Annotated in this window: 32 protein-coding genes and 2 pseudogenes (1 of these 34 running past the window's edge); 9 read left to right on the top strand and 25 right to left on the bottom strand. The window is 72.6% G+C overall.

Annotation, left to right across the window (positions count from 1 at the left end; all coding sequences use genetic code 11):
• Window positions 1-243, top strand: a 243-nt coding sequence (locus tag ACFXGN_RS27230) for a winged helix-turn-helix transcriptional regulator (protein ID WP_384864223.1), incomplete at its 5' end; no start/stop codon positions are given.
• Window positions 244-709: 466 nt separating this feature from the next.
• On the opposite strand, the pseudogene ACFXGN_RS27225 reads toward ACFXGN_RS27230, so the two are convergent.
• Window positions 710-811, bottom strand: a pseudogene (locus tag ACFXGN_RS27225) (MerR family transcriptional regulator); the annotation flags it as partial.
• A 956-nt stretch (window positions 812-1,767) separates the two neighbouring features.
• Between ACFXGN_RS27225 and ACFXGN_RS27220 the strand changes: the two are divergent.
• Together ACFXGN_RS27220 and ACFXGN_RS27215 are read left to right on the top strand one after the other, a co-directional pair.
• On the top strand, window positions 1,768-3,972 hold the full coding sequence (locus ACFXGN_RS27220) for a HEAT repeat domain-containing protein (protein ID WP_384864221.1): 2,205 nt from the start codon (window positions 1,768-1,770) through the stop codon (window positions 3,970-3,972).
• A 520-nt stretch (window positions 3,973-4,492) separates the two neighbouring features.
• Window positions 4,493-5,329: a HEAT repeat domain-containing protein gene (locus tag ACFXGN_RS27215; RefSeq protein ID WP_384864219.1), complete on the top strand. Its 837-nt coding sequence runs from the start codon at window positions 4,493-4,495 to the stop codon at window positions 5,327-5,329.
• 244 nt (window positions 5,330-5,573) lie between these two features.
• On the opposite strand, the gene ACFXGN_RS27210 is transcribed toward ACFXGN_RS27215, so the two are convergent.
• A complete protein-coding gene (locus tag ACFXGN_RS27210; RefSeq protein WP_384864217.1) occupies window positions 5,574-7,577 on the bottom strand; it encodes an alkyl/aryl-sulfatase in 2,004 nt (667 codons plus the stop codon).
• A gap of 492 nt (window positions 7,578-8,069) precedes the next feature.
• Here ACFXGN_RS27210 and ACFXGN_RS27205 point away from each other — a divergent pair, with 492 nt between their 5' ends.
• Window positions 8,070-9,839, top strand: a complete 1,770-nt coding sequence (locus ACFXGN_RS27205) for an FAD-dependent oxidoreductase (RefSeq protein ID WP_384864215.1) — start codon at window positions 8,070-8,072, stop codon at window positions 9,837-9,839.
• Between the two features lie 10 nt (window positions 9,840-9,849).
• Here ACFXGN_RS27205 and ACFXGN_RS27200 read toward each other — a convergent pair whose 3' ends face one another.
• Together ACFXGN_RS27200 and ACFXGN_RS27195 are read right to left on the bottom strand one after the other, a co-directional pair.
• On the bottom strand, window positions 9,850-10,956 hold the full coding sequence (locus ACFXGN_RS27200; RefSeq protein ID WP_384864213.1) for a polyprenyl synthetase family protein: 1,107 nt from the start codon (window positions 10,954-10,956) through the stop codon (window positions 9,850-9,852).
• A gap of 1,690 nt (window positions 10,957-12,646) precedes the next feature.
• Window positions 12,647-13,510, bottom strand: coding sequence for an alpha/beta fold hydrolase (locus ACFXGN_RS27195; protein ID WP_384864211.1), 864 nt, complete (start codon window positions 13,508-13,510; stop codon window positions 12,647-12,649).
• Between the two features lie 272 nt (window positions 13,511-13,782).
• Between ACFXGN_RS27195 and ACFXGN_RS27190 the strand changes: the two are divergent.
• Window positions 13,783-14,057, top strand: a pseudogene (locus ACFXGN_RS27190) (alpha/beta hydrolase); the annotation flags it as partial.
• Window positions 14,058-14,081: 24 nt separating this feature from the next.
• Here ACFXGN_RS27190 and ACFXGN_RS27185 read toward each other — a convergent pair.
• Complete coding sequence (locus ACFXGN_RS27185) at window positions 14,082-14,747, bottom strand: hypothetical protein (RefSeq protein WP_384864230.1); 666 nt, start codon at window positions 14,745-14,747, stop codon at window positions 14,082-14,084.
• A gap of 401 nt (window positions 14,748-15,148) precedes the next feature.
• Between ACFXGN_RS27185 and ACFXGN_RS27180 the strand changes: the two genes are divergently transcribed.
• Window positions 15,149-16,021, top strand: a complete 873-nt coding sequence (locus ACFXGN_RS27180; protein ID WP_384864209.1) for a hypothetical protein — start codon at window positions 15,149-15,151, stop codon at window positions 16,019-16,021.
• 91 nt (window positions 16,022-16,112) lie between these two features.
• Here ACFXGN_RS27180 and ACFXGN_RS27175 read toward each other — a convergent pair whose 3' ends face one another.
• From ACFXGN_RS27175 to ACFXGN_RS27160, 4 genes are all read right to left on the bottom strand, one after another.
• A complete protein-coding gene (locus ACFXGN_RS27175) occupies window positions 16,113-16,961 on the bottom strand; it encodes a carbohydrate ABC transporter permease (RefSeq protein ID WP_384864207.1) in 849 nt (282 codons plus the stop codon).
• On the bottom strand, window positions 16,958-18,298 hold the full coding sequence (locus ACFXGN_RS27170; protein ID WP_384864205.1) for an ABC transporter permease subunit: 1,341 nt from the start codon (window positions 18,296-18,298) through the stop codon (window positions 16,958-16,960). The genes ACFXGN_RS27175 and ACFXGN_RS27170 overlap by 4 nt, the downstream gene beginning before the upstream one ends.
• A gap of 12 nt (window positions 18,299-18,310) precedes the next feature.
• The gene (locus tag ACFXGN_RS27165; protein ID WP_384864203.1) at window positions 18,311-19,648 is read right to left on the bottom strand and encodes an ABC transporter substrate-binding protein; all 1,338 of its coding nucleotides are present in this window, start codon (window positions 19,646-19,648) and stop codon (window positions 18,311-18,313) included.
• 353 nt (window positions 19,649-20,001) lie between these two features.
• Window positions 20,002-21,273 carry an ABC transporter substrate-binding protein gene (locus ACFXGN_RS27160; RefSeq protein WP_384864201.1) on the bottom strand — a complete coding sequence of 424 codons (1,272 nt, stop codon included), beginning with the start codon at window positions 21,271-21,273 and terminating at the stop codon, window positions 20,002-20,004.
• 165 nt (window positions 21,274-21,438) lie between these two features.
• Here ACFXGN_RS27160 and ACFXGN_RS27155 point away from each other — a divergent pair, with 165 nt between their 5' ends.
• The 3 genes from ACFXGN_RS27155 (at window position 21,439) to ACFXGN_RS27145 (ending at window position 25,364) form a co-directional block, all read left to right on the top strand.
• Window positions 21,439-21,945, top strand: coding sequence for a PadR family transcriptional regulator (locus ACFXGN_RS27155; protein WP_384864199.1), 507 nt, complete (start codon window positions 21,439-21,441; stop codon window positions 21,943-21,945).
• Complete coding sequence (locus ACFXGN_RS27150; RefSeq protein WP_384864197.1) at window positions 21,942-22,754, top strand: ABC transporter ATP-binding protein; 813 nt, start codon at window positions 21,942-21,944, stop codon at window positions 22,752-22,754. The genes ACFXGN_RS27155 and ACFXGN_RS27150 overlap by 4 nt, the downstream gene beginning before the upstream one ends.
• A 288-nt stretch (window positions 22,755-23,042) precedes the next feature.
• Window positions 23,043-25,364 (top strand): FtsX-like permease family protein, encoded by a 2,322-nt coding sequence (locus tag ACFXGN_RS27145; RefSeq protein WP_384864195.1) that lies wholly within the window; start codon window positions 23,043-23,045, stop codon window positions 25,362-25,364.
• A 128-nt stretch (window positions 25,365-25,492) separates the two neighbouring features.
• On the opposite strand, the gene ACFXGN_RS27140 is transcribed toward ACFXGN_RS27145, so the two are convergent.
• The 16 genes from ACFXGN_RS27140 to ACFXGN_RS27065 form a co-directional block, all read right to left on the bottom strand.
• Window positions 25,493-26,359 carry a hypothetical protein gene (locus ACFXGN_RS27140; protein WP_384864194.1) on the bottom strand — a complete coding sequence of 289 codons (867 nt, stop codon included), beginning with the start codon at window positions 26,357-26,359 and terminating at the stop codon, window positions 25,493-25,495.
• 167 nt (window positions 26,360-26,526) lie between these two features.
• Window positions 26,527-26,910 (bottom strand): hypothetical protein, encoded by a 384-nt coding sequence (locus tag ACFXGN_RS27135; RefSeq protein ID WP_384864192.1) that lies wholly within the window; start codon window positions 26,908-26,910, stop codon window positions 26,527-26,529.
• 75 nt (window positions 26,911-26,985) lie between these two features.
• A complete protein-coding gene (locus ACFXGN_RS27130) occupies window positions 26,986-27,873 on the bottom strand; it encodes a TIGR03619 family F420-dependent LLM class oxidoreductase (protein WP_384864190.1) in 888 nt (295 codons plus the stop codon).
• Window positions 27,874-27,993: 120 nt separating this feature from the next.
• The gene (gene pip / locus ACFXGN_RS27125) at window positions 27,994-28,959 is read right to left on the bottom strand and encodes a prolyl aminopeptidase (RefSeq protein WP_384864188.1); all 966 of its coding nucleotides are present in this window, start codon (window positions 28,957-28,959) and stop codon (window positions 27,994-27,996) included.
• 126 nt (window positions 28,960-29,085) lie between these two features.
• The gene (locus ACFXGN_RS27120) at window positions 29,086-30,372 is read right to left on the bottom strand and encodes an MFS transporter (protein ID WP_384864186.1); all 1,287 of its coding nucleotides are present in this window, start codon (window positions 30,370-30,372) and stop codon (window positions 29,086-29,088) included.
• Between the two features lie 403 nt (window positions 30,373-30,775).
• Window positions 30,776-31,537 (bottom strand): SDR family NAD(P)-dependent oxidoreductase, encoded by a 762-nt coding sequence (locus ACFXGN_RS27115; RefSeq protein WP_384864184.1) that lies wholly within the window; start codon window positions 31,535-31,537, stop codon window positions 30,776-30,778.
• Between the two features lie 49 nt (window positions 31,538-31,586).
• Complete coding sequence (locus ACFXGN_RS27110) at window positions 31,587-31,826, bottom strand: acyl carrier protein (RefSeq protein ID WP_384864182.1); 240 nt, start codon at window positions 31,824-31,826, stop codon at window positions 31,587-31,589.
• Between the two features lie 196 nt (window positions 31,827-32,022).
• On the bottom strand, window positions 32,023-33,270 hold the full coding sequence (locus ACFXGN_RS27105; RefSeq protein WP_384864180.1) for an aminotransferase class I/II-fold pyridoxal phosphate-dependent enzyme: 1,248 nt from the start codon (window positions 33,268-33,270) through the stop codon (window positions 32,023-32,025).
• Window positions 33,267-35,351, bottom strand: coding sequence for a condensation domain-containing protein (locus ACFXGN_RS27100; RefSeq protein WP_384864178.1), 2,085 nt, complete (start codon window positions 35,349-35,351; stop codon window positions 33,267-33,269). Before ACFXGN_RS27100 ends, ACFXGN_RS27105 begins: the two co-directional genes overlap by 4 nt.
• A gap of 10 nt (window positions 35,352-35,361) precedes the next feature.
• A complete protein-coding gene (gene fabF / locus ACFXGN_RS27095; protein WP_384864176.1) occupies window positions 35,362-36,639 on the bottom strand; it encodes a beta-ketoacyl-ACP synthase II in 1,278 nt (425 codons plus the stop codon).
• Entirely contained in the window at window positions 36,636-38,333 is a 1,698-nt protein-coding gene (locus ACFXGN_RS27090) for a thiamine pyrophosphate-binding protein (RefSeq protein ID WP_384864174.1), read from the bottom strand. The genes fabF and ACFXGN_RS27090 overlap by 4 nt, the downstream gene beginning before the upstream one ends.
• Window positions 38,330-40,927: an aldehyde dehydrogenase family protein gene (locus ACFXGN_RS27085; RefSeq protein WP_384864172.1), complete on the bottom strand. Its 2,598-nt coding sequence runs from the start codon at window positions 40,925-40,927 to the stop codon at window positions 38,330-38,332. The genes ACFXGN_RS27090 and ACFXGN_RS27085 overlap by 4 nt, the downstream gene beginning before the upstream one ends.
• Window positions 40,928-42,150: 1,223 nt before the next feature.
• Window positions 42,151-42,687, bottom strand: a complete 537-nt coding sequence (locus tag ACFXGN_RS27080) for a hypothetical protein (protein ID WP_384864170.1) — start codon at window positions 42,685-42,687, stop codon at window positions 42,151-42,153.
• Window positions 42,688-42,738: 51 nt separating this feature from the next.
• Window positions 42,739-44,064, bottom strand: a complete 1,326-nt coding sequence (locus ACFXGN_RS27075; protein WP_384864168.1) for a MinD/ParA family protein — start codon at window positions 44,062-44,064, stop codon at window positions 42,739-42,741.
• Between the two features lie 76 nt (window positions 44,065-44,140).
• Window positions 44,141-44,737 (bottom strand): sigma-70 family RNA polymerase sigma factor, encoded by a 597-nt coding sequence (locus tag ACFXGN_RS27070; RefSeq protein ID WP_384864166.1) that lies wholly within the window; start codon window positions 44,735-44,737, stop codon window positions 44,141-44,143.
• Window positions 44,738-45,057: 320 nt separating this feature from the next.
• Window positions 45,058-45,232: the 3' portion of a S8 family serine peptidase gene (locus ACFXGN_RS27065; RefSeq protein ID WP_384864164.1), read on the bottom strand. 1,142 nt of this gene lie beyond the right edge of the window; only the last 175 of its 1,317 coding nucleotides appear in the window; the start codon falls outside the window, past its right edge; the stop codon is at window positions 45,058-45,060.

Genomic DNA, 45,232 nt, shown 5'->3' with positions numbered 1-45,232 from the left:
GAGGGCATCAGCCAGCGGATGCTGACCGTGACACTGCGCCAGCTCGAACGCGACGGACTCGTCCGGCGTACGGTCCACCCCGTCGTCCCCCCACGGGTGGAGTACGCCCTCACACCGCTCGGCGCGACCCTCCACACCACCATCCGGGCTCTGGTGGACTGGACGGAGGAGCACCAGGAGGAGATCGCCACGGCCAGAGCCACGTACGACATCCGACTGGCCTCCTCGGAAGCCGCGGACTGACCCTCCAGGCCCAGGCGCTCAACCCGCCTGGGCGGGTCCATGCCGTCCGAACCGCCCTTTGGCGGCAGGACCTTGGGGCTTGCGACGCCCGAGCCGTCCGGTCGGACGGGTGGCCGGGCGTACGGCGCCGGGGGAGAGGCGCGGAGCGGAACACCCGGCGGTCAGCCGTTTCACGCCTCTTGCCCCTACCGGGCTGCCCGGCCCATCAGGTTTCTCGGCCTGGCATTCAACCTCTGGCTTCGGCAGTTGAGTTGGAAGGGCAGACCCTGTCGGGTTCTGCCCTTCCAGGCCTGTGCCAACGGTCCTGCGCCTCCTACTCGACGGCTTCGGCTCTTGAGAGGCGCCATCGCATGGTCTCCGCCTCGCTACGGACCCTCTCCTGAAGCTCCGGCGTCAGGCGAATGGTTCTTCTTCGGGGTCGGAGCCCTTGGGGGTGTCCGTGACGATCGTGAATTTCCCCTCGGGCTTCATCCTCGGATCGAAGTTCGGGATGGGTGGCCAGCGCGATGAACCAGGACGTCTGCACGGTCGCGCGGAGGGGGCCAAAGATCCGCTCGGTGACGAGCAGGCCGGTCTGACCTCAGAACTCAAACCAGAGGTCGATGTCCGGGTGGACCCGTTCGCGCAGGCAGTTCGAGTGTGAATAGGCCCGCTGCCGCATGGCGCCGCCTCGTACCGGGTCAACCGCACCGAGCCGGAGCTCGGTCGCCGCCTCGTCCTGGTCGAGATCGATGACCTGGCAGCAGAAGCAGCAGGTGGGGTTCGGGTTCAACGATGCCCTGTCATGTCGCCGGGACAACAGCGTCGGCTGCGCTGTCCTGCAGACCCTACGTCGAACCGACAACGGGACAGCCCTCAGTTCGACTCTGCCGGGGCCGTTGGGCAACCGCTGAACAGGTCGAGGTGATCTCAGACCGCGTGGGAGCATCTCGACATGCGCCTGATAGCCGACGGAACCATGCCGACCTCGCGGTTGGTCCTGGTCAAAGACCTCGAAACTGACGACGGGTATGCCTTCGAGCTGGCGAGTCCGCTCTTCCTGGCTGCCGGTGATCGAGTCGTTCTCGAAGGCGGCCGACTTGTCGTCGTACGGGCCGGTGGAGTACGGCTGTCGCCTACTGGTGACTGGTCCACTCGTTGTGAGCCCGGATCCCTGCGCCGACGATAGGAGCCGCTCCTCGCACGGCGGTCGCGCATCCGGGGCATCTGATGCGAGGGGCACACGAAGCGCACCGACGACCAGTCGATCTGGCATCCGCCGCTGACCACATCGGCCGGACGAGGCACCCTTTGGTCCCTCGTCCCTCGTCGCTCGTCGCTCGTCGCTCGTCCCTCGCACGAGCAGTTCCGCCACGCGTACAGGGCGATAACTCCGCGGCGCGGGTGACTGGTCGGCTCCATCCGCCTCGCCGACGGCGAGGACGTGCCGCCCCGTGAGCGACCGCACGGGATCACCGGATGCCGCCGGGCCGGACAGTCGCGCAGCACCGCGAGCTGTCAGTGCCACCAGACATGATGCCGTTCATGATCGACAACGTGGAGAACACCGACTGGGCGTCCATGACGCACGCCTACGGACCTGCTCATGAGGTCCCGGAGTGGCTGAACGGGATGGTGTCGCCGGACCCCAGGATCCGGGACAGGGCCTTCGAGGGCTTCTACGGCGCGGTGCACCATCAGGGGGACGTGTACACCTGCACCGTCGCGACGCTTCCGTTCCTGTTCGCCATCGCCGACGACCCCGGCATCCCTGACCGCGGCTCAGTGCTCCACCTGCTGCTCAGCATCGGACGCCATGCCGCCGAACACGTCGGCCTCGATGACGACATCGTGGTCCACGACCTCGACGGCGAGGAGTCGACCGCCCACCGGGACGCCCTGGCGCTGATGCGCGAGCACGCGGAGACCTTCGTCTCCCACGCCGGTGACACCGACCTTCAGGTGCGCATGGCGGCCATCCCGGGACTGGCCCTCTTCCTGGAGGACGCCTCACAGGCCATCGAGGTCCTGCGTGGCCGTCTCACGGCGGCACGGGATACGGCGGAGAGGTTCCTGGTCGTCGAGACGATCGCAGAGCTGGCGCTCCGCCTGCCCTCGGCGCAGGTCCCGGCGAGGGAGTGGCTCGCCGCTCTGGCCGACGGCGCCGGAGCGGATGCCGATGTCCGTCTGGCCTCACTCGTCCACCGGGCCCGCTGCGTACCCGAGTCCGTCGACGACACCACGGTGCCCGCCGTGATCGGACTTCTCCGCCAGGTCACCCCCACCCCACCCGCCGAGAACGCGGTGAAGGAGGCGGCGGGACCGTGCACCTGTCCTGCCGAGTCCGGCTCCGCCCCCGGTCCGGGTGTCCCCGCGCACATCGCAGCGGCCTTCGACGACCTCGACCGCCACGGACGCCGCCACGCCGCCACCACTTCGCTGCTGACCGCCCTCCACACCGTCCTGGGCGACCGCGTCCAGGACCGTACCCGCCTGCTCGGCGAGCAGCTCAGCAGCGAGGACCGCGCCACCCGCTACGACGCGATCGCCATGGCCCAGCGCCTGATCGAGGAATGGAGAGGCGACCACCCCGTCCTGATCCGGCTCCTCGCGGACTGCCTTCTGCCTGACGACGCCTACACCGCCGCAGCCGCGGCCGAAGCGCTCGGCCGGGTGTCCGCTCTGGCCGAACCCGCCCGTGAGGCCCTCGCCACCTACGTCACCGGCCAGCGCACCACCCACCGGTCCGACGCCTGGGCCAGTCCGCACCCCCTCCCGCGCCGCGCTCACCAGCAGGCCGTCCTGGCACTGGCCCGCCTCGGGGACGTACGGGCCCTGCCCAGCCTGCTGACCGCTCTCGACACCGGCACCGACGCCTGGCGCGCCGTCCAGATCGCGGGCCGGTTCCCCCAGGCTGCCGCTGAACTCGCCCCCCGGCTCGTCAGCCGTCTGGCCAGCCTCGACTTCTCCGAGCCCTGGCCGGACATCGGGGCTCCGTCCCTCGCCTCCGCTCTCGCCGCCCTGGACGACCCCGCCGCCGTCCCCGCGCTCACCGAAGCCCTCCAGGCAGCCGTCCGCCACCAGGACACCACCGCAGCGACCGCCGTGCTGAACGCGCTCGCCTCGTTCGGACCCCGAGCCCGGTCCGCCCTCGACGTCGTCCGCTCCCTCTCCGGTACCAAGGACACCACTCTGCGCACCGCCGCCGCAGGCGCCCTCTGGGAACTCGAACGCCGCCCCGACACCGCCGTACCCCTGCTCGAACACCTCATCCACGACAACCGAGACACGGACGCCGTCAGGATCCTCGGCCGGATCGGCCCGCCCGCCGCGACCGCCCTGCCCCGGCTGCGCCAGATCCTCGACGAACAGACCGGCATCAACCGACAGAACACGGCCAAGGGCCGGGCCGTGCTGAACATGGGGAACGCCTGGACCCTCGTCCGCACCGCATCCGCCCTGTGGGAGACGGGCGGACTGGCCCAGGCCGACACCGTCGTCCCCGCCCTGCTGACCGCCTGGAACGACAACAGCTCCACCCGCAACGACGTCGCCGCCTGCCTCAGCCGCATGGGCCCGGCCGCCCGCCCCGCCCTGCCCCGCGTCCAGGCCGCGCTCGCCGCCCCCCGGCGCCACGACACCCCCTGGGGAGGAGACGTCGCCTCCGACCTCGCGTTCCAGAACTCCTGCCACACCATCCTGGCCAACCTCCACGAACTCCCCGACCAGCCCCGGGCCGCAGACGAGTAACCCGGCCGCCCGGGCCCACGGCCCTCGGGAACCGTCGGGCCCCCGCACCGCGCATGTCCGGGAATCACCACACGACAATCACCACAGACCCGGCTCCTGCTCCGGCCCCAGGAGACCGGCACAAGGACGGCCGTGCTTTCCTCCCGTCGGGAAGGCAGCGGCCCGGCGGCCCCCCGGAAGGCGCTTGGAGAGTGCGCTGCTGCCAGGGGAGTCAGCCGATTCGGGGGCAAGCACTTCTTGCTGGCCGGGCCGTCGGTTCAGCCCGTACCTGCGGCTCCTTCCAGGCAGGGCAGCTCGTCGGGAAGAAGCCGGAGAAGAGTCGCACCTGCGTGGGTGTGCGACCTCTCCGTTGTGCCGGAAGACGGTCGTAACCGGAAGTTCTCCAGGATCCGCCCGTTCCCCACCGGCCTCTGCTCGGCGGGGACGGCCGCGCCCCCGACGCGTCCGCGTGCTGCCCCGGCGAGCAGCCGCGCCGGAGTATTCCCGGCAGCTCCAGGGGGCGTCCGCCTACCCTGAGGCTGTGAACAGTGGCGATGACCATCTCGAACTCCTGAGCGCCCTCGACGTCCTGCGTGCGGCGGCGCCGATGGACCCGGACGGACAGGAACGCTGGCGGGTCGTCGCCGACTTCCACGGCCGCGCGGACCGGGCGGCGTTCGGGGCCGCGTGCGCCGCCGCCCGCTCCGGGAACGGGCGGGAGCGGATGATCGGCCTGGATGTCCTGGGCCAGTTCGGTCACGGCGCCGACCGCCCGTTCCTGGAGGAGACCCTGCCGCTCGTCGCCGGGGCCTGCGCCGACCGGCACCCCGGCGTGGCCGGGTCGGCCCTCGTGGCCCTCGGGCACCTCGCCGACCCCCGGGGGCTTCCCGCCGTTCTCGGGCAGGCGGGGCACGCGGACGAGGACGTGCGCCAGGCGGTGGCGTTCACCCTGCCCTCGGTCGCGGGGGAACCCGCCCGGCCGGAGGCCGTCACGGCGCTGATCCTCCTCAGCACCGACAGCAGCGACCAGGTCCGCGACTGGGCGACCTTCGGCCTCGGGCTGGAATCGACGGGCGACACCGAACAGATCCGCCGCGCCCTGCTCGACCGCGTCACCGACCCCGACCCGGACACCGCCGGTGAGGCGTTCCTCGGCCTCGCCCGGCGCGGCGACCGGCGCATCCTCGCCGCGCTGGGCGCGGCCCTGGACGCCCCCGCGCCCGCCGACATCCTCCTCCAGGCCGCCTGCGAGGCGGCCACCCCCGAACTGCTGCCCGCCCTCCACCGCCTCCGACAGCGCGACGCTCTCCAGCCCCAGCGCGTCGACGAGGCCGTCACCGCCTGCTCAACCCCCCGCCCGGCCCCGCCGACCCCTTGAACCGCCCGCAACCCCTGCCGCCAGGTGAGCGTCGGCGAAGCGGAGACGCCCCTGCGCAGCATGGGCGGGCGGTGGCTGGCCGCTTGCTCTCGGGCGCAAGACGCGGGCGGCCATTCGGCCGCTCGACCTCCCACCCTGTCCGGGCCGTACGCCAGTCGCAACGGTCCGGCGATGACGGCCCATCGTGACCGGTCGTGTCCGTGGCCCCTCCCGCGTACAGGAGGGGCCACGGTTGGAGTGCTGGTCAGGGGGTGGTGAGGCCGAACCAGTACGCGAAGATGTCGAGGAGTGCGTTGAGGGTGTTGAGGGGGTCGATGGTGCCGCTGGTGACGGTGAGGGAGCCGTCGGCGAGGAGTTCCTCGGGGGTGGCGGCGGCGATGGCGATCCGGTTGAGGCCGTCCCGGGTGACCGTGTAGACGGCGTCGGCGGTGGCGGGTTCGAGGGTGCCGGGGTACTGGACGAGGACGCCGTTGCGTACGCGCAGGGTGTAGGTGGTGGGATCGTCCGGGATGCCGTCGGTGACGGTGAGGCCGATGGTGAGGGGCTGTTCGGCCGCGTTCGGTCCGTTGAGCCGGATGCCGAGGTAGTCGAAGAGCATGTCCAGCGGCATCGCGGCGAGGACCGGCGGGGTGATGATCTGCGGCGAGGGCAGGGTGACGGGGCTGTCGGCCTGGCGGACGCGCAGTTCGTTCGCGGCGGCGAGGTAGAAGTTGCGCCAGGGGCCGCTCTCGGCCTGGTAGCCGAGCTGTTCCAGGACGTCGGCCTGGAGGCCGCGGGCGCCGGTGTTCGTGGGGTCGGCGAAGACCACATGGGTGAGGAGCTCGGCGGCGAACCGGTAGTCCTGCGCGGTCTTGGCGTTGTCGAAGACCGTCCGGGCGATGTCCACGACCTTGTCCGCGCCGCCGAAGGCGTCGACGTACCGGGCTCCGGCCTCCTCGGGCGGCAGGGTGTGCAGATGGGCGGCGTTGCCGTCGTACCAGCCGAGGTAGCGCTGGTAGACGGCCTTGGAGTCGTGGTTGACGGTGCCGTAGTAGCCCCGGTTGAACCACTGCCCGGCCAGCGACTGGGGTACGGCGCTGTCGAGTTCCTCGCCGATCTCCGTCATGGTCCGGCCGTGGTTGGCCAGCCGGAGCGACTGGTCGTGCAGGTACCGGTACAGGTCGGCCTGAGAGGTGAGGAAGGAGCGGACCGTCTCCGGCGCGTCCTCGCTGTTCCAGCGGGGCCAGAAGTGCGAGGCGAACAGGGAGTCGGAGCGGTCGGCGTACCAGTCGGCGGACTGGATCAGGAACTCCGACCACGCCTTGGCGTCGCGGACCTGGGCGCCGCGCAGGCTGTAGAGGTTGTGGAGGGTGGGGGTGGCGTTCTCCGCCATGCACAGGGAGCGGATGTCGGGGAGGTAGAAGTTCAGCTCGGCCGGGGCCTCGGTGCCGGGGGTGAGCTGGAACTCGATGTTCACCGGCCCGAAGGCGTGGACGACGCCGGGGGCGGCGAGGTCCGAGGTGACCGTGAAGGTCGGGGCGAGCAGTCCCGAGGTGCCCAGGGAGGTGGCCTTGCCCAGGCCCGCGTCCACCTGTCCCTGCGCGGAGCGCTCCAGCAGCGAGCCGTACATGAACTGGGCGCGGCGCTGCATGGCGTTGCCCGCGTAGACGTTCTCGCTGACGGCGTGTTCCAGGAAGCCGTCGGGGGCGATGATCTCGACGCCGTCCGGGAGGGCCCGGTCCTCCCACAGGCCCAGCACGCCGCCGTAGTGGTCGACGTGGGAGTGGGTGAAGATCACCGCGCGGATGACCCGGTCGTCGCCCCGCCGCTCCCGGTAGAGCGCGAGCGCGGCGGCGGCGGTCTCCTCGCTGATGAGGGGGTCGACGACGACGATCTCCCGGGAGGTGCCGGTGGGGTCCTCCAGGAAGGTGATGTTGGACAGGTCCATGCCCCGGACCTGGTAGACCGCGTTCTCGACGACCTCGAACAGGCCCGCGTTCATGTTCAGCAGGGCGTTGCGCCACAGGCTCGGGTTGACGGTGTCCGGGGCCTGCCCGGTCAGGAACTGGAACGGCTCCAGGGACCAGGCGGGCACCGGGCCGCCGTCGGCGTTCTCGACGGTGAAGTCGGCCGGGAGTGCGGCGACCAGCCCCCGGGAGGCGAACGCGGCCTCCGCGTCCGTGCTCGGGTCGGGAACGACGACGGCCGCGTTCAGGTCCCTCGTCAGCGGGGTGGCGGGCTGGGTCTGGTCACGATCGGGAAGAGCCACGGGCGTTCTCTGCCTTTCGTCGGCTTGTCTGAAGGACCGTCACGAAGCGTCGGGGCACGCCGAAATGGCGCCCCCGGGACCGGCGGGGGACATTCCCGCCCGGACACGATGCGTAGCGATCCGCATCCGCACAGTACGACCGGGGAGATGTCGGCCCCCAGCCTCGTTCCGGACAACCCGCCCGCGAATCAAGCCGGGGACGTGTGACTCGACTGGGGCGTGTCCTGGACGAGTTCGGCCCCGCCCGCCTGCACGGCCCCGCCCGCCTGTACGGCTCGCCCTGACCGGACGGAAGCCCTGACCGGACGGAAGACCAGGCCGGGCGGAAGACCAGGCCGAACAACTGGTCTCGCCACGCCCGCACGAAGCGGACCAGGCCCTTGCGAGGCAGGAGAAGAGCCGTGTGCGGCGGGGTCGGCGCGGTGTGGTGATCTTGTTCGCGGGCGGGCCGGGTCTTCCGTGCCCCGAACAGGTGAGGGGCGGTGGCAGGACATGCCTACGAGAACCGGGCCGGTGGCCGGGACGAACGCCGACACGAGGACGGGGCCGGGACAGGGGCCGGTCTCAGGGACAGGGCGGGCCGGGCGCCGGGTGGTGGTGATCGGGGGCGGGCCGGCCGGGCTGACCTCGGCGATGGAGCTGGCCGAGCGCGGCTTCGAGGTGACGGTGGTCGAGGCCAGGGCTCTGGGCGGCAAAGCGCGCAGCATTCCGGTTCCCGGCACCGGCCGCGACGGACGCCGTGATCTGCCCGGGGAGCACGGCTTCCGGTTCTTTCCCGGCTTCTACCGGAACGTCACCGAGACGATGGCTCGTATACCGGTACCCGGCGGAGGCTGTGTGGCCGACCGCCTGGTGGCGACCACGCAGATGCTCTACGCACGGGACAGAGGGCGCGACGGAGTGGTCGTGGACATATCCGGCGGCCCCGGGCAACGGAACCTGGAGGCCACCCTGCGGGCCATGGGCCACCTCATGGCGCGCACTCCCGGCCTCTCGCCCGAGGAGAGCGCCCACTTCGCGAACCGGCTGCTCGTCTGCGCCACGAGCGGACCGGCCCGCCGCGACGGCGAGTTCGAGAACACGTCGTGGTGGGACTTCACGGCCGGAGCGAGCGCTTCCGAAGAGTACCGGCGGCTCTGTGTGATCGGCCCGACCCGCACCCTGGTGGCGGCGAAGGCCGAGGTGGCGAGCGTGGCGTCGATAGGCCGTACCCAGGTGGAGTTCTGGGCCGGACTGCTCGGAGGGACGGGCCACGCCGAAGCGGACCGGGTGCTGGACGCACCGACCACGGAGGCGTGGATCGGCCCGTGGGCGGCCCATCTGGTCGCGCTCGGCGTCCGGTTCCTCGTGGGGCACCGCGTCACGCGCCTGCGGACCGCGCACGGCGTGGTGCGGTCCGCCGTGGTGCGGACCCCGTCGGGCGCCGTGCGCGAGATCGAGGCGGACTGGTTCGTCTGCGCGGTCCCCGCCGAGGCCGCGGTGCGCACCCTCGGCCCCGAGGTGTGCGAACTGGACGAGGGCCTGACCGGCATCGACCGTCTGGAGACGGACTGGATGACGGGTGTGCAGTTCTTCCTGCGCGAGCGCACCCCGCTCGTGCACGGGCACGTCATCCACGTCGACTCGCCGTGGGCGCTTACCTCCATCGCGCAGGCGCAGTTCTGGTCCGGCATCGACATGCCGACGCGGTATGGCGACGGCACGGTCCGCGACTGCCTGTCGGTGGACGTGTCGGCGTGGGACGTGCCCGGACCACTCACGGGAAAGACGGCCCGCGCGTGCACCCGCGAGGAGGTGGTCCGCGAGGTGTGGCACCAGTTGGAGGACTCGCTGCGGCGCGACGGGCGGGGCCTGCTGTCGTGGGATCTGGTGCGTTCGTGCTTCATGGATCCGGCGATCCGCTGGCCCGCGGAGCCCGGCGGCCTCGCGCACAACACCGAGCCGCTGCTGATCAGCACGGCGGGCTCGCGGCGCTGGCGCCCCCAGCCCGCTGGCAAGGTGCCGAACCTCTTCCAGGCGGGCGACCACGTCGACGTGGACCTCAACCTGGCCACGATGGAGGCCGCCGACCAGAGCGCCAAGGCAGCCGTCAACGCCCTCCTCGCCACGGCCGGTTCGACCGCCGCGCCCTGCGTCGTGCGGGGCTGGGAGCAGCCGACGGAGCTGGCCCGACTGCAGCGCCTGGACGACGAGCTGTACGCGGTCGGCCTCCCGAACGCCTTCGACCGGCCCGCCCCGTGGCAGCGGCCCGGCCGGGAGTGACCGGAAGGGGTCAGCGCGGGCGGTCTATGACGAAGGCGGTGAGGGCCCTGAGGTCTTCCCCCGCCTCCTCGTGCGGCGGGCAGGCACGGGCCAGCGCGGTGAGCGCCGCCCGCGCGTGGCCGTGGGCCGCCGCCTGTGAGACGGCGCGGGCACCGCTGCGGTCGAGCAGTCGCCCGGCCTGCGTCCTCTCCGAAGGCGTCCACGGCCGTGGAAGCGCGTACAGCCCCAGCAACTGTCGTGGGACGTCTTCGTCGCACCGGTCCGGAGCCGGGGTGAGGGCCACGGCGACCGGGTGGGACTTCTTACGGGCCGACAGATCGGCACCGGTCGGCTTACCGGTGACGACGGGGTCGCCCCAGATGCCGAGGATGTCGTCGGTGATCTGGAAGGCGATACCGAGGTGTTCGCCGAAAGAGGCGAGGTCCGAGGCGGCGGCCGGTGCCGCGCCCAGCGTGCAGGCGCACGCGAACAACGAGCCGGTCTTGTCGGCGTGCACGCGCAGGGTGGCGGCGACGCCGGGGCTCAGGTCGCGTTCCAGGGCGAGGTCGAGGGCCTGGCCCTGGGCGAGACGTACGAGGGCGTCGCCGAGCACGGCGGTGGCACGCGCGGGCGCCCGCAGCGTCGCGGGGTCCCGGGGGAGCGGGCTCCCGAGAAGTCCGGCGGGTTCGGGGAGGGTGTCGAAGAACAGGCCGACGGCGTGCGGAGTCAGCGCGCGGACGGCGTCCTCGACGGCATCGGGCCCGAACACCCGCCAGGCCGCCGGTCGGCCCCGGCGCAGTTCGTCGCCGTCCATCACGTCGTCGTGGAGGAGGGAGAGCGTGTGCAGCATCTCGACGGCGGCGGCCCCGGCCGCCACCAGGGGATCGGTATCGGGGCGGCCGGTGGCACGGGCGCAGGCGAACACGAGCGCCGCCCGCACCGCCTTGCCCCCACCCGTACCGCTGCCAGGGGCTGGCCGCCCCTGGGCATCCCACATGCCCCACTGGTAGGCCAGCACCCTGGCGGGGGCCGGGCCCACCCGCTCCAGGAGAGGGATGATCACCGCGTCCGTACGGCGCCGCGCTGCCGCGAGCAGCCGCAGGACGTGCGGGGACGGGGCGGAAGGCGGGGTGTTCACGGGTCCTCCGGGACGCTCGGCCGGTGCGCGCGGGGCCCGGCGGCCTCGCGGGGACGTCCGCGCGCTCGGCCCAACCCCCGTCGACCGCAGGCTACCCAGCCGTGACGGCCCACATGAAACCACCCCGGGGAACAGGCGCGGGAGGTGCCCGATCGTCTCGTGTGCCTCGCGCGGGCGCGCCGACGGGGGCAGGCCACGCCCCCGCCACGCCCGCACCGCCGCCCGCGAAGCGGCGAAGAAGAACGGCGCCACCAGGACGAAGCCGGAGCGGCGCTCCGGGCGCCGTGGGCCGATGACCCCTACGCACTCGTCTCCGAACGCCAGGGGCACTCTCTGATCGTCACCAGCGACCAGACGCCGTCCGGCGGGTGTCCGCTGCTCCCCGACTCCGCCGTCGCCGAACGCGTCGCCGCGCGGGGAGCCGTAGGCGCCGCCCTGCATGTCGTGAACAGCCACGGGAACCACACGGAGCGGAGCGTACGAAGCCCGGGTCGGCGTACCGGCCGCCGCCTCGGCCGGGCGTTCAGCGGCAGCGGGACCAGGACGACGCCGAGCCGCTGCTCGCCGCACCGGCCCGCTGGCCTGGCGCGGGGGCCGCCGGAGGTGAGGGCGGCGGCTCCGCGAGCGGCTCCGTGGCCGGTGTGTCCGTGCGGGCGGTCGGCCCGGCTGGGCCGGTGGCGGGGCCGCCGGTGCGCAGGGTGCTCCCGGAGCGGGTACCACCGTCGTCCTCGCCGACGGCACCTCCTCCACCGTTCCCGCCGCCACCGGCCAGGCCGGTGGCGGCAGCAACGGAAGCAGGGGCGGGTGGGGCGGCGAAGGCGGCGTGAACGACGTCCGTGCCAGCAGCAGGGGGAGGACTCCACCACCGGAGAGTCCGGCACCGACGGATCACCCGGGCTCGTGATCATCGCCTGGCCCACCACCTGACAGCACCCGGCGGGCCATGAGGGAGGCCGCCCGGTCCGGACCCCCGGCACCGAACCACCTGGTCCGTGAGCATCAGCACGATCCGCAGACTCTGGCCGACACGTCGGCCTGGTCGCGGCCGGGCCGGACACGACCGGGCACCCTGACGACGCGACAGCCGCCGTCCTGGCACCGGCCCGCACCGCCCCAGGGCCTGGGGGCCTCGGGGCCTCGGGCCTCGGGCCTCGGGGCCTGAGCATGGCACCGGCGCCGGACCGTGCGCCGTCACAGACACCGGGGCGGACGGGGCGGGACCGATCTCGGCGAACGCGCACGGGTCCTCCTCGGGCCACCACTCCTGACCCAGGGGGCCCGGCAGGGTGTACCGCGCGGCCCGCAGCGCACCCCGCGCGGGAACGAGGACGGCGCCCGGAAGACGACTCGTCTTCCGGGCGCCGCGCTCTCTGCCGGGTACCGCGTACCGCTCGGCCGGACCTGGTCGGGCCGTGGGCAGCCGACCGGGTCAGGCAGCCGAGCCCCATTCAGATGCCCGTACGCGTCGGCTGAACCCCCGGAGGGAACCTCCCGGGTTTCTCAGTTGTCGTACGTCCACCACTGGTTCGGGGTTCCCATGGTGCGCCGCATGATCAGCTGAGCGCCCGGCTGCGGGGAAAGGCCGGGCGGCGCCACGGCCTGCCCCGGGGGAACGGCAAGGGTTCCGTCCGGGCGGAATACGACCGCCAGTACCTCGCCGCCGACGCCCGGGAACGCGGGCCCGCTGCCCCTACTCGGCGCTGGCGCGAGCGGCGGCGCGGATCTGGTCGGTGACGACATCGGGGTGGGACATCATCGCGACGTGCGAGGAGTCGATCTCGATCGTGTGCGACTTGGCGCGCCTGGCCTCGAACCGCTCCAGGTCCGGGGCGATGGCCTTGTCGTTCCTGGCGACGATGAACCAGGACGGGATCGTCTTCCACGCGGCCTCGGTCGCGTTCTGCCCGAACCCGGCCTGGGCCACCGGGCGTTGCTCGACCGCCATGACCTTCGTCTGCGACTTGGGGAGGTCGGCGGCGAAGACGGCGTGGAACTTGTCGTTCTGGATGTAGAGGTCGGTGCCGCTGGTCGTCCCGTCCGTGTACGGGACCGGCCGGAGTGCGGTGCCGAGATCGCTTCCGGTGAACTTCGTGGACAGAGTGGCCGGGTTCTCACCCACGTCCGGCATGAACGCCGACACGTACACCAGGGCCTTGACGTTCTTGTTCCCCGCGGCTGCCTGGCTGATGACCGCCCCTCCGTAGGAGTGGCCGACGAGCACGACCGGCCCCTTGACCGACTTGAGGACCGAGGCGACGTAGGCGGAGTCGCTGAGCACTCCGCGCAGCGGGTTCGGCGGGGCCACCACGGGATATCCCTGGCTCTGGAGCCGCTCGACCACGGGGGTCCAGCCGGAGGCGTCCGCGAACGCGCCGTGGACCAGGACCACCGTGGGCTTCACACCGTGGCCCACCGGTTCCCGGTTGTCGGCGCCGGACGGATCACCGCCGGCCACGGCCGGCCCGGTGCTCAGCAGCGCCGCCGTGAGCGACAGGGACAGGGCACCCACGCGCACTATGCCGCGCCGTGAACGAGAGGGGGTTCGCACAGCCATGAAGGGGTCTCTCTTCCGCTCGGAGGGAGGCTGTCACCCTGAGCGTTCACCCGGACACGCCCGGCCGCCTTCCCGGACGGGCAGAGGAGTGAAAGTTCGGGCCTCGGCCTGGCCCTGTTCCGGGCCGTCCCTTCCCACCGGTCCGTTGCGCCGCTTCCGCGGGAGGCCAGGGACCCGCCGCGGTCGTGGTACGGCAGAGGGGCATCGACCGAGGCCACGATGCCGAGCAGCCCCAGGACGCGGGGGTGCCCCGGCGGGGCGACGAAACCGACGCCCGTCACTTCGCGGCGGACGGTTTCGCCACGGCCACCATCGAGCTCCCCGGAAGCGGCGAGCGGCCCCGCCTGCCCGCCGCGGACCTGCGCCGGGTGCTGGAGGCCGATGAGCCGGTCTGCGACGGGATCATTGACGTCCTCATCCTCCCCCCCCGGCCGACAAGGCGGTCCCGGAATAGCAGACCGCCCTGGACGCCCTCCTGTCGCTGCCCGGGATCGGTGGCCCGGTCGGCTACTCGGGAGGCGTGATCTCCATCGGCATCCGCCTGGCCCCGGGCGGCCCGGCAAGAGGTTCCTCAGGAGGTGGGCCGGTCCAGCTGCGGCTTCAGCCGGACCTCGGTCACGCTCATGTCCTGCGGTGCGCCGAACGCCCGGACCATGATGCCGTGGCCGATGCCGGTGACCTCCAGAGCCAGGTGCTCGGCTCCCACGCGCAGGTCGAGCCTCGCCACGGGCTCGCCCGCGAAGTCCGGCATACGGTGGATCCGCGCCCCGGGGTACCTCAGGCCCGTCAGCCTGTCCCGCATCCGCTCGTACGTGGCCGCCTCCTTTCCGGAGAACGCCCTGCCGATCCGGAGCTGGTGCCTCTGGGCGGCGCACTCCTCCGCCAGGGTCAGCGGCACCGGGTCGGCCAGGACGGGCAGGGTGAGGTCGGGGGCCGGTCCCCGGTGGCCGACGGCGCTGAGGACGTTCGGTTGACAGTTCTGCGCGACGAGGTCGGCCAGCTCCAGGAACTGTGCCTCGGCGCGGGCGCTCGTCACGGCGCCGACCGCCCACGCGGTCCGCGCGGCGGAGGCGCGAGCGGAAGCGTGGACGGAGGCGCGAGCGGAGGAAGAGGCGGTGGTGGCGGAGGAGTCGCGGCCGGTGGTGGCATGAGCGCTCTGGGCGCCGACGGCGGCCAGGACGACGACGCTGCCAAGTGCGGCGGTGAACAGGGGCCTTGGGAAGAGAATCGATCGCATGGCGGTACCTTGCCGACCGGTGGCCACCGGCTGCCTGAGTAGTCGTACTCATTCCGCCTGAGCATCGACTCAGCCCCTTGGCTCCGGTGCACCGACAAAACGTCAGCCCACGAACGAGCCCGCTCTTCCACCCGGCTGTGGGACGGGGCACCCGGACCGGTTTCGCCCGGACCTTCGCGCCGCACGGGGCCGTGACGTTGCTGACCAACCCCGAGGGGTCCTGCGCGTGTTCGACGTCATCGCCTGGATGCACCAGGGACGCCAGTCATGACCCGGACGACGCAGGACAGCCCCATGTGCGACGCAAGACCAGCATCCTCACCAGCGGAGCCTGGAGTGTCGGTCGCGGCCGGTAGTCTGCGCCGACTCACGCGACACGACACGAAGGAGCTCTCATCGTGATGCCCGAGACGGTCCCGGTGGCCGACCCCGACGAGTGGGGCGCCGCGCTGGCCGGTGCCTTCGCGATACTGCTCGGCGCGCAGCCGCCCGTCGACCCCGGTGCCGCCGGATACGCGGTGTACTACGCCTCGGACTCCCTCGACGAGTTCCTGTTCCCGAACACCTGGGTCACCCCTGAGCCGCTCTCCGCCCGGGAGCCGAGGAACCTGCCGGATCAGGACGGGCCGTACCCCTTCTCCCCCTGGGCGTGGCGGTTCGACCTGAGCGAATCGCTGTTCCGCTTCGACGCCGACCTCCTGGCGGGGACGGGACCGTGGGGCGACGGCGGGCACAAGGGCCCCCGGCCGTTCGACGACGCCTTCGTCGCCGACCTGCGGACCGTCTCCCCGCTCGACGAAGCCGGTGGGGTACTGGTGCGCGGCACGGAGCTGGGAACCCTCCTGGGCCGACACGGGGTCGTACTGACCGGCGAGGAGTCCGAGCAGCTGAACGGCTGGCTGACCGTGCTGCTGAGGGTCGCCACCGACGGCACCCTCCCCGACGCGATGCGGGCCGCCACCTTCACCGGGCGTGGCCCCGCGCACCTGGTGTCGACGGACGACATCAGATACGCCGACTCCGCCGCGGAGCCCTGGGAGGAGAGGCTGGGCGCGGTCGCGCACCCCGGGCTCCGCGACCATCTCCGTATGCTCTGCCTCGCCAGGGAGCACGCGCGCGGTGAGGGCGGCTTCTACCTCGGCAGCGACGCCTGGCCGTGGCCGACCGATGTCCTGGAGGCGACCGGCTGTTCCCTGGTCGCGGGGTGGGGGTTCGGTGAGTCGCAGGCCGGTACCGCCGTCGTGAGACTGCCGGACGAGCGCGGAGAGCGCTGAGGAGCCCGGTGCCCCGCCCGCCCGACGGACACCCCGGCCCCGCCCGGCGGCCGGTGAACGGTGGTGTCGCGCGGGCGGAGCACCGGTGGCGCTACTTCACGGACCCCGCCATCACCCCCTGGACGAAATGCTTCTGGAAGGCGAAGAACACCACCAGCGGCACGACGAGCGACAGGAAGGCCCCCGGCGCGAGGACGCCGATGTTGCTGCCGAACTGCCGCATCTGCGACTGGAGGGCCACCGTCAGAGGCTGCGACGAGCTGTCGGCGAAGAGCAGCGCCACCAGCATGTCGTTCCACACCCACAGGAACTGGAAGATCGCCAGACTGGCGAGCGCGGGTCGGCCCAGGGGCAGGACCAGTTGGAGGAAGATCCGCCACTCGCTGCCGCCGTCCAGGCGCGCCGCCTCCAGCATCTCCTTCGGGATCTCCGCGAAGTAGTTGCGCAGCAGGAAGACGGCGAAGGGCAGCCCGTAGGCGACATGGAAGAGGATGACGCCCGCGACCGTCCCGAACAGGCCGACCGCGCCGAAGAGTTTGGCCACCGGCAGCAGGCCGATCTGTACTGGGACCACCAGGAGGCCGACCACCACGAGGAAGACGGTGTCCCGGCCGGGGAAGCGCAGCCAGGCGAAGGCGTAGCCCGCGAGGGCGGCGATGCCGACGACGAGGACGGTCGTGGGCACGGAGATGACGACGGTGTTCCAGAACGCCTGGAGGATCCCCGAATCCTCGAACAGCGCACGGTAGTTGTCGATCGAGAGCCGGGTCGGGTCGGCCAGCGCGGTCCACCAGCCGTCGGAGGCGTTGTCCCGCTCCGAGCGCAGGGAGGAGAGGAAGAGCCCGGCGAGCGGAGTGATCCAGACGAGGGCGACGAGGACCAGGAGGAGCTGGATCAGCGAGCTGCCCAGCCAGCGGGTCCGTCCGGTGCGGGTGCTCATGCTCCGCCCTTCCGGAAGCGCCGGATGTTGAAGATCATCGCCGGTACGACGAGCAGGAGCAGCAGCACGCTGAGGGCGCTGCCGAGGCCCTGGTCGTTGCCGCCGCCGAAGGAGACCAGCCACATACGGGTGGCGAGCACGTCGGCCTCCTCCTGAACGGGCCCGGGGGCGATGACGTAGACGAGGTCGAAGACCTTCATGACGTTGATGACCAGGGTCACGAAGACGACGGTCAGGACGGGCGCGAGCAGCGGAACGGTGATCCTGCGGAAGATCTGTCTCTCACTGGCGCCGTCCACGCGGGCCGCCTCCAGGGTGTCGCGGGGGATCGCGGCGAGGCCCGCGCCGATCAGGACCATGGAGAAGCCGGTCCACACCCACAGGTAGGCCCCGATGATCGCGGGGGTGACGAGGGACGGGCCGAGCCAGTTCACGCCGTTGTAGGGGGCGGCGAAGTTCGCGGCGGGCAGCCGCAGCGCGTAGCCGCCGTCAGCGGTGCCGAGGCCGTCGAAGCGGAACGATCCGTCGTCGCCGGTGGTCGCGGTGCCGACGACCTCGCCCCCGCGCAGCGCCTCGACGGTCATGCCGGGCAGGCCCTTCTCCGCCGGGTCGATCACGCCCTGCCGGCCGCCCGACCCGGGGGTGAAGTCGAGGTAGACGGTGCCGGAGAGGCCGTCGGGCTCCGGCGCGGGTGCGCGCGCGGTCAGTGCCGTCGCCGGTACGGCCCCGGGGGCGACGCCGACCACGGGCAGGAGGACGCCGGTGCCGGGCCGTACGGTCCCCGGCGCCGTGGTGTAGCCGTCGCCGGGGCTGCCGGTCAGCGCCTCGGACGGCCTGGCGCGGGCGGTGGGGTAGGGCGCGGGTTCCTTGAACGCGTCGTGGACGCCCACGACCACGGCGTTGATCACGCCCCGGTCCGGGTCCTGCTCGTAGGAGAGCCGGAAGATGATGCCCGCGGCCAGGAACGACACCGCCATGGGGAGGAAGAGGACCAGTTTGAACGCGGTCGCCCAGCGGACCCGTTCGGTCAGGACCGCGAGGACCAGGCCGATGCCGGTGAGCAGGGCGGGTGCGACGACGACCCAGACGGCGCTGTTCCGTACGGCCTTGAGCGTCGCCGGGTCCCGGAACATCTCCACGTAGTTGGCGGCGCCGACGAACCGGTCGCCGCTCGCGTCGAAGAGGCTGCGGCCCACCGAGAACAGGACGGGGTAGACGACCAGCGCCCCGAGGAGCAGCAGCGCGGGCAGCGCGAACAGCGCGCCCAGGAGACGTCTTCTGCGCAGGGCGAGGCGCCGCGGGTCGGCCGAGGCGCGCGCCTTCGGAGGAGGGGCCATGACCGGGCGGCCTCAGTTCCCGTACGCCTTGGCCGCCGCGGCTTCCAGGGCCGCCGCGGTCGCCTTGGGGTTCGACGGGTCGCGCAGGAAGTCCTGGAGGATCTTCCACTCGCCCGCGCCCTTGGTGCCGCCGAACGCGGCGGGCGCCTGGTCGGACATGTCGAAGCGCACCGAGTCGCCCGCGGAGACCAGCGAGGCGGCGGTGGCGCGCGTGGTGTCGTCGCCGTACGCCTCGGGCTTGACGTTCTTGTTGGGGGAGAGGAAGCCGCCCGCCGCCGCCCACACCTCGGCCGCCTCGGGGGTGGCGAGGAACTCGACGAGCCTCATGGCGCCGTCGGCGTTCTCCGCGTCCTTGAGGACGACGGCCGCGTCACCGCCGCTGACCACCGGGGCGGTGCCGGTCCCGACCGCCGGGAAGGGGAAGAACTTGGCGTCCTCGCCGGGCTTCTTGCCGAACTCGTCCTTGGCGACGCCGCCGACGAAGTCGCCCTCGTAGACCATGGCGGCCTTGGGTTCGGGGCCGAAGACCTGCTCGACGGAGCCGGGGAAGTCGGTCCGCAGGGCCAGTTGGGCGCCACCGGCGACGAGCCGCTTGTCCTTGAAGACTTCGGCGAGGGTCGTGAGGGCGGTGACGACGCTCTCGTCGGTCCACTGGAGCTCGTGCCGGGCGAGCCGGTCGTACTTCTCCGGGCCCGCCTGGGACAGATAGACGTTCTCGAACCAGTCCGTGAGGGTCCAGCCGTCCTCACCGGCTACCGCGAAGGCGGGCAGTCCGGAGTCGGCGAGCGTCCGGCCCGCCTTGAGGAGTTCGTCCCAGCTCTTCGGCTCGTTCACGCCCGCCTGGGTGATGGCCTCGGGGGCGTACCAGATCGTCGACTTGTGGGCTGCCTTGAAGTAGAGCCCGTAGTAGGCGCCGTCGACCGTTCCGTAGTTTTTCCAGACGGGTGCGAGGCCCGCGGTGGCGGTGGTGGTGGTCTTCTCGGAGAGCGGTGTGAGCCAGCCCGCCTTCGCGAACTGCTGGAGCACGCCGACCTGGGGCACGAGGACGACGTCGGGCGCGTTGCCGCCCTCGATCTTGCTGCCGACGAAGGTGGAGACGTTGTCGCCGGACGGGACGAAGACGGTCTTGGCGCCGGTCTGGGCGCTGAACGCGTCGAGCACCTTCTTGAAGTTCTTCTGCTCGCCGCCGGTCCAGACACCGGCCACGGTGACGGTCTGGCCCTTCAGGGCGCCTCCGCCTCCCGTGGCGGGTCCGTCGCCGCCTCCGCAGGCGGTGACGGTGAGGGCGAGGGCGAACACGGCGGAGACGGTACCGGCGGTGCGCGGGGTCGGAGCGGCGGGTCGTCGCATGGCGGTCCTTCCTTCCTGTGGTGGGGCTCGCTGGAACAGGGGCGGGGGCGGTCGGTCAGCGGCGGGACGAGGGCGGGCGGAGCGGCCGGAACGGGCTGCGGGAGTGCTGGACGTCTCGCGCCGACCCGTCCTGGGGCGACGGCGAGAGCACTCCATCGCGACCCTCCGGCATACATTCATGTTAAGTAGCAATGACGGGAGCCTGTCAATGAGAGTGCACAACGGATCTGCCCTGGTGGACATTTGGGCCTGCCGTGCGGGCAACGAGAAACCCCCTTGCCTAACATGTAGGTAAGGGGGTCGGAGGGTGAGGGAGGTACGGGAGCTGCCGGGGAGGCCCCGTGGGCCCGGCGTCAGCCCCCGCCCGAGATGTCGCCCAGCTCCCGCGTCAGCCGACGTACGGCCTCCTCCGGACTCTCCCGCAACGCCAGCACGTCCTGCCCCACGGCCTGCACCGCCAGACTCACCTGCCCGTACCGGGGGCTCTTGGGCCTGGGCACCGCGCTGAGCACGCTCTCCCGGAGGATGGGGAGGTACGGATGGGAGGTGACCAGCCCCGGATCGTCGTAGAGCGACGCCAGGACCGGCGGCAGCGCCCCCTTCGTCAGCACCTGCCGCTGCACCCGCTCGCTCGTCAGATAGGCGAGGAAGTCCGCCGCCGTCGCGGGATGCCGGGAACGCGCGGACACGGCGAGGTTCGACCCGCCGAGCACGCTCGTACCGGGCCCGTGCGCACCGGGAAGCGGAACGGCTCCGAAACGCCCCGCGACCTTCGACCCCGGACCGTTGGCGTCGGCGTACACGTACGGCCAGTTCCGCAGGAACAGCAGCCTGCCCTCCACGAACGCCGCCCGCGACTCCTCCTCCTTGTACCGCAGGGCCTCCCGGGGGATCCAGCCCTCCCGCAGCCCGTCCGCGAGGAACGCGAACCCGGCGCGCGCCGCGTCGGAGTCCACCGCGATCCGCGTGCCCTCGTCGCGCAGGACCGTGCCGCCCGCCGACTGGATCGCCTCCGTGAGGTTCACGGTCAGCCCCTCGTACGGCAGGAACTGGCCGGCGTACCCGTCGAGACCGTTCCGGCGCGCGAGCGTCCGGGCCTGGCGGGCCAGCTCGGACCAGGTCCGGGGCGGCTTCTCGCCCGCCGCCCCCAGGACGTCCGCGCGGTAGTAGAGGAGCCCCGCGTTCGTCACGTAGGGGACGGCGTACAGACGCCCCTCGAAGGTGGCCGTGTCGACGACCGGCCGCAGGAAGGCGTCCAGGGCGAACCGGTCACGGGCCAGCGGGGTGATCAGACCGGCGGCGGCGAACTCGGAGGTCCAGGCGACGTCGATGTTGAGGACGTCGAACCGGCCACCGCCGGACCGCAGTTCGCTGAGCATCTGGGCCCGCGTCTCGTCCGCCGAGTCGGGCAGCTCGACGAGGGTGACCGGCTCGGCCGGGCGCTCCCGGTTCCAGTCGTCGAGCAACGGCCGCAGATAGTGGGTGAGGTCCCCGGCCGTGACGAACGTCAGCGGCCCCCGCCCACCGGCCGCCGCCTCCCCGGCCGGACGCGCCGTCCCCGCGTGCCCGGCCAGCACGACCGCCGCGACGAGGACACCCCTCCCCACGGCCCGTATCCACCGCACAGGTTCCTCCCGGACGTGGTCCCGGACGTGACGCCGACCATCGTGGCATAGGTGGCGCGCGGGGAATCGGCGATACTGACGGCGCGGGTGACACGGCCGTCACCCGGTCCACCGGGTCTCAGGTCCGGCATCGGGTTTTCCGGAACGACACAGAAGGGGGAGCGCGTGCGGCAGCAGCTGCTGGCACTCCTCACCCGTGGGCCCGCCCACGGATACGAGCTCAAGCAGGGCCTTGAACAACTGCTGGGCTCCGCATACCCTCAGCCGAACGTCGGCCAGGTCTATGTGACGCTCGGGCGGCTGGAGAAGAGCGGCCTGATCGAGGGCGAGGACGTCGAACAGACGGGACGGCCCAACAAACGGACCTACCGACTGACCGACGCCGGACGGGAGGCCGTCTCCGCGTGGTTCGACGAGACCACCGAGGAGCCGCGCGTCCGCGACGAGTTCTTCATGAAGCTCGCGCTCGCGCCCCTGTCGGGAATGGCCGACCCGATCGTGCTCATCAACAGACAGCGGCGACAGCACCTGAACACCATGCGCGGCCTCTCCAGGCTCGCCGCCACCGAGGACCGGGAGAACAAGGTCGCTCACCTCCTGATCGAGGGCGCCATGCTGCATCTGCAGGCCGACCTCGACTGGCTGGAGCGCTGTCAGGAGGAGCTGGAATGACCACGGGTCCCGTCCCGCCGTCCGCCCGGGAAGCCATCGCCAGGGAAGCCGCCGCTCCGGAAGCCGTCGCCCGGGAAGCCGTCGTCCACGCCGAGGGCCTGACCAAGACCCATCGCGGCGACAGCGCCCCCGTCCACGCGGTCCGAGGCGTCGACCTGACCGTCATGCCCGGCGAGTTCGTCGCCGTCACCGGCCCCTCGGGAGCGGGCAAGTCGACCCTGCTGCATCTCGTCGGCGGCCTCGAACGGCCCGACAGCGGACGCCTCTGGCTCGGCGGGGAACGGGTCGACGGCTACACCGAGGCCCGCTGGGCGGTGCTGCGCCGCCGCCGCGTCGGCGTCGTCTTCCAGTTCTTCAACCTGGTCTCCAACCTCACCGTCGCCGACAACATCGAACTCCCCGCCCTGCTGGCCGGAGCCTCGGCCGCGTCCGCCCGGCAGAGCCGCCGGGAACTCCTCGCCGAACTGGGCCTCGAAGGCAGGGAACGCTCCATGCCCGGCGAACTCTCCGGCGGCGAGCAGCAACGCGTCGCCCTCGCCCGAGCCCTGGTCAACCACCCCGCGCTGCTCCTCGCCGACGAACCCGCCGGGAGCCTCGACAGCAAGGGCACCCGTGACGTGGTCCGGCTCCTCTCCCGCTGCCACGCGCGCGGCCAGAGCATCCTCATGGTCACCCACGACGCCCGGATGGCCAGCGCCGCCGACCGGGTCATCAGCTTCTTCGACGGACGGATCGCCGACGACGCGACCCTGGACGACGGAGGCACGCCCCGGACGGGCGTGTCCGGCGTCCTCGAACTCCGCGACTGACGGACCGGGTGACGGGCCTGAGGGCGGGCCCGAGGCCGGACGGCCAGAGCAGGGACGGGGGCGGGCCTGAGCAGGGACGGGGCGGGCCCGAGGACGGATCGGTCGGGCGACGCCCCCACCAGGAGACGGACGGGTCCGGCCACCGAGCGACCAGGAGACGGACAGGCCCGGCCACCGAGCGACCGAACCACCAGGAGGCGGACGACCCGGCCACCGAGCCAGCGAGCGACCAGGAGACGGACGGGCCCGGGCACCGAGCCGCCGAGAGCGACCGAAAGGGAGTACGCCGTGCGCGCCACACTGCGATGGGCCCGCTCCGACCTGCGCGCCCACCGCGCGGAAGCGCTCTTCGCGGTGCTCGCGAGTGCCGGAGTGATCGCCTCCCTGCTGCTCTCCGGGGCACTCCTCAGCTACGCAGTCAACCCCTGGCAGCGCGTCTTCAACCAGTCCCAGGGCGCCCACATCTGGCTCCACGCGCGCGGTGACGTCGACCCCGCCGCGTTCGCCTCGCTCGCCTCCCTCGACGAGGTCGCCGCGATCTCCGGGCCCTTCCGCACGGCCGACGCCACCCTGGCGACACCCGGAGCACGCGCGCGCGTCGTCCTGCGCGCCGCCGGGACGCGACCGCCGCGCGTCGCCCGCCCCCTGATCACGTCGGGCCGCTGGCTCGCCGCCGGGACCTCCGACGAGATCGTCCTGGAGAAGGTGCTCGCCCGCGCCCTGTGGGCCGAGCCCGGCGAGACGGTCACCCTCCCGGGGCCCGGCGGCGGAACCCGTACCCTCCGGGTCGTCGGCGTCGCGGACAGCGCCGAGCCCCGCTACCGGCCCGACCAGCACCCCGGCACCGCCTGGGTCCTCCCCGCCATCCTGGAAGGCACGGCGACCGCCCCCGCCGGGCAACGGATCGGACTGCGCCTGAAGGACCCGGACGACACCGACTACATCGTCCAGCGCTCGGTCACCCTCCTCGGCGCCGACCGGGTCGACCAGGTCACCAAATGGCAGCAGGCCAAGGCCGACGTGGGCGGCGACGACCGGCTCCTCGGCCAGATGTTCGCCGCCTTCGGCGTGGCCGCCCTGTTCGCCGCCGCCGTCGCCGCGTCCGGAGCGGTCAGGTCCCGGGTGCGCGGCCAGCTCCGCGACATCGCCGTACTGAAAGCAGTCGGCTTCACCCCCGGCCAGGTGATCCGGGGCTTCCTCGTCCAGCACCTGGGATTCGCGGTCCTCGGCGCCGCGCTCGCCACCGCCGCCACCGTCACCCTGGGACGCCGGATACCCGGCCGGATCGGCGAAGCCGTACGCCTGTGGCCCGAGATGCCCGGACACCGCACGATCCTCGTCGGACTGCCCGCCGCCGCCGTCCTCCTCATCGCCGCCGCCACCGGGCTCGCCGCCTGGCGGGCCGGGCGCGTACCGCCCGTTCCCGTGGCCAGGGCCGCGCTCCCCGCCGCCGCGCCCCTCACCGCGTTCGGCCGCCGGGCCCTCGGCCTCCACGTCTCCCCGGCCCTCGTCCTCGGCTGGCGCTCGGCCTTCTCCGGCCGCCGCCGCACCCTCGCGTCCCTCGCCCGGCTGGGTCTTCCCGTGGCCCTGATGACGGTCGCCCTCGTCGGCTGGTCGACCCTGGAACAGTTCCGCGACGACCCCGCGCGGATGGGCCGCGCCGCCGCCCTGACCGTACGCGCCGAGCCGTCCGCCCCCGGTGGCGGCACGGACCCGGAGCGCGTCCTGGCGGGGATCCCCGGGGTCCAGGACGCCTTCCCCGGCGTCGAGTTCGCCGCCCTCGTCCCCGGCCAGACCGGCACCATCACCCTGCGAGGTCTTGGCACCCGGGAACACCCCTACCCCCACACCCTCGCCGAGGGCCGGGCCCCGACCGGACCCGACGAGGCCGTCGCGGGACAGGGACTTCTCGACCTGCTCGGCGTACCCGTGGGGGAGTGGGTCCGCATGACGGTCGAGGGGCGCCCCCAGATCCTGCACATCGTCGGCCGCAGCATCGAACCCGACGACGGCGGCCGGATCGTCTCCACCTCCCTCGACACCCTCAGGGACGGCGCGCCCGCCCTCCGCCCCGCCTTCCACGCCCTCGTCCTGAGGCCCGGCGCCGACCCCGGGACGGTCGCCGCCGCCGTCTCCGCGACGACCGGAGACACGACGGAGGTCCGCCGGACCCCCTCCACGGCGGACCGGCTCGACACCCCGCGCGGCATCATCGCGGCCCTCGTCGCCGTCCTGGCCTTCATCGCGCTCGTCGAACTGTTCACCCTCATCAACGCGGGAGTACGGGCCCGGGTCCGGGACCTGCTGGCGATGCGGGCCGTCGGCCTCACCCCCCGGCAGATCGGCGGGGTCATCGTGACGGCGGCCGTGCTCACCTCACTCGCCTCCGCGCTCCTGGGCACGGCCGTCGGTGCCGTCGTCGGCCGGTGGCTCGTGGACACGGAGGCCCGCGCCGACGGCATCGGCGCGGGAATCGCCCACCCGCCGTCCCCGCTCCTCCTGACGGTCCTGATCGCCACGGCGGCCGTGACCGGAGCGGTGGCGGCCCTGCCCCCGGCGGTGAGGACCGCGCGCCGCAGGCTCGTCGACTCGGCGGGCGAGACGTTCTAGCCGTACACGGAGCTCTTCGTGTCCCCGCGCGGCCCGCGACCCCTCCGGTACTGCCCGGGGCCGGTCCACGACCGGAGGGGCTGCCGAGCCCTCGTCACCCGGGACCTTCTCCGTGTGCCGCCGGGGGCTCAGCCTCCTCGTGGCAAGGTGCGCAGCGGACGGGAGACGGCCTGCGGCGCGGGACGGGTCAGGTGCAGCGTCGTGTGGAAGTGGCCGTCGGACTCCTTGCCCCGGGGGTCGTCGCCGAGCGCGGACACCGAGGTGACGGCGTCACGCTGTTCGTCGGCGTCGGTGAAGCGCCGCTGCGGATAGGTGCGGGTCGTGTCCTTCTCCGTGGTCATGCCCAGCGGGGCCAGTCCGTCCGCGATGTGCCGGTAGGAGCCGGTGCGCAGCACGAAGGCGGCCACCCACGGTCGCTCCCGCCGGTTCTCCAGCAGTGGCCGGAAGGTGCGGGCGGAGAGGAAACTCGCCCCGCCGGTCACGGTGATCAGCCGGGTGCCCCGGGTGGCCCGGTGCAGGGCGGGGCTGGGCGGGGCGACCTCCAGGTTCTCGGCGAACCCGTCGTCGAGCAGGCCCACCGCGCGACCGTAGGCGACGGCGGGCGCGGAGATGTCGAGGCCGATGACGGGTACGGCGTCCGGGCGACGACGCGCCGCGTAGTACGCGCGGTCCCACCCGATCAGTTCGGCGCCCGTCATTCCGGCCGCCTCCGGCGAGGTGTAGCGGTCGCGCAACTCCTCCAGCGTCACATGGTGGTTGAGCAGGGCCGCGTTGATGCCGTACGAGCAGCAGATGTCCAGGACCGTGCCCGGCACCCCGCCGTCCGGCCCGGCGGACTGCCGTACGGACGTCTCGGGAAGGCCGACGAGGGGCAGGAGGCCACGGAAGACGCCCTGGGCGTGATGGGGGGTCTGATACCCCAGAGCCCCCAACTCGCTGAAGTACGCCCGGGGATCGGGCCGGTCGTAGATGTCGTCGAAGCGGGTCATCGGCATGGGCGGGTCCGATGCGTGCTGTTCCGAGCGGTCACCTGTGTCCTCCAGAGTCGGATGGTCCAGGCATAGCGCATCGCGCCGTCGGCCGGGAAGGCCGCCCGGCGGCGCCCGTACGGCCTTCGGCCACCTGACGGGCTCCGCCCCGCCGGTGGCCGTATCGCCCCGCTCTACGGCGAGCCGGGCGGCGGTCCGCCGAAGGCCGGAGGGCCGGGATCAGGGACGGGCAGGCCGATCAGGGACGGCCAGTCGGGGCGGAAGCGCCCCACGAAGTCCGTGAAGTCGTGCCGGAGGCGGCGCGGATCGGACGGCTTGAGCCGGATCTGCTGACGGTCGTCGGCCCACCAGATCTCGAAGTCCATGGCCGTGCCCTCCGTCGGCCAGTCGTCGCCCTCGTACGGAAGCATCAGGGCGTCGACGAAGCCTCCTACGGTGAGGCCGATGTCCACGAAGATCCCGATGGAGCCGGGCCGAGGAACCCGCACGACAGTGCCCTCGTACACCTGACCGAAACGCAGTCCTCTTCGTATCCCGGCCCACTCGGCATCCGTCACCACCGGCGCATCTTCGCACGTCCGTCCGGGTCGCGGGTGGTCCGTGCGTGCCCGACGGCCCGGCAGCGGCGGGACTCAGCCCGCTCGGACCCGGTCCAGTACCGCCGCCCCCAGTTCCAGCATCTGCTCCGGCTCGCTCACGCACTGCTGGAGATCGATGAGACAGCCGTCGGCCCCCGACTCCCGTACGCCGGTCAGCACCGCCGCGATGTCGTCGGCCGACGCCCCCGGCGCGGGGTTGTGGCGGATCTCGCGCCGCAGCGCGTCAGGATCACGGCCCACGTCCTCGGCGGCGCGGCGTGCCAGGTCCCACAGGCCCGCGAGCGCCGGGGGCGGCATGACGACCCCGACCCATCCGTCCGCGCGGCGGCCGATCCGGCTCATGGCGGCGGGGGAGAAACCGCCCAAGTAGACCGGCGGTCCCGGCTGCTGGGCCGGGCGGAGGCCGACATGGGAACGGGGAATGGTCCAGTGCGCCCCCTCATGGCCGAAGACCTCCTCGGCCCACATGGCGCCCAGGATGTCGAGGATCTCCTCCAGCCGCTCCCCGCGCCGGGAGAACTCGGCGTTCAGGGCGGAGTATTCGTCCCGCATCCACCCGATGCCGAGCCCGACGTCCAGCCGGCCCTCGCTGAGGAGATCGAGGGAAGTGAGCGAGCGCCCCAGCAACAGCGGCGGATACCAAGGGGCGTTGAGGGTGCTGGTGCCGAGCCGCACCCGTGTGGTGGCCGACGCCGCGACCGTCAGCACCAGCAGGGGATCGAGGAAGGTCTTGAACCCCGGCGGATACGGATTCTCCGCCGTGTACCCCGGATAGACCTCGCTCGGCGCGACCGGTGTCAGGGCGCGGTCCCCGACCCAGAGCGAGTCGAACCCCGCCGACTCGGCATCCCTGGCGAACCCGGCTATCGAGGCGGCCCGGGCATGACTTCCGTACTGTGGCAACGCGATTCCCATACGCATGTGTTCATCCTGCACGCCATCCGCGCCGGGGTCCCCTTCCTCGGTCGAATGAGAGGCGGGCAACAGTCGCGGAGCGTCTTCGGAGAGGCGGGGCGTGGCGGGGACACGGCGCGGCGCACGTCACCTTCCGTTCGCACCGAACCGGGCGATGGCCTCCAGGGCCGCGTCCCGCATCGCGGGACTGCCCGTGTGCCCGGAGTCTTCGATCACCCGCAGCTCCGCGTCCGGCCATGCCGCGGACAGCTCCCACGCGGTCTTCAACGGGCTGCCCAGATCGAGGCGGCCGTGGATCAGCACGGCCGGAATTCCGGCCAACCGGTGCGCGTGACGCAGCAGTTGCCCGTCATCGAGCCAGGCGTCGTTCGCGAAGTAGTGCGCGCAGAGGCGGACGAACGCCATCAGGGCGTCGTCCGGCCTGTCGCTGTAGCTCCCCGGGTGACCGAGTACCTCATGGGCGATGACGGCATCCTCCCAAGCGCACCAGTCCCACGCCGCCCTGACCCGCACGGCCTCGTCGGGGCTGTTCATCAGCCGGTTGTAGGCGGCCACGAGGTCACCGCCCCGGTCCGCCTCCGGAAGCGCGTCACGGAAGGTCTCCCAGGGGCCCGGCAGGAAGCGTCCGACGCCGCGGTAGAGCCAGTCGGTTTCCTCCGGCCGGGTCATGGTGACGCCGACGACGACGACCTCCGAGACGCGTTCGGGATGGCGCTCGGCGTAGGCGAGGATCAGCGTCGAACCCCAGGACCCGCCGTACAGGAGCCAGCGCTCCACCCCCAGATGCTCGCGCAGGAGCTCCATGTCGGCGATCAGATGGTCCGTGGTGTTGTGATCGAGGCCGACGGACGGATCGGAGGCGTGCGGCAGGCTTTCACCACAGCCACGCTGATCGAACAGGATGATCCGGAAGACCTCGGGATCGAACAGCACGCGGCTGCCACGGCGCCCTCCGCTGCCGGGGCCGCCGTGCACGCACAGAGCCGCCTTTCCCTCGGGGTTGCCGCTGGTCTCCCAGTAGATCCGGTTTCCGTCGCCGACATCGAGGAGGCCGTGCGCGTACGGTTCGACGGGCGGGAACGGCTGTGCCACGGGGTCTCCTCCTGAAGACGCGGATCGAACAACCTCCGGAGGGTAGTGGACACCCGGGGACGAGGTCACCTGCCTTGTTTTCGTAGGCATGGCCCCGACACCGACGCCCGCCGGGCATCGTCGCCGTCAGCGCAGGGAGCGGATCGCCGGGCTCGTGGCGACCAGGCAGGCGCAGGCCAGGACCGCGCCGCCGCACAGCAGGAACAGGGCCGTCGTACCGTACGGGAGCAGGAATCCGGCGAGCACGTAGGAGAACGGGTCGAACGCCACCGTCGCGAGCACGACGAGGCTGAGCACACGGCCCAGCAGTTCCTCGGGCACGCGCTCCTGCAAGGTGGCCACGACGACCACCCCGAGGAACGCGGATCCGACGCCGATGAGCGAGACGACCGCCGTCGCCGCCACGACATGGGTGACGGTCGCGAGCCCGGCCATGCCCGCGCCGATCGCCGCGACCCCGCCGATCACCGCCCAGCCGCGCCGGGCGGGAGGCCGCCACCCGGCCACGAGCGAGCCGGCCAGTGAGCCGACGCCGAAACCGGAGAGCACGATGCCCAGGGACCCCGCGCCGCCGAGGCGTTGATCGGCGAGCACCGCGCCGCCCACGAGCACGGGACCCACGACCGCGATGTTGATCAGGGCGATGGCCGCCAGCATCCCCCGCACCAGCGGGTCGTGCCAGGCGTACTTCAGGCCCGCGCCCAGGGCCCGCACGCTGCTGAGCCGCTCACCGCCCCCGCCGTCCGTACCGACCCCGTCCCCGTCCCCGCTGTCCGTATCAGCGCCGTCGTCGGCGCCGCCGCCGCGCCGTGCCACCCGGAGCAGGGTGCTGAGGGCGACGGCGGCCAGCGCGGCCATCGCCGCGATCCCGCCGAGCGTCGCGGCGAAACCGACCGCCGCGACGCATCCGGCCGCCAGCGCGGGACCGACCAGATCGCCGCCCGACTCCGCGCCCTGCACCAGGCCGTTGACCCGGGCGAGCTTCTCGTCCGGCACGACGGCGGGCAGCAACGCCAGGGCCGCCGGGAAGTACGCGGCGTCGGCGACGCCGAGCAGCCCGCCGAGCAGCGCGACCGTCGCCAATGACGGCGAGGTGAAGGCCACCAGGGCGCCGAGGGCGAGCAGGACGGCGACCCGGAGCCACGCGGAGACCACCATCACGGGGGCGGGCCCGAGGCGGTCGACCAGCACTCCCGCGGGAATCAGCAGAAGCGCGCGCGGCAGCGCCACGGCCACCAGGACCAGCCCGGTGCTCATCCCGGGTTCCGACAGTTCGAGCACGAAGAGCGTGAGCCAGACGAGGAACAGCGCGTCGACCACGGCCGCCAGCCCCTGGCCCACGATCAGACGACGCAGGTGCGCATGGCCGTCCGCCGCACGGGGAACGGAAGGGGCGGTCGGTTCCGTGGTCATCGCTGTCTCCCCTGAAAGCCGAGCGGACCGGTCCCGCGCGCCGGGCCCGTCCGCGTGGCCCGCACGGCCGGATGCCCCGCGCGCCGTCCGAGGGCGGACCGGTCGGCCCCGCCCGTACGCCGAACCGCGAGCCCGGCACCCGTGTCGTCGGCGCCGCCGCGGTCGGGCCCGGTGACGCCGGGCCGGGCCCGGCCGTCCCGCTCACTCATCGTCAACATGAACACATCCGCTCGCCGATTTCGGTGGGACGCGCTGCTCGGGCCGGGGAAGACCCCGGTACAGGAGTCTTTCCCACCGGTCTTCGGCCGTGCGCGCGCGAAGGCGCGGCACGGACCGTCACCGACGGCCGACGGCCATCGGTCGAGGCGGGACCGGGACCGCCCACCGCCTCCGAGCGGGACGGCTACGCGATGTGGGTGCCCCCGTCGACCGTCAGCGTGGTCCCGGTGATGTAGGACGCCGCGTCGGAGACGAGGAAGACCAGCGCCGCCGCGAGTTCCTCGGGCCGACCGATACGGCCCGCGAGCACCCGGGGCATCATCTCCTCCAGGTAGCCCTCGGCGTAACCACTGGTCATCGGAGAGGCGAAGAGACCCGGTGCGAGGGCGTTCACGCGGATGCCCCTGCCGGGAGTCCACTGCTGCGCCAGATCCCGGGTGAGGCCGAGGAGCCCGGCCTTCGACGCCGAGTAGGCGGCCTGGGGGAGACCACCGGTGACCAGCGCGAGGACACTGGAGACATTCACGATGGAGCTGCCGGGCAGCATCACCGCGCCCGCCGCCTGGGCCATCCAGTAGGCGCCGTTGAGATTGATGTCGATGACCTCGCGGAACTGCCCGGGTGTCTCCTCCTCCGCGGGCCGCTCACCGCTGATCCCGGCGTTGTTGACCAGAACGTCCACCCGCCCGAACGCGCCCATGGCCGCGTCGACCAGCGCGCGGCAGTCCTCCGGCCGGGCGACGTCCGTACGCACGGAGACGGCCCGGCGGCCGAGCTTCGTGACGGCCGTGCGCACGGCCTCCAGCCTCTCGGCGCGCCGGGCCCCGAGCACGACGTCGGCACCGGCCTCGGCCATCGCGGTGGCGAAGGCGACACCCAGCCCGGAGGAGGCGCCGGTGACCACGGCGACACGACCGTCGAGGCGGAAGCCGTCGAGGACGCTCATGGCTGCCCGACGGGCCGGACGGTGCCGGTGCCGGGCCGTCCCGTGGCGCTCACCGGTGGTCGGCGATGTAGTTCACGGCGTCGCCTACGGTCCGCAACTCCGCGACCTGGTCGTCCGGGATCCTCACCTCGAACCTGTCCTCGATCACCACGGTGATCTCCACCATCGACAGGGAGTCGATGTCGAGATCGTCGGTGAAGGACTTCTCGCTGGTCACCTCGGCGGATTCGAAGCCGGTGACCTCTTCGACGATCGCGGCGAGGGTCTGAAGAATGTCGGTGTTGTCCACTACGGGTTCCTCCTTCTGGGGGCGGGTCCGGTGCGAGTCGGACACGGTGTGGTTTCCGCCCGTGTCCGCACCGGCTCCAGCGGGCCGGTGCGCCCGCTCGTGCCCATCGGCGGTCGGGCGGTGAGGCGGTGAGGCGGTGAGGCGGTCGGTCGGACGATGGGGCGTCGGAGGCGGTGTCCGGCGTCCGGCGTCGGCGTCAGAGTCCGAGGCGGAGACGGTAGGCGTGGAGGGTGCGCAGGAAGCCCTCCATCTGCTCCTCGGTGTGGCCCGCGTGCGGGAACAGGCGCAGCAGTGCCTGGTTGCGGGTGACGGCCGGGTAGGAGAAGACGGGGACGAGGTAGCCGTCCTCGACGAACCACTCCCGCATCTGCAGGGCGGCGGCGTCGCTCCCGATCGGCACGGACAGCATGTACGAATCGGTGGGTGTCGTCGGCGTACCGGCCTCGTGCATCTGCCGGCGGAAGCGGGCGGCATGGGCCAGATAGTCGTCGACGATCCCCGGGTTGTCGGCGAGGACGCCGATCGTGCGCTCGGCGGTGTAGGCGGTCGGCGGCTGGATGGCCGCGGTGAACATCGAGGTGCCGGAGAGCAGTTCGAAGGCGTCGACGGCCGCCGCGGGCCCGGCGAGCGCGCCGCCCTCCAGACCGATGGCCTTCGACAGGGACACCATGACGAAGTCGGCCCGCTCCCGGATCGCGGCAGCCTCCCGGGCGTACGGACGGTTCTCCGGTCCGTAGACCATGAAGCCGTTCGCGTCGTCGATCATGCTGACGGCGCCGTGGCGCTCGCACGCGTCCAGGATCTCCACGATCGGCCCCATGGTGCCGTCGGCGGAGTAGATGCTCTCGGCGATCACCACGGTCTTGCGGGCGTGCACCCGGTTCAGGACGCGGGTCAGGTCGGAGGCGTCGTTGTGCCGGAACGCGTGGACGTTACGGCCGTAGGCGAGCCCTTCGAGGCCCTTCCAGACGCTCCAGTGGACGTCACGGTCCACGACGAAGACGGTGTCGTGGTTGCGCACCTCGATCCCGGCGTCGAAGTGCGCGGAGCTGCTCATGGCGTGGACGAACCCGATGTTCGCCAGGAGGCCCGTGGCGAAGGTGATGGCCCGTTCCTTGCCGGTGTGGCGGGCGATCGTCTCCTCGAGCACCTGGTGCGGACGGCAGATGCCCTGGGTCATCCGGGAACCGCTGGTGCTCAGGCCGTGGGCGAGCGCCCCGTCCGCGAAGTGCTGGCGTACCGGGAGGTGGCGTTCCAGATCGAGGAAGCTGATGCTGGCGAAGTTCACCAGTTCGCGGTGGCCGCGGACGATGGTGGGTCCGACGGGACCGTCCACCACCGGCGGGCGGTACGCCGTGTCGTGGGTGTTCGCCTCGACGAACGAGGCGAAGGCCCACGGGGCCAGGCGGTCGGTGGATCGTGCGGGGATGCGGGACGCGGTCATGGTGGGGTTCCTCCTCCACGAGGGGCGCGGAGCGGCAGGGGCTCCAGGGCTGCGGCGAGGTGGCCGAGTGAGGCCGTTCCGGTCAGTTCGTCCGGGGCGATCCCGGTGAAGCCCCGTCGGCGGAGCAGCGCCAGCAGGCGGGGGACGCCGACGAGGGTGACTCCGTGTTCGGCGAGGCAACGGTTCATGTCCACGGGGTCGGGACTGTCGGAAGACCCGGGCTTCGGCCTGCCGGGTATGACGGTGGCCACGGCGGCGGCCAGAGCCCGTTCGGCGTCCGTCGCGGGCGGGCGGGCCGGGCCCCTCGGCGAAGCCGCGCCGGTGGCGGGGGAATGACCGGACGGGCGGCCCGACGGGGGCCCCTCGGGGGACAGGACGTAGCGGCCCGGGGCCATGACACCGGGCACCTCGTCGAGGCTGTCCAGGACATGACGGTGCAGGTCGTCGGAGGTGACACCGGGGGCGACGCGGACGTGCGCGACGAGCTGCCGCTCCCCGTCCTTCCGCTTCCGGACCTTCCCCTCCCCGGTGTTCCCTTCCCCGGCTTTCCCCGCTCCGACCTTCCCGTTCCCGTCCTTCCCCTTCCCGTCCTTCCCGTTCCCGCCCTTTTCTTCCCCGCCGTCCCCTTCGCCGTCCCCGCCGGGCGTCACCGTCGCGTCGAGCACTCCGGGATGGCCGCGCAGCGCCTCCTCGACCCTGGCCAGGCACACCCATCCCCGTGGCGCCCGCCACCACCCGGAGGCGGGCGCCACGAGCGAGCGGACCGGAACCGGGCACTCGGCCCCGTCGGCGACGGCACGCAGGAAGTCGCGGAGACGGACTGGCAGGGCCGAGGTCTGCTCGGCGTCGAGCAGATGGTCCCCGACGGTGACATCGAGGGTGAGGACCCCGGCGTCGAGACCGAGGTCGACGTAGAGCGTGTCGCAGGGTGCGTCGGGCGTGCTGCGCATCCAGCCGGTGGACCCGTCCGGCGGAGCGTTCCGCGCGGGGACCAGGTAGTCACGGGGCCAGGAGTAGCAGTTGTACTCGAGGGTGGGGACGCTCACGGCGCCTCGGCGACGATCCGCGCGCGCCTGCGCGGCGACCAGTTCCGCGGGGCGCCACTCGCCGTACCGGTAGGCGGCGGCGGAGGCGGCGGCCACCGAGGCGATCACTTCGCCGAACGCCGCGCCCGGACGGAGATCGATCTGCACCGGGACCGTCAGGGCCCGGACGTCCACGCTGCTCCGCAGCGCGACCCGAGCCCGGTTGGACACCACCACCGACGCGAGGAACCGGTGTTCGCCCGTACGGGCGGCGATGTCGTGGGCCAGCGCCGCGAGCATCACGACCTCCCGGCTGGCCCGGTGGCGGCGGGCGACACGGTCCAGGTCGTCGTACGCACCCGCCGAGCGGTACTGGAGACGATGGCGCCCCCCACCGCCCTCGGTACCGCCGAAGGGGGCCAGCACGCCGGTCGGGTTGCCCGCGAGACGCGTCAGCCACTCGTGCTCCGCCGCGCGGGCACGTTCCGGCGACTGGGCGGCGACGGCGTCGAGCGGGTGCGTGGGCGTCCCCTCCGGTGCGCTGTCGCCGCGCAGCAGACCGTGCAGCCGGTCGAGCAGGACGGCCAGCCCCCAGCCGTCGATCACCACGTGGTGGACGGCCACCAGGACCGCACGCGGGCGGCCCGCCTCCAGCACCACCCGGGCGAGCCAGGGAGGATTCCGCTCGGGATCGATCGGGCGGCGAGCCAGCGCCGCCGTGGCGGCCTCCAGGGCTGCGGCGTCGACCGTCGGGACCTCGATGTGGTCGACCGGCAGCGGGGACCAGTCCGCGCGGTGGACGTGCTGAAGGGTACGGAGCGGGTCCACGGTCGTGCGCAGCGCCTCGTGGCGGGCGGTGAGGGACGCGAGCGCCCGGTGGACATCGGCGACGGTCGCCGGGGGCGGGACGTGGCAGTGGTCCGCGAGCGGTGTCGGGTTCACCCGCCGGGGCGAGGGAATGCCGCGCTCGAACCAGTGCCACTGCTGGATCCAGGTCAGGGGCCCGCCTCGGACGACGGTGGCGGGGCTCGGGGTCGTTTCCGGAAGGTGGTTCATGGCCGGGACCTCACACCGCTCGGACCACGAGAGCGGCGTTGTGGCCGCCGAAACCGAAGGAGTTGCTGAGCGCGATCCGCAGGCCCTCGTGGTGCTGTGACCGGTGCGGCACGAAGTTGATGTCCGGGTCGATCGGCTCGTCACAGTTGATGGTCGGCGGAACGTCACCCGTGCGGAGGGTCAGGATCGAGGCCACCAGCTCGACCGCTCCGGCGGCCCCGATCATGTGCCCGGTCATCGACTTGGTGGAGCTGACGGGGATACGGGTGACCCGGTCACCCAGCACCCTGCGCAGGACGGCCGTCTCGACGGTGTCGTTCAGGAGCGTTCCGGTGCCGTGGGCGTTCACGTAGTCCACGTCCGCCCCCGTGATCCCGGCGTCGCGCAGCGCCGCCTCGACCGCGAGGCACGCGCCGCGCCCCTCCGGATGCGGGGCGGTCCAGTGATGGGCGTCGGAACTCGCCCCGTAGCCCGCGAGCTCGGCCAGGGCCGTCGCCCCCCGCCCCTCGGCCACCTCGGCGGCCTCCAGGACCAGCACGGCGGCCCCCTCGCTCATCACGAACCCGTCGCGGTGCGCGTCGAATGGTCGGCACGCCCCGGCCGGATCGTCGTTGCGCCGGGACAGCGCACGGGCGTTGCCGCTGCCCGCGAGGTCGACGGTGGTGACACAGGCGTCGGCGCCGCCCACGAGGACGACGTCGGCCTCCCCGCTGCCGATCATGCGCATCCCCGCGCCCACCGCGTCCGCGCCGCTCGCGCACGCCGTGCTCTGGGCGCGGCTGGGACCCTGGACGCCGAGGCGCATACTGATCTCGCAGGCGGCGCTGTCCATGGCCGTGGTGACCTGGGTGAAGGGGCTGATGGCCCGTGGCCCCTTGTCGCGGAGCGTGTTCGCGGCGCGGTAGATCGACCCCACCGGGCCGTACCCACTGCCGATGATCACCGCGACCCTCGGGGCCAGCCGGGCGTCGACGACGAGGCGGGCGTGCTCGCAGGCCTCCAGCGCCGCCGCCAGGGCGAACCGCGCGTACGGGTCGGCGCGGCGGCTGACCGCGGGCGGCATGTGGTCGCCCGGTGCGAAGCCCCGGACCTGTCCGCCGATCCGGACACCGAGGCCGGTCACGTCCATCCCTTCCACGGTGTCGATGCCGCTGCGTCCGGCCAGCATCGCCGCCCAGGTCTCGCCCGCGCTGTGGCCGAGCGGCGTCACCGCCCCGTACCCGGTGACCACCACCCGGCGGCGCGTCCGGGCGCGTCCGGCGCCGTCTCCCCCGCTCGCGTCCGTCATTGCGGAACCACCACGGCGTCACGGAGGGCGGGGAGGACGTCGTCGGCGGCGACGGGGACCATGAGCACCGCGGTGCCTCCCCGGGAGCAGAACCGCCGCGCGGCGAGCACCTCCTCGGTGAGCGTGGCCTTGTCGCGCAGCACACGGCAGCGGATGTCCGGGCCGTCCACCACGGGCGGCGGTGCCTCCGGACGGACGAAGGGGTAGCGGTCGGCGTCGAGACCGAGGCGGGCGCGCTGGGCGTCCAGCCAGCCGTAGCCGCCGTTGCACAGCACCACGTACAGCACGCCGCCGTGGGCCGGGGCGGTGACGGCGATGTCCGCGCGCGCGGCGAGGAACGCGCCGTCCCCGATGAACGCGGTGACCTCGTGGTCCGGGGCGGCCCGCTTGACCCCGATGGCCGCCGCCGCCCCGAAACCCAGGGGGGTCTGCTCCGACGGCACGATCGACCCGCCGCCGACGTGGAAGGGGAAGCCGTACGACCACATGTCCTGCAGCCCGTTCTCCTGGACCAGCACACCGGGCTCGGCGGCGGTGGCGTCGAGCGCGGCCAGCAGCTCCGCGATACGGATGCCCGGCAGCGCCGCCGCACGGGCCAGCTCCGCCTCCGCCTGCCGCGACATGGCCTCGCGGGCGGCGGCGATCCTGTCCGCCCACGCCTCCGGCGCGTCCGCGCGTCCGGCCCTGCCGTCCTCGTCCAGCGCCTGCGACCAGCCGAGGACGGCGTGCCGGGCGTCTCCGAGCACCCGAGGGCCGGAGAACTCCGAGGACAGCCCGCCCGCGTCCACGTTGACCTGCACCACCGTGACCGGGGGCCAGGGCGTGCCGCCCTCGACGACCGTCTCCTCCAGCCGTCCGGCGAGCGAGACCACCAGATCGCAGGACGACAGCAGTTCGCGGGCGGGCGCCGAGGCGTAGAGGCCCGCCACACCGCAGAACAGCGGATGGCGCTCATCGACGGCGCCCCGCCCGGACGCGGTGGTGAAGAGGGCCGCGCCCAGCCGCTCGGCGAAGCGCTCTACCGCGCCCCCGCTGTTGCGGTGCCGCATCCCGCCGCCCACCAGCACCACCGGCCGTCGGCTCGCGCGGATCGCCGCGAGCGCGGGCCCCCGGCGTACGGGCGCGGACTCGACGGACAGCGTCTCGGGGGGTGTCGGCAGGGGTTCGGTGACCAGTACCTCGGCCGTACGGACGTCGTCGGGCACCTCCAGGTACACGGGTCCCGACGGCGGTCCGACGGCTCGGGTCAGCGCCGTCACCGTCGCGGGGACGACCCGGTCCGGGTGTCCGACCCGGTACGCCCACCGCACGAGGGGCGCCGTGACGGCGACCTGGTCGAGTTCCTGGAATCCGCCGCTGCCCCGCCGCCGCTCGGGCGCACCGGCGGCGAGCACGAGTACGGGCGCGCCGGACTCCCGCGCCTCCAGCAGCCCCGTGGCCGCGTGGGTGACGGCCGGACCCTTGCCCAGGAGGCAGACGGCGAGCCGCCCCGACTGCAGCGCGTAGCCGGTCGCCATGTACATCGCGTTCCGCTGGTCACGGCACGGCACGAGGTCCAGCCCGGCGGAGTCGAGGGCGCGCAGCAGCTCCAGATCGTCGCCCGGCAGCCCGAAGCAGGTGTCCACCCCGTTCGCCACCAGCAGGTCGACGACGGCGCTCCACGCGTCGGCGTACCGCTTCGTCGTCCGCGTCACGTCTCGTCCTCCGTGTCAGGGGCGGCCGTCGGGAGGTTCTGGGCCACGGCCAGGGACATGAGCAGCGGCTCGGCGCGGCGCTCGCCGCCGTAGGAGAGGTAGTTGGCTCTCAGCCCGAACCCGCCGAACGGGCGGTTGCCGTCCTCGGCGTCGAGCAGTGTGTGGTTGACGCAGGTCCGGTGACGCTTGGACAGGACGTTCACGGTCTCCGGGTCGTTCCCGTACACCATCGCTCCCAGCGCGCGTTCGTTGAAGTAGGGGCTGGACAGCCGCTCGCGCAGCAGCCGGGCACTGGGGTAGGCCACGACGTTGAACACCGGGGCGAACATCTCCTGGAGGGGGATCTTCTCGTCGAAGCCCCAGAGCAGCACGGTCGGTTCGACGCTGCGGGACGGCAGGTCGATCCGCCCGCCGTGCCGGATGTGGCGCGCGTGGCGCACCAGATAGTCCGAGCAGTTCACCAGAGCGGAGTCGTAGAAGATCGGACCGTAATCGGCGACAGGGTCGCCGTTCTGCCCGAAGCGCAGGGAGGCGAGTTCGGCGGACAGGAGGTCGACGAATTCCTCGGTGCGGCCCTTCGGCACGTACACCACGTCGGGACCGAAGCAGTCCTGGCCAGAATTGTAGAGCCGGATGCGCATGACATCGTGCACCGCGCGGGTGAGGTCGGCGTCGGGCGCCAGCACGAAGGGATTGATACCGTGACCGAAGAAGAGGAAGAGCTGATCGTCCGCCAGTCCTTCGCGGACGGTCTCGGCATTGACATAGTTTCCGGTGAAGACGATGAGATCCGCCTCGCGTACGGGACCCGTCACGAACTTTCGCTGGCTCAGTTCGGAGAGTGTGACGGGTAATCCGTGAACCGGTGCCAGCAGCTCGTGCAAGCGCTGGATCTGGCTCTTGATCTCGGAGGACGGCCGGAAGGTGATTACGTCGCTGTAGAGAGACGCCACGAGGATGTACAGCGCGTAGGAATAGAGCGGAATGTTGGAGGGCATGAAGACCGCCGTCCGGGGAACGAATCCGGGCCGGGCGCGGCGGATCTCCTCCTCCGCCCCGTCGAGGGTGGCGAGGAACGAATGGATCTCGGCACTGGCGGTGCGATGGGGCGAGATCTCGGTGAGAATGCCCAGCACCGCCTCCTCGTGGTCCGCCACGTACCGCCGTACGGCGCGCAGGGCCTCGACCCGTTCGGCGAAGAGGGGGTGGTAGCCGGTGGCGCCGACGGTCGGGCCGGACGTGGTGACATCGGTGGTCGTCTTGCGCGACGCGGACAGCGAGGTCATGGCGATCTTCTCCAACAGGGCCTGGTGCGGCTTTCCCGTGTTCGTGTGCGGCAGTTCGGGAACCACGACGATGTGATCGGGCTGCTCGTAGCGGGCCAGCACGGGGCGCAGCAGCCGCTTCCAGTGGCCGGGCTCGTGCCCGTCCGGGTCCGCGATCACGAACACGAGACGAGACCCGACCCGCGCGTCGGGGACGGCGACGACCTCCGTCCGCGCACCGGTCGACTCGGCCCGCTCGGCGAGGTGGTCGGGGTAGAGGGTGTGGCCGTCCCGGTGCACGGCACGCTTCCGCCCGACCGGGTAGACCCGTCCGGCGTCGTCGAGCAGACCGATGTCGCCGGTGCGGTGCACGGGACTCGTCACCGGAACGATCTCACCGTCGTCCGAGAGCCGGCCGGTCATCAGGCCGTCTCCGCGTACGACGAGTTCGCCCAGCCGACCGGGGGGAAGCGGCCTCCCGTGCTCGTCGTGGACCTCGACGACCACACCGGGCAGCGGCGTGCCGCACCCGACGGGATCGGCGGGGGGCGCCAGCGCGATGTTCCCCACCTCGGTGGCTCCGTAGCCGTCGAGCAGATGCCGGCCGGTACGGGCGTGGAACCGGTCGCGCAGGCTGCGCCCCAGCGGTGCGCCGCCCACGCACCAGGCCCGTACGCTCTCCACCGCGTCGGCGAGGGCGGGACGGCGGTCGAGCAGGTTCAGGAGGCTGTAGTAGGTCGGCGGGGCCCCGTCGACGACGGAGAGACCGTGGTCGACACCGATCTCCAGCGCGCGGTCCAGGCGCGTCGCGGGCCCGTAGACCACGAGCGTGCCACCGCCCAGCCACCAGCAGAGGACCAGCGACAGACCGTACTGATGGGAGTACGGCAGGACGGGCAGGAAGACGTCGTCGGGCCGGTACCCCATGCGTTCCGCGCTGAGCGCCAGGTTGTCCAGGATCGAACGGCCCGAGCGGACGATGCCCTTGGGCTTCCCCGTCGTGCCCGACGACCAGGAGATCGCCGCGTCCTGGCGCCGCGCCCACCTCGTGACATCGGGCACGGCTGCCGTGTTCCAGGCGGCGCGTGGTGTCGCGTCGCCGTCCGCAGCGTCACCGATCTCGAAGACCACGCGCGCCTGGGAGCGAATCCGCGAGCGCTGTGCCGGGGCGGCCCGGTGATCGGTCAGGACCACCGAGGCGTCGAGGTGGACGAGGGCGAGCAGAGCGACGACCCATTCCGGAGAATTCGCCCCGCTCATCATCACCCGCGAACCGGGCTCGATGCCGCGGCGTGCGAAGATTTCGATGGCACCGAATACACGGGCCATGATTTCATCTGTCTCCCAGATGTGCCCGTCGGGAGAGATCAAACGCCTGGAAACGAGCAACTCGTGCTCCTTAAGGTAAAGGGTTCGCCCAGATTCTCGGATGCGTGTGTCCGCAGACCCAAAACCCAGTGACAACGTCTGCCGTTGTTCAACGAGACGCGTCCAGAAATGACTTTCCCATACCTCTAGAACAGTGTCGAGTACGGCAAGAACGCCTTATGGAACACGGGGGATGAGTGGGCGCGCAGTGAAGGATGGGATATGCCGGGGGTGGCCGATTCTGATCGGTCGATCCATGAGGCGGCTGGTGCCGGAGTGCAGGCGAATGCTCATCGGCCCGGTACGGATACGGTTGCGCGGAGCGGGCGGAGAGATATGTTCATTCGCCTGTTCGGGAGCCATGTGTTCGTCCGGTGGCAGGGGAGGGCCATGGGGTGCCGGCCCCGCGCAGACCTGTCGACCCGAATCGGATCCGGCCTCGGAAGGAGAAGGACTGCTCACCCATGCTCATGGCGAATTGATGCCACCGGGGTTTGATACGGAGAAAGCGGGCATCGGAGCGATTCGCTCAGGTCAGCGAAGAGGAAATCCATCAGCTGTGGATCTCGGAGGAATCGAAAAGGGCGAGGCGGGTGAATGGGAAAGGAACGTGGATCGAAATATCCCGCGAGGCGGGGCCGAAGCGACCCGGTTCGCCGTTTCGTTCGAGAGTCCCGTGAACCCATCGAGCCTTTCCGGCCGGATCGGATTCCCGGCCGAGGGGAAGCCGCCGGTGCCCGGGACGGTCGCCCGCCCGGTCCGCTGAGACGCCGAGCGGAGCCGCTCGGGTGCGGAGCGCGGACGGCAGGAGCACGGGACGGTAGGAGCGGGGACGGCAGGAGTAGAGGACGGCAGGAGTACGGGCACGGGCCCCACGGGCGCGGGTCACTCCCTCGGCCCGCTCGCCCCCGCACCCGGCACCCCGGGCCCCACCCCTCGCGCCCGTACCCCGACCGGGCCCGTGACCGGGGCGCGGCGGCTGCCGTACCCGGCGGCCACGGACCGAGCGGCGAGGACGACGCACCCTTCGCCGTCACAGCCTCTGCCGATGGCGCGGCGATCCAGCTCCGCGGCGAGGACACCGGCCGCCGCCCGGCGGCGCGGACGCCGAGGACCGCGCGCGACGCCCGCCCCGGCAGATGCCCCGCGCGGATCCGGCACCGGCCGGGCGGACCGCCCGGGTCCTACCAGGGGCTGCTGCTGCTCGTCGAGGTCGCGCCCCCGGAGGTCGTGGGCGGGGAACCGAAGACGGAACCGCCCGAGGAGGACCGGGTGGGGACGGAGGCGGGACCGGCGGACGCACGACGGGCGGGGGTGTCGGCGGACGACTGCGTGACCGCCCGCGCCGGCGCCTCCCGGACCGTCTCGCGCGGACGCTCGGCCTCCTCGCCGATCCGCTCCAGCCGCAGCACCAGATTGCGCTCGTGCCGATTGCCCCCGGGCCAGTCCACGTCCTTGCTGGTGATCGTCTGGGTGGAGACACCACCCACGGTCTCCCAGCGGCTCCTGACCGCCCGGATGTTGGGCCGCCACCGGCCCTCGTGCAGGTGCTCCACCTCCAGGTGCCAGCTCGGCGCGTCCACCTCCCGGACCGTCCCCACCTCGCCGGGGACCTCGATCCGCGCCCCGCGCGCGCCGGACACGGTGACCACCGCGCGCTGCGGCCAGTCGGCGTCGAGACCGGTGACGGTGATCCGGCAGGGGCCCTCGTACCAGGCCATGGGTGCTCTCCAGTGCTTTCGGGGACGGTGAGGGGGGAGGAAGGGGCGGCGTCAGCCGCGGGGGAAGTTCCCGGCGACGAGCGCCGCCAGTTCGTAGTACGCGGCCCGGGTCCGGCCCCGCATCGACTCCGGGTCGACCTCGCCGCCCCTGGCCAGCTGGGGGTCGTACGGGACGGTCACCACGGCCCGGCAGCGCTGCTGGAAGTGCGCCACGGCCTCGTCCATCCGGACCGGCCGCCCCGAGGACGACCGTCCGGCGGAGACGACCGTCACCGCCTGGCGCGCCTTCTCCTCGTGGCCGAGGGCGGTCAGCCGGTCGAAGACCAGACCGGCACCGCTCATCCCGTCCACGCCCGGCGTGGCCGCCACGACCAGTTGGTCCGACAGCTCCAGGACCGCGCGCAGGAACGCGTGCGGCATTCCGGTCCCGGAGTCGGTGACGACGATCGGGTACTGGCCGCTGAGCAGATCGACGACCTGCCGGTAGTCCCGCTCGCCGAACGTCCGGAGGTCCGCCGGGTCCGGGTCGTGCACCACGACCTCCAGACCGCTGGGGGTCTGCGAGGTGAACGCCCGGATGTCCATGTAGGTGCGCAGCCGGGGGAGCGCGGCCACCAGATCGCGCACGGTGGCGTCCGACTGCCGCCGCACCCGGCGGCCCAGGGCGCCCGAGTCGGGGCTCGCGTCCACGGCGACGACCCGGTCGGCCCGCTCCCGGGCCAGCACCGCGCCGAGGGCCAGGGCGGTGGTCGTCTTCCCGGCCCCGCCGCTCAGGCCGATCACCGCGATCCGGTGACTGCGCAGCAGCGGGACCCGGAGGGCGTCGGGGACACCGCCCGGCCCGCGCCGCCCGATCCGGAAGAGCGGACGAGGAGCACGCCGTGCCCGCGCCACGGGCTCCGCCGCGCGGGCCGGGACCGACACGAGCGGGACGGAAACGAGCGGGACCGCTTCCCGCACCGCGACCTCGGCCCCCGTCTCGCTTCCCGCCCCGGTCTCCGACGGGTGCTCCGGCTCCGGAGCCACCGCCGATACGGGCTCCGCCGGTACGGGATCGACGGATACGGGCTCCGCCGATGCCGATGCCGATGCCGATGCCGATGCCGGAGCCGGATTCGGCGCGGATGCCGGTGCTGGGGTCGGTGCCGGTCCGGTGGCCGAGGGCTCCACCGGCGCGGGCTCCGCCGGTACGGCTTCGGCGGCCGGTTCGGGCGGCGCCCCGCCCGGGGTCTCCGCCGGTGTCTCGACGGGCACCACGCCCGGTGTCTCCGGCGGGACTTCGCTCCGCCCGGTGCGCCAGTGCTCGGGGCTGTAGTCGGGCGCGTCCGTCCAGTGCTCGGGCGCGTCCAGGTCGTTCCTGGCTACGACGGTGACCACCGCGGCCCCCTCTCGTCGGTCACCCGGAGGAACGGCCGGACGGGCGCGACCGGTTCAGACGGCACGCGCCCCGCGTTCACTCCGGGGCGAGACCGTGCCGCTCCAGGACCGGACGCAGCGCCCGTACCGCGTAGAAGTTGCGGGACTTGACCGTGCCCGGCGGAATCCCGAGCACCTCGGCCGCGCCCACCGTCGAGCGGTCGTTGAGGTGCAGTTCCACCAGCACCTCGCGGTGGTGCCCGGGCAGTTCGGCGAGCGCGTCGTCGACGGCGTGCGCGATCACGACCTGCTCGTACGGGTCGTCCGGGGCCGCGCGGTCCTCCGGCGTCTCGTCCCCCAGCTCCTTCGGCCGGGCGGACTGCGCACGGAAGTGGTCGATGGCGATCCGGCGGGCGACGGTGAAGAGCCAGGGGCGGCCGTGCTCCGGGCCCCGGGTCAGCGCCTGCGGGTTCTGCCAGGCGCGCAGGAACGTCTCCTGGAGCATGTCCTCGGCCCTTCCACGGTCCCCGCTGGTCAGCCGGAGCAGGGCGCGGAACAGGGCGGAGGCGTGCAGACGGTGGAGCTCCGCCAGGGTGTCGCGGTCCATGGTGGGGCGGGGTCCCGCCGCCGCGCGGACGCCCGGTCCCGCCCCGTCGCCGACCGTGCCGTCAGCACCGTGGTCGTGCGTTCCCATCCCGGTTGTTCCTTCCCCGCGCCGCACGTCGACGACGCCGGGGGTGGCGGACGGGCGGCATCGATCGACCGAAGGCTCGGGGCGCATCGGACTGGTCGAGGACGACTCTGGCAACCTTGACTAATGTTTTGCTAATGCCGGGGTGTGATCGCGGCCCGTCCGGTAACGAGTGGCTAAAAGTCGTTGCGGAAAGATCGACTCGGGGTATTTCGCCTGTATGGGTGGGGTGTTACGGGCTGGGACGGTGTGGGCGGAGACGTCCACGGGCTTGAACGGCGACCGTTCTCCACCACGCCGTTCTCCACCACGCCGTCACCCCTTCAGATCAGATCCGGGTCGCTCCTCCTGGGTGCCTCCGGGGCGCGGTAGTGGTCCGGTCGCCATCGGCGCCGACGGCCCCGCGGCACCACGGCGGCGGCCCCCGCCACCCCCGCCAGCACCGCCAGGGAACCGGCCGCCACCCACCAGGCGGCCCCGGCGGCGGACGCCCCCGGC

The organism is Streptomyces sp. NPDC059247 (assembly GCF_042754005.1).
Classification (GTDB): Bacteria; Actinomycetota; Actinomycetes; order Streptomycetales; family Streptomycetaceae; genus Streptomyces.
Note: the sequence above shows the minus strand (reverse complement) of the source record. Positions and strands in the feature narration are given on the sequence as shown.

Coding starts and splice junctions, on each gene's coding strand:
- ACFXGN_RS27220 (WP_384864221.1), top strand. CDS start 1,768: ATGATCGACAACGTGGAGAACACCGACTGGGCGTCCATGACGCACGCC.
- ACFXGN_RS27205 (WP_384864215.1), top strand. CDS start 8,070: ATGCCTACGAGAACCGGGCCGGTGGCCGGGACGAACGCCGACACGAGG.
- ACFXGN_RS27195 (WP_384864211.1), bottom strand. CDS start 13,510: ATGGCTGTGCGAACCCCCTCTCGTTCACGGCGCGGCATAGTGCGCGTG.
- ACFXGN_RS27185 (WP_384864230.1), bottom strand. CDS start 14,747: ATGCGATCGATTCTCTTCCCAAGGCCCCTGTTCACCGCCGCACTTGGC.
- ACFXGN_RS27180 (WP_384864209.1), top strand. CDS start 15,149: ATGCCCGAGACGGTCCCGGTGGCCGACCCCGACGAGTGGGGCGCCGCG.
- ACFXGN_RS27175 (WP_384864207.1), bottom strand. CDS start 16,961: ATGAGCACCCGCACCGGACGGACCCGCTGGCTGGGCAGCTCGCTGATC.
- ACFXGN_RS27170 (WP_384864205.1), bottom strand. CDS start 18,298: ATGGCCCCTCCTCCGAAGGCGCGCGCCTCGGCCGACCCGCGGCGCCTC.
- ACFXGN_RS27165 (WP_384864203.1), bottom strand. CDS start 19,648: ATGCGACGACCCGCCGCTCCGACCCCGCGCACCGCCGGTACCGTCTCC.
- ACFXGN_RS27150 (WP_384864197.1), top strand. CDS start 21,942: ATGACCACGGGTCCCGTCCCGCCGTCCGCCCGGGAAGCCATCGCCAGG.
- ACFXGN_RS27140 (WP_384864194.1), bottom strand. CDS start 26,359: ATGCCGATGACCCGCTTCGACGACATCTACGACCGGCCCGATCCCCGG.
- ACFXGN_RS27130 (WP_384864190.1), bottom strand. CDS start 27,873: ATGCGTATGGGAATCGCGTTGCCACAGTACGGAAGTCATGCCCGGGCC.
- ACFXGN_RS27120 (WP_384864186.1), bottom strand. CDS start 30,372: ATGACCACGGAACCGACCGCCCCTTCCGTTCCCCGTGCGGCGGACGGC.
- ACFXGN_RS27115 (WP_384864184.1), bottom strand. CDS start 31,537: ATGAGCGTCCTCGACGGCTTCCGCCTCGACGGTCGTGTCGCCGTGGTC.
- ACFXGN_RS27105 (WP_384864180.1), bottom strand. CDS start 33,270: ATGACCGCGTCCCGCATCCCCGCACGATCCACCGACCGCCTGGCCCCG.
- ACFXGN_RS27100 (WP_384864178.1), bottom strand. CDS start 35,351: ATGAACCACCTTCCGGAAACGACCCCGAGCCCCGCCACCGTCGTCCGA.
- fabF (WP_384864176.1), bottom strand. CDS start 36,639: ATGACGGACGCGAGCGGGGGAGACGGCGCCGGACGCGCCCGGACGCGC.
- ACFXGN_RS27085 (WP_384864172.1), bottom strand. CDS start 40,927: ATGGCCCGTGTATTCGGTGCCATCGAAATCTTCGCACGCCGCGGCATC.
- ACFXGN_RS27080 (WP_384864170.1), bottom strand. CDS start 42,687: ATGGCCTGGTACGAGGGCCCCTGCCGGATCACCGTCACCGGTCTCGAC.
- ACFXGN_RS27070 (WP_384864166.1), bottom strand. CDS start 44,737: ATGGGAACGCACGACCACGGTGCTGACGGCACGGTCGGCGACGGGGCG.